Here is a 56,633-nt window from a genome sequence, read left to right on the forward strand (position 1 = left end):
TCGCGAGGCGCCAGCTGTGGGTCGCCGGAGAGTACAGCGCCGCCTGCCCCGAGCGGCCCAGCGCGAGGACTTCCCCGCCCGGCAGCAACGTGGCGCTGAAGGCATCCCCGAAGGGGAGAGATGGACCCTCGGACCACTGATGGGTGTCGGGCGTGTAGATGTCCACCGCCGCCGAATCGCCGCCCAGGACCAGCACCTCGCCCGACTCGAGCTGGACGGAGGTGTGTCCCGAGCGCGCGCGCGGCATGGTCCCTTCCCGCGTCCACGAGTTCGTGTCCGGGTCATACACGTGCACCAGATTGAGTGGAGCGTAGCGGGGGGCGTACCCACCCGTCACCAACACCTTGCCCGAGGAGAGCAGCGTCGCGGCATGATCGGTGGCTCCCGCCAGGCCGCCCGCGCCGCTCCAGGTGCCAGTGTCCGGATCGTACAGCTCCGCGCTGGACACTGACGCGATGGGCGTGTGCATGCCACCCAGCACCAACACCTTGCCCGAGGCGAGCGCGATCGCCGTGTGTCCGGCGCGCCCATCGCTCAACGACCCCGTGTCGCTCCAGGTGCCGGTGACGGGGTCATACAGCTCGGCTCTGTTCTGCCAGGGCCATTCGCCCTGGACCCCCGCCACACCACCCGTCAACAGCACCTTGCCCGAGGCGAGCGCCGTCAGGGTGAATTGAGACCGATGCGCGAGGCGTGGCAGCGCCACGGTCCTCCACTCATTCGCGTTCGGGTCGTAGACCTCCGCCGAGGAGTTCCCCAGCACCAGCACGCCACCCGTGCTCAGCAGCACCGCCCGCTGATCGCTGCGCGCCCCCAAAGTGGGGGCCTGGGCGCTCCAGGTGCCTTGCGCGTCCGGATCCTCGGGAACCTCGGACGAAGGAGCTTCTGGTTCCAGGTTCGGCTCGGGAACCTCGGACGGGGGAGTCTGTGGGCTCGGCGGCGACGGGTCGGCGGCGGAGGGGACCGAGGGGGTGGATGGCTCGCCAGGTTCGGTCTGACAACCGCCCGCCAGACACAAGGCCGCAGTCAGCACCAATGAGTTCCAAGGCTTCATCATGAGTCCTCCAAGCACACCGGGCGAACCGTGAGCGTTCACTCTACGTCAAACGGTCCGCTGACGCGGATGAATCACGGGGGCGCCATGACTCTCAAAACATGGAAAATCCGCTCCTCTCTCATCGGTTGAGGGGTGCTGATGACTCAACGGAAAATTCTCCTATCTTCGAACCATTTGACGCGCAGTGAAGTCAATGAATAATGTGATTGCTCGATTTACGGTCAATCACTGACTACGCTTGGCTGTTACCGCTGAGGTGCCGGAACCACCCCCAACCCCAGGCATGAGGACAAAGGATGAGCTCGATGAAGAAAAAGCCAGTTCTGGGAGTGCTTCAAATGCTCCTGGCGTCATTCTTGATTCCGCTGCTCTTTTCGCCGCATCCCGCACATTCTGAAAACATCCTGCTCCTCCAGACTGATTTCGAAGATGGAACGGTGCAGGGCTGGACTGGACGCGGTGGTGTGGAAACGTTGGAGGTGGTAGCGGAAGCGGCCCGCGGCGGCTCGTACGGCCTGAAGGTGGGTGGCCGCAAGCAGTCGTGGCACGGACCGACGCTGGACGTGACGGCGTACATGGAACCGGGCCAGACCTACGTGTTCACGGGGTGGATCAAGCTGCCGCAGGCAGCTCCGAGCACCAGCGTGCATATGACGCTCCAGCGCAAGACGCCGAGTACCACCTACTACGAGAGGATATACTTCGACACGGCTACATCCAATGACTGGGTGAGGTTCCAGGCCCAGTACAAGCTGCTCGAGGCGGCGGACAACCTGTCCGTATACTTCGAAGCGCCGAACGACTCCTCGCTGGTCTTCCATGTCGACGATTTCCGTCTGGAGAGGCTGCCTGATCTCGGGCCCATTGTCATCGAAGAAGGCATTCCTTCGCTCGAGGATGTGTTCGCCAATGACTTCCTGATCGGAACCTCCTTCTCCAACAGTGAGCTCCTGGCGGATGCGGACAGGAAGTTGCTCGCCAAGCACTTCAACAGCACGACACCGGGAAATGTCTTGAAGTGGGACAGCACGGAGCCACAGGAGGGAGTATTCGACTTCAGCGGTGCGGATGCCGCCGTTCAGTTCGCGGTTGGAAACGGGCAGCAGGTCCGGGGGCACACGCTGGTCTGGCATTCACAAACGCCGGACTGGGTCTTCCGTGATGCGAACGGGAATCTGGCGGGCAAGGAGCTCTTGTTCCAACGGATGAAGAAGCACATCAACGCGGTCATGGGCCGCTACAAAGGCCAGATATACGCCTGGGATGTGGTCAACGAGGTCCTCGATGCCTCGCAGCCTGACGGATTGCGCCGCAGCTTGTGGTACCAGATCGCCGGGGAGGAGTTCATCGAGAAGGCGTTCCTGTTCGCCCGCGAAGCGGACCCGGATGCTGTGTTGTTCATCAATGATTACAACACACACGAATCAGGCAAGAGCCAGGCCATGTATGACCTGGTCAAGCGCTTGAGGGCCAAGGGGATTCCGATTGATGGTGTCGGACACCAGACGCACGTCAGCCTCTACTATCCGACGATTCAGGAGATCGAGAGCTCCATCGTCAAATTCGCCGATCTGGGGGTCGAGACGCACATCACCGAGCTGGATGTGAGCGTGTACTACGACTCCTCGCAGCGATACGACACGTTCCCGGAGGAGTTGAAGCAGAAGCAGGCCTCTCTCTACAAACAGTTGTTCGAGGTCTTCAAGAGACACAAGAACCTGGTCACCAGCGTCACGTTGTGGGGCAAGGATGACGGAAACACCTGGCTGCGAACGTTCCCGGTGGCCCGCAACAATTGGCCCCTCTTGTTCGATGAGCGTCTGCAGTCCAAACAGGCCTACTGGGCCATCGTGAACGCGTCCGCTGTCCCCGCTCCCCCCACCGGGTTGACCGTGACGGCGGGCAATGGAAGAATCGATTTGAGTTGGAGCGCCTCGACCAATGCCAGCTCCTACAAAATCAAGCGCTCGACGACAAATGGCGGACCGTACACCCCCCTGGCAGCGGTCAACGGTACGAGTTATTCCGACACGTCGGTGACGAATGGAACGACGTATCATTACGTCATCAGTGCGGTAAACGCCGCGGGCGAGAGCGGGAACTCGGCGCAGCTGAGCGCAACCCCTCGGGAGACATCGACGCCTCCCCCGGGCAATCTCGAGCTGCAATACCGTGCGGCGGACACCCAGGTGGGTGATAACGGCTTGAGGCCGCATTTCAAGATCAAGAACAACGGCGGCGAGCCCGTGGGTCTGAGTGAGCTGACCATCCGCTACTGGTTCACGATTGATGGGGAAAAGCCGCTTGCCATCTACTGTGATTATGCCCGCGTCGGCAACTCGAACGTCACCAGCAAGCTGGTGAAGACGAGCACGGGGAAGACGGGGGCGGATCATTACCTGGAGATCGCCTTCGATTCCGCTGCGGGTAGCATTCCGGCTGTTGGCGATTCAGGGGAAATCCAAATCCGCGGCCACAAGGTGGATTGGTCGAACTTCGACGAATCCAATGACTACTCCTTCGACCCCTCCAAAACCTCTTTCACCCAGTGGGAGAGAGTGACGCTCTACCGGAACGGTCAGCTCATCTGGGGGAGCGAGCCGCAATGACCTAGCCGCCCTGGGTGAGGTACTTCAGCAGCTCGTCCTCGTCTTTCGAAATCATCCGTTCGACACCATCGCTCCGGGCATGGCGTTGGATCTGCATCACGCCCACGGTGCTGCGCACGAGCACGCCGACCCGCCGGAAGCCGCCGATCCAACGGGGGCGGTGGCGTTGCTCCATGATGGCTTCGAACTCGGGATCGTTCCGGCCGGGGCCGGCTCGGAGGTCGGCGAGCAGTCCATACCGCGAGCGCCCCAGTGCATCCAGGGATTCACCGAGCCGTGTGAAGATGCCTTCGAGCTCCTCGAGCGAGGTGAACGGTGCGCTGCTGCGAATGGTGCGGACGATGCCTCTCCGCTCGTCGACGAGGACGGTGAAGTACTCGTCCTGGAAGACCTGCTTGTCACTCATGGAGTGGGACCTTGCCCGCTCAACGTGACTGAATCAACCGTCGGAACCAGGCCTCGCCACTCACGAGAGTCATGTCAGTATCCATCATCTCCATCAGGAACCAACCCCGAGCCCATGGCCCTGCTCACGCCACCTGTGCCACGGTGGGCACGTGGCTTCCCGCTCGACCCGGAGTGCGACCCCTACTTCGCCATCACGTGTGCACCTGCTCGGACTGCTCGCCGGGCCGCTCGCCGCCGCGGCCCTCCTGCTCATCCCCTCGGGACTCCACGAAGTGCCCGGTATGGGACACCGCCCGGCCGCCGCCGCCGCCGTTGCCGCCTGGATGGCCCTCTGGTGGTTCACCGAGGCCGTCCCCATCGCCTGGACCGCCCTCCTCCCACTCGTCCTCTTCCCCGCGTTGGGCGTCTTCGGCGTGCACGGCCTGCCCGCTACCATGGGCCGCGCCACCCTCCCCTACGTGGACCCCTACATCTTCCTCTTCCTCGGAGGCATGGCCCTGGGCGCCGCCCTCGAGCAGTGGCACCTGCACCGGCGTATCGCCCTGCTCATCATGCATGCCATCGGCACCGAGCCCCAGCGGCTGCTGCTCGGCATGCTGGTGGCCACTGCCTCCGTCTCCCTGTGGATCTCCAACACCGCCACCGCCGTGATGATGGTGCCCATCGGCATGGCGCTCCTCGCCCAGCTCGAGTCCTCCGAGGGCCGCAAGCTCCAGCACTTCGGCGCCGCGCTGATGCTGGCAGTGGCCTACGGCTCCAACGTCGGCGGCATCGGAACGAAGATCGGCAGCCCCACCAACTCCGTCTTCGCGGGCGTGGCCTCGCGGCGGCTGGGCATGGAGGTGGGGTTCGTCGAGTACATGCTGGCCGCCCTGCCCTTCGTCGTCCTCTTCCTGCCGCTCGTGTGGTGGGTGCTGTGGCGCAAGGGCCGCCGGGACGCACTCGGCCCCGGGCAGGGGGTGGACATCATCCAACGGGAGCTGGCCGCGCTCGGGCCCCTCTCGGGCGGCGAGAAGGTGGTGGGCACCGTCTTCCTGGTAGCCGCGGTGCTGTGGATGGGCGGGGACTTCCTCCGGGGCGTGCTGGCGCCGTGGGTGGCCTCGGCCTTCGGGGGCTTCAAACTGCTGGGCAAGCACTACGAGGCGGCCGTGGCGCTGCTCGCCGCCGGGACGCTGGTGCTGCTGGGACGGCTGTCGCGCGGGGCCCTCGCCCGGGTGCCCTGGGACACGCTGCTGTTGCTGGGAGGAGGCTTCGCGCTCGCCGCCGGCATCGAGGGCAGCGGCCTGTCCACGTACATGGCCGCGCGCCTGGCGGGCCTGGAGGCCCTCGGCCCCATCGCGCAGTACGGCGCCGTGGCCCTGTCCACCGTGGCCCTGTCCGCCGTGGCCTCCAACACCGCCACGGTGAACGTGCTGCTCAACGTGCTGCCCGGCTCTCTGCCCCTGCTCGCGGTGAGCACCTTCGCCTCGTCCTGCGACTTCGCCCTGCCGGCGGGCACTCCACCCAACGCCATCGTCTTCGGCAGCGGCTACGTGCGCCTGCCCACGATGATGAAGATTGGCGTGGTGCTGGACCTGCTCGCCGCCGCCCTGCTCACCCTCTACGGGCTCCTCTGGGTTCGCTTCGTGCTCGGCTGAGCGGCGGAGCGCGGCGGGTTGGTGGGTGCTGGTGTGAGCCGTGCTGTGTAGCATGAGGGGGTGCGCATCGCTGGAGCACCTCACATCGCCCCTGGGGCGCCCCTGCCGATATGGCCTCCGCTGCTGGCCATGCGGGGACCTGGTGGAAGCAGCGCTGGCCATTCCCACCACGCGATGCACCTGGTGCTGGGCCTCGACGGGCCGTTGCGCGTGCGTGCCGGTCGTGAGCCCTGGAGGGAGATGCCCGGAGTGCTGACGGCGCCCGATGTGCCTCACGCCATCGATGCCGCGGGCCGCGAGGTGCTGCTCGTCTTCCTCGACCCCGAGAGTGAAGCCGGCGCGGCGCTCGGGGCCTCTGTCGAAGGCCCCTTCCGGGCCCTCTCCGCCGTCGAGCGCGACACCCTCGCCCGGGATGCGGACCCAATGCGCCTCATGCAAGCCGGAGGAGCCGAGTGGACCCACCTGGCCATCGAGGTTCTCGGCGCGGGTGAGGCCCCGGCCCGGCGTGCCGTGCATCCCCGGGTGCGCAAGCTGCTCCGGCTGCTCCGCCAACTGCCACCCGAGGGGGACACTTCGCTACCGGCTCTCGCGTCGCAGGTGGGGCTTTCACCGGGGCGCCTGATGCACGCCTTCACTGAATCCATCGGGCTGCCCCTGCGACCCTATCTCGCCTGGTTGAGGCTCCAGCGAGCCGCCGCGGCCATCGTGTCGGGCATGTCCCTGGGTGAGGCCGCTCATGCCGCGGGCTTCTCCGATGCCGCCCACATGACGCGCACCTTCCGGCGAATGCTGGGCCTGCCTCCGTCGATGTTGCGGCCCACGGCGTTGCGGCCCACGGCGCAGCCAACTCGTTCAAGACGCCCGGGGGGCGCGCCCCGTAGATCAGGGGCATGAACGACCGAACTGATGGACTCCTCTCCTGGCAATGGCGCCTCTACCCGGACAACCATTGCGATCGCCGCAACCTGCTCGTCCATGCGCTGACGGTGCCGTTGTTCCAATCCGGCACGGTGCTGCTCGCCACTTCACCCTTCACCTCGCCCTGGATGGTGCTTCCCGGGGCCTTGGCGGTCGTGAGCGCGTTGGCACTCCAGGGTCGTGGCCACCGCCTCGAATCGGAAGCGCCCGTCCCCTTCCGGGGTCCCTTCGACGTCGTCGCGCGGCTCTTCGTCGAGCAGTGGGTGACGTTTCCCCGTTTCGTGCTGTCGGGCGGCTTCGCTCGAGCCTGGCGTGCGACGCGTAACGCCGGTGCGTCCGTTGCTTGAATGATTGTTCGGGCTCGAACGAATCACGAGTGCTAGTTTGCGCGGCCATGCGAACCTCTCTCCGACTCTCTTCTCTCCTCCTCGCCTCCTCCATCGCCGCCGGCTGCTCCGGCGCCGAGATGGACACTGATACCCTCCAGTCCACCGAGCAACAGGCCACGGATCCCGCGTTCCGCGTCTACAACATCGTCGAGGCCGTTCTCCCGGCCGCCAACTACGACGGCGTCGCCGGCAACGAGTGCCTCGCCCTCCTGAACCCCGAGTACCGCCTCCGCAAAATCATCCTCGTCGAGACCGCCGGCGCCGACGGTTCCTGCGCGCTCAACGCCTACTCCGCCAGCACCGCCCTCAGCTTCACCTGGGGCGACAGCTCCGTCTACCAGGGCTCGTCCGGCATCACCGCCATCCGCGCCGCGCTCTCCGACAATGACGGCGCCGTTCACCGCCTCGTTGGCTCGATCACCTCCGAGGCCGCCACCCTCGCCAACCTGCGGTCCTTCCTCACGCTGAGCGACGCCCAGCAGGCCAGCCAGCTCGGCACCTTCACCGCCAACCGCGTCCACTCCCTCTACGACTTCGAGGGCCAGGAAGAAGTGCTCGCCGAGGCCGCCTACCAGGCCGTCCGCGTCAACCAGCCCTGCGAGAACCCCGGCTCGCCCCAGCTCGAGGCCCGCGTCCACAACGGCTTCGTCTACGGCTACACCGCCAGCAACAGCGGCAGCTGCCACAGCGGCTGGTTCTCCAAGCTCCACATCTACAATCGCAACTGGCGCCTCGTCGCCAGGCAGGAGTACTCGGAGTAGCTCGCCGCGCCACTCACGTCCTGCCCGAAGAGGACATCGCAGACGAGCGTCCTCTATCCCCCGAGTTGGAGGCGTTCCTCGAGACCGGCGAGCCGCCCATCTACTTCGGCTTCGGCAGCATGCGGGCGCCGCACGGCCTCGGCCAGGCGATGGTCCAGGCCGCCCGCGCGCTCGAGCGTACGCTCCAACCCGGCGTGACTGCCCGTGCTCTCTCCAGCGCAAGCTCGGTGCGCTCCGACGGCGCCCGGGTCGCCGCCCAGCACGTGATTTCCGCCAATCCGCGGAGCTGATCCTGAAACGGGTTCCAAGGCGCCTCGCCTTCAGCTCACCCCGCCCGACGTGGGAGAGTTGCTCATCCTCTGGCCTGGTCCCCACCGCGTCCCGCGCTCGCGCCTGAGGGGCTGGATGCAGGGACGGCTCTGCGCTCCCTAGTCCGCGATCAACCAGGCAATGGCCTCGCCCAGGTCGTTGTAGAACACCCGGTGGTCCCCCGCGCCAAAGGCAATCCGGGAGAGATAGGCCAGACGGCTGTTGGGGACAAGGAGCGCGACCCGTACCCCCATCTTGTGGATCTCCTCGCTGAGCTGTTGCTGCACCAGCGTCAGTTCCACCGTGGGCGGCTCCATCTCCAGCGCGTCATAGAGGACCTTCCGGCGCGTCGTGTCCCGAAGAAGGATGAGGACGCGCTCCTGGGTTTCCCTGAGCAAGGCCTCAGTAGGCTCGCCGCGAAAACGAGCAATGACGATGCCGCCGCTCACTTCCACCCATATGCTTCCTTGCACTCAGGACCCCTCTCCAATCGGCGGGCGCCTTGCTCCACTCGCAGCGAAGATAGCGCCAGGTCCGCGGCAGCGCACGGTCAAACAGGGCGGGCTTGGGAAGGCCTTCAGTCCAGCACCCCACCATCAACCGGGCTCCCATCCGTCCTATGCTCTATGCTCCACAGAAGGGACGTGGTCCGGGCTGCGGGAATCGAACCCAACGCCGGAAGCTTCTGACGAGAGCGCTCCAGAACGGAGCGCGGATGCGTACCGCGTTCTGAGAACACCACGGGGGCTCGAAGACCATGGCGACGAATCCGAGAGGGCTGCAGCCCATCGACGCATACCTGGCGGAACTGAAGGACCCGGCGGCGAAGAAGACGTTGGAGGCGCTGCGCATGCAACTCCGCAAGCTGCTTCCGGGGGCGGTCGAAACCATCAGCTACCGGATGCCCACCTTCAAGGTCGACGGGAAGGCCGTTGCCGGCTTCGCCTTCTTCAAGACCCACTGCGGCTACTACCCCTTCAGCGGCAGCGTGGTGCCGGCGCTGAAGGCGCAGCTGGACGGCTATGCCACGTCGAAGAGCGGCGTGACCTTCCCGCCCGACAAGCCGCTCCCGGCGAAGCTGGTGAAGACGCTGGTGCAGGCGCGGCTCGCGGAGATCGCCGCGGGCGGGAAGAAGCCCTCGGCCACGAAGAAGGTGGCCGCGAAGAAGGCGCTCATCACCGAACGCGTGACCGACAGCGCCGTGAAGGAGGCGACCGGGCGGGACTGGAAGGGGTGGATGCGTGCGCTGGACGCGGCGGGAGCAGGCGAGCTGAACCACAAGAAGCTCGTCGCGCACCTGGCCCGAGAGGTGGAGTCCACGTGGTGGCAGCAGTCCATTGCCGTGGCGTACGAGCAGGCCCGCGGCAAGCGGGTCGTGGGCGAGACGGCGGCGACGGGCTTCCAGGTGGGAGTGGTACGCACGCTGCCGGTGAGTGCCCAGGAAATGTGGGAGCGGGTTGCAACACAGGCGGAGCGATGGCTCGGTGCCGGCGCGACGCTGACGCTCGAGCCGGGGGCGGGCTACGAGGTTCCCAAGCGCCGGGGAGTACCCGGCGTACGCGGCGAGGTCCGGGTGGTGAAGCCCGGGCAGCGCATCCGCATGACCTGGCAGCCAGAAGGATGGAGGAAGCCCGCGACACTGCAGCTCACGCTGGTACCGAAGGCGCGAGGCGTCTCCTTCCACGTGCATATGGAGAAGCTGCCAGACGCGAAGGCCCGCGAGGCGATGCGCGAGCACTGGTCCAGGGTGCTCGAAGACCTCGCGTAGGTGCAGTGAGCGGCCCGGCGCCTACGGGAGGATGAAGTCCACGGGGCGCAGCGGCTCGGGCTGCGGCTCGCCCAGCGCCTCGCACAGGTTGATTTCCGCCGTCCGGGCCAGTGCGAGCAGCGGCAGGTCGTTGGGAGCCGTGCCGAAGGGCTCCTCCAACTCGTCGCCCAGCCAGTCCAGGCCGAAGAAGGTGTAGGCAATCATCGCCGCGAGCACCGGCGTGAACCAGCCCAGGGCCTCCGCGAGGCCGAAGGGCAGCAGCAGGCAGAAGAGGTACGCGGTGCGGTGGAGCAGCACCGTGTACGCGAAGGGCAGCGGCGTGAAGCGGATGCGCTCGCAGGCGCAGAGCACGCCCATCAACGCGTGGACCCGCGCGGCCAGCGAGCCCCACGCGATGTCGGAGAGCCGGCCCTCCCGCCGCAGCGCGGCCAGCTCGACCTCGTGCTCGCGCAGCAGCGCGCTGGGCCGATTTCCACTGGTCAGCACGCGCGAGCGCTCCGGCTCCGCGACGAAGCGGGAGATGTCCTCCCGGGCGTCATGCCCGCGCAGGTGCGCGGCGAGCGCATGCGCGAAGGCGATGTTCCGGTGAATCAGCCGCCGCGCCGCCTGCCGCCCCACGACGGGCACCTCGGCGTCCCCGTCGTCCAGCAGCGCGATGGCCTGGTGTGAGAACGCGCGCAGTTCGATGAGCAGCGCGCCCCACTGCTTCCTGGCCTCCCACCAGCGGTCGTAGCAGGCGTTGTTCCGGAACCCGAGGAAGATGGACAGCGCGATGCCGAGCAGCGACAGGGGCGCGGGCGAGGTCACCGAGAGCCGCAGGTGGCCCTCCTGGTGCGTCCAGACGACGAGGCAGGACAGCGCCGCGATACCCATCACGTGGGGCAGGACGCGCGGCAGGATGGTGCCGCGCACGACAAAGAGGAGCTTCAGGGCACTGGGGCGGGGACGGACAATCACGGCCGGTCCCTCCTGCTCCAATTCCCCGCCGCTCGCAAGCGCGCCGTGCGCCCCCGTATCGGAGACGCGCGGCCCGTCACTTTCTCTGCACGGTGAGCATCAGTGCGGGTGTCCCACCCGGACGTCGACATCAGGCCGGTCCACCACGGGCTGGCCGAGAAGAGCAGGGTTGTGCACCGACATCCCCAAAATGATTTTTCAGGCCATTTTTGGAGGGCCCGGAGGCCGTACCGGAAGTGCGGAGCCTGGCTGGCTCGAGCCTCGATGCGAGGCGCTCACCCGAACCAGGCATTGAGCTCGGCGTAGGTCGGTGTCGCTCCCTCGGGTGCAGGAGCCCACCGCCCCGCGAGCACCTGCTCCGCGTCCCGTCTGACGGCCGAGAGCGCCGTCAGCACGAGGCGGGGCCCCACGCTCACCCGGCGTACACCGATCGCCCGGAGCTGCTCGAGCGGGGGCAACGTCGGTGCGGCCCAGACATTGAGCGGGACTCGCACTTCCTCGACGACTCGAGCCAGCTCCTCGGCCGTCAAGGAGCCTGGCACGAAGACACCATCGCAGCCCGCGTCCACGTAGCGCCTCGCGCGCCGCACCACCTCGTCGAGTGCCTGGGGGCCTGACACCCTGCGACGCAAGATCACATCGGTGCGCGCATTCAGGAACACGTCTCGTCCCTCGCGCCGGAGCGCCTCCCGTGATGCCGACAGCTTCGCGGCCAGCAACTCGGGCGGCTCGGCGCCATCCTCGAGGTTCACGCCGACGACGCCCACCTCCGAGAGCCGGCAGATGGCGTCGGCCACTTCCACCGGGCTCGTGCTGTAGCCTCGCTCGAAGTCGACGCTGACCGGGACATGCACCGCGCGGACGATGTCGCGAGTCGCGGCGAGCAGCCGGTCGAACGGAAGGCGCTCGCCATCGGGAGCTCCATGCGCCCAGGCCATCGCGGCACTGCTGGTGGCGATGGCGGTACCACCAATGGATTCGATCAGCCGCGCGCTGACCGCGTCCCAAGCGTTGGCCAGGATGAGGAGCTGGCCTGGCGCATGGAGTGCTCGGAACCGCGCTGCGTCCGCGGAAGCCAGGGATTCAGTGGTCATGGCGCAACAGGATAGGCCCACGATGGAGTAGAGAAAGGGCCAAGAAAGATGAAAATGACCAGGCCATCATGAGCACTCGTGGAGCCATGCTTCATCCCTCGATCTCGCGGCGGCGGGGTGACCGACCCCTCCACGTGCAGCTCTACGATCGGCTCCGAGAGGCCATCCTCGCCGGGACACTGACCCCGGGCACCCGGCTCCCCTCGGCGCGAGCAATGGCCCTGGAACTCCGCGTCTCTCGAGGCACGGTGGATGTCGCGTACGCGCGCCTCATCGTCGAGGGGTTCCTCGTCACACGGGGAGCAGCCGGCACGTTCGTCACGAGCCCGCTCCCACTCACGCCTCGCGGAGCCTCAACGGCCCCGCCGAAGCCTCGACGTGCCGAGACTCGGGCCCGCGCGGTGCTTCACCCCTTCCAGATCGGCATCCCCGGAGTCGACGCATTCCCCATCGCGACCTGGTCGCGGCTGCTGGGTCGTCATGCTCGCGGCGCTCGGGCCATGGACCTCGCCCACTCCGACGCCAGTGGTGACAGTTCCCTGCGCGAGGCCATCGCTACCCACCTGGCGGTCGCACGTGGCGTCATCGCCCATCCGGACCAGGTCCTGATCACCGGCGGCTACCACGGTGCGCTCGGCCTGATTGCTCGCGCACTCTCCAGCCCGGCAGACCAGGCCTGGATTGAAGATCCGGGCTACCACCGGGCGCGCATGGCGCTCTCGCTCGCGGGGTTGCGGCTCGCCGCCGTGCCGGTCGATGACGAAGGGCTCGACGTCGCAAGGGGCGTAGCCCTCGCCCCGCGCGCCAGGTTCGCGTTCGTGACGCCAGGCCACCAGATGCCTCTGGGCATGACGCTCTCACTGCCTCGCAGGCTCGCCCTCCTGGCCTGGGCTCGGAGCGCGGACGGATGGATCGTCGAGGACGACTACGACGGGGAGTTCCAGTACGACTCGGCGCCGCTCCCCGCCCTCAAGAGCCTCGATGACCAGGGCCGGGTGCTCTACGCGGGGACCTTCAGCAAGTCGATGTTCCCCACGCTGCGCCTCGGTTTCCTCGTCGTGCCGGACAGGGCACGCGACGCGCTCGCCCGCGTCGCCAACCTGCTGCAGCCAGCCCCGCCCCTCGCGATACAGCGCGCGGCCGCCGACTTCCTGAGTGAAGGGCACTTCGCACGTCACCTGCGGCGCATGCGCAACCTCTATGCGGAGCGCCGGACCGCGCTGCTGCGTGCGCTCGACGAGCTCTCCTCTCCCTATCTCCAGCTCGAGCCCACGACGGGTGGGCTACATCTGCTGGCACGCCTGAGCAGTGTCCGTGACGATGCGGTGGTCACACACGCCGGTTCGCTAGGCCTCGCGCCAGGACCGCTGTCGAGCTACCAGCTCAGCCCCGAGAAGGGTCGGCTCGATGGATTGCTGCTCGGGTTCACCACCCTGCCCGCTCCTCGCGCGAGGGAGGCGGTGTCCCGGCTCTCTCGAGCCATCGAGCTGGCTCGCCGGGCTCCTTCAAAGTTACTTTGAGTGCGTTATTCAGGGAAAGGACAGTCGCGTGCGCAAGCTCGTCTACTACATCGCTCTCTCGATCGACGGATTCATCGCCGGCCCCAACGACGAAGTCGACTTCTATCCGGGCTCCGACGAGTACATGCGCTGGATGGCGACCGAGTATCCCGATGCGCTTCCGACCCACGTCCGTCGGCACCTCGGCATCGACGGCGCACCCAACCGGCACTTCGACACGATCGTCATGGGCAGGCGCACCTACGACCCCGCGCTCAAGCTCGGCATCACGAGTCCGTACGCGCACCTGCGCCAGTACGTGTTTTCCCGCACCCTCGAGCCACGTGACCCGAACGTCAGGATCGTGAACGGCGACGCGGTGGAGACGGTCCGGGCGCTCAAGCGCGAGGAATCGGCGCTCGACATCTACCTCGCGGGAGGTGGGGAGCTGGCCGGGCAGCTCCTCGACGAGATCGACCGCCTCGTCGTGAAGCTGTATCCCGTTGTCGCTGGCGCGGGCCGCACCGCCTTCGGCTCCCGGTTCTCACCGACGAACTTCAACCTCGACGACGTGAAGACCTTCCCCGGGGGCAACGCGGTCCTGTACTACTCACGCGTCCGCTGAGCCACATCCCGGAGCACGCGCCTGCTCAGCAGGCCGCGCTCCCCTCAGGGGCCAGGGGAAGAGCTGATACGGCCGCGGTTCATGCGCTCGGTGTGATATTCTTGACCTCTGCATGAGCACCTGGTCCCCCACTTCCTGGAAGACGAAGCCCATCACCCAAGACGTCCACTATGAGGAGCAGAAGGAGGTGGAGGAGGTCGTCGCGGAGCTCGGCCGGCTGCCTCCGCTGGTCACCTCCTGGGAGGTGGAGCGCCTGCGCGAGCTGCTGGCGGAGGCCCAGCAGGGCCGCCGCTTCCTGCTGCAGGGCGGGGACTGCGCCGAGTCGCTCTCCGACTGCCGTCCGGACATCATCACCAACCGGCAGAAGATCATCCTGCAGATGTCGCTGGTGCTCATCCACGGAGGGCACCGGCCCGTCATCCGGGTGGGGCGCATCGCCGGCCAGTACGCCAAGCCACGCTCCAAGCCCACCGAGACGCGCGGGGGCGTGGAGCTGCCCAGCTACTTCGGGGACCTCGTCAACCGGCCGGAGTTCACCCCCGAGGCGCGGCGGGCGGATCCCCGGCTGATGCTGGCCTGCTACCACCACGCGGCGATGACGCTCAACTTCGTGCGCTCGCTGAGCGACGGTGGTTTCGCGGACGTGCACCACCCCGAGTACTGGGACCTGAGCTTCTTCCGGCAGGCCGCCGTGCCGGGCGAGCTGCGCGAGGAGTACGAGCAGACCACCCGCAAGCTCAGCGAGGCCCTGCGTTTCATGGAGGCCCTGGGCGAGCGCACCGTGGCGGACCTCACCCGCGTGGACTTCTACACCAGCCATGAGGGCCTCAACCTCCATTACGAGTCGGCCCAGACGCGTCAGGTGCCGTGGCGCCAGGGCTGGTACGACCTGACGACGCACCTGCCGTGGATTGGCGAGCGCACCCGGGCCCTGGACGGCGCGCACGTGGAGTTCTTCCGCGGCATCCGCAACCCGGTGGGCGTGAAGCTGGGCCCCAGCGTGTCCCCCGCGGACGCCGTCCGGCTGGCCGAGCAGCTCAACCCCGACAACGAGCCGGGCAAGCTCGTGCTCATCACCCGCATGGGCGCCCAGAAGGTGGCGGACGCGCTGCCCCCGGTGGTGGAGGCCATGCGGCGGGCGGGCCGGCTCGTGCTCTGGGTGTGCGACCCGATGCACGGCAACACCGTGAGCACCTCCTCCGGCATCAAGACGCGCAACTTCGATGACGTCCTGCACGAGGTGGAGCGCAGCTTCGACGTGCACGAGCAGCTCGGCTCCTACCTGGGCGGGGTGCACTTCGAGCTCACCGGCGAGGACGTCACCGAGTGCATGGGCGGTGCCGTCGGCATTACCGAGAAGGATCTGGAGCGCAACTACGCCACGCTGTGCGATCCGCGGCTCAACTACCGCCAGGCCCTGGAGATGAGCTTCCGCCTCGCCCGGCGCATGAGCAGCCTGCCCCGCGCACCCCGGTCCTGAGCCACAACCGCTCACGCGCGTGTCACCGGTGGACAGGCCGTGCAGCTCCCTTCGGGCACACGCCTGGACGGTACGTTCTCATGCGTACTCGCGCTCGAGGAGACGGGCGGCCACCGCGGCGCCATCGCCTTTCACGTCGCCGGCCAGCGCCGCGGCACGGTCTGCGACTCGTGGCTCGAGGGCGACGCGCAGAGCGGAGGCCACTGAGTCGACGCTGAGTTCGGCGCGCGGGACGGATGCTCCCAGCCCCAGTGCACGAACCCGGGAACCCCAGTACGGCTGATCGGAGAACATCGGGACGAGCACCTGCGGTACGCCGGCCCGAGCGGCCGTCGTCGTGGTCCCCGCTCCCCCGTGGTGCACCACCGCCGCGAGGCGTGGGAACAACGTCTGTTGGTTCACATCGCCGATCGCGATCACATCGTCCGCGTCGTCGATCAGGCCCAGCCCGGCCCATCCTCGCGACAGCACCACACGGCGGCCGACCGACCGCACGGCCTCGACGACGGTGCGGCCCGCGGCCTGATCAGCGGGCATGCTGCCGAAGCCGACGTAGACCGGCGGCGCGCCGGCCGCGAGGAACTCCTCCAGCGCCGGCTCCAGCGGCGCCTCGTCCTCGAGGAGCCAGGCACCGGTCTGCACGACGCGCATCCCCGGTGTGCTGGGCAGCGGCCCCAACGTGGGGTCGGCCGCGAGCCACGGCTCATCGGAAAGGACGTGGTTGCGCAACTCGCTCAGCGGGGCGAGCCCCAGCCGGCGCCGGTTGTCGTTCACGAGCTCGAGAAATCGCTGATTCCACGCCCGCGACTCGTCCGCCCATCGCTGCATGTTCGCAACCGGGTCTCCCCCGGGCTCTCCATCCGGCGCGTGGTCCGGCGACGGAAGCACCACCGGGGCGTAAAGAGCAACAACGCAGGGGAGCCCTCGCGACTCGGCAATGGAACGGACAGCGTATTGGTGCGCCCCTCCGCCGACGAGCATCTCGCATCCCTCCACGGCCGACGCGATCACGTCGAACTGGTTGGTCACCAGGTGTCGGACCAGCTCGCGCATCTGCTCCGGGGTCGGCGCTGTTCCCGCCGACCCGCCTCGGGGCTCACGCATCGCGATGCCGATCGGCGTCGCGTCGAAGCCGAAGCCCCTGACCCAGTCGAGGAAGTTGGGCGGCACACAGAGCCGCACAGCGTGACCGCGTGCCCGCAGCTCCACCGCCAACGCCACGATGGGTTGCACGTCACCGCGCGTTCCGATTCCTGACAGAAGTACCCGCACCGTCGTTCTCCGTTCCGCGCCCACCTTGGACGCATCGAAAGACAGAGGACAAAGGTGGCAGGTGTGACGCGATTTTTCAGCAGAAGGAAGAGCCGCCGAAGGTTCGAGCGGAACCAGCAAGCACCGCGCTCAGAACTCCTGCGGGCAGGAGTTCAAGCTGCAATTCAACGTCAGGATGCAGCAGAAGACCGGTTCAGTCACCGGCAACTCCAGGCCTCCCACGGTTTCATGCAGCTCGCGCTCTCCGAGCTCTGTCAGGGGCCTGCCGGACGGCGACTCGGGGAGGGCTGCCCGTTGCCCGGCTGGCAGCGACGCTCGGTACCGCGGATCCTTCCATGCACGGATGACCATGTCCTTTTTCATGAAACGCCTCCGACTGGATAGAGTGCGTGGGCGCCCTTCGTGACATTGCCATTGGCAGGAGCGCAGCAGGATCCGCGTTTACGGAGGATGCGTTCGTTCACGAAGTCGGGGCGCGCCAGGGCGGCCAGAACCGGGGCCAGGTGTCTCGGGGGCGACATCCCCGGAGGCAAAGAAGAGAGCAACTCCCATCCAGAGGTGGTGAATGACACGCATCGCGGTGCTCGGAGCAGGTGGGGTGGGGAGCGCGGCGGCGCGGTTCCTCGCGCGCGAGGGACACGAGGTCACGGTGCTCGAACAATTCGAGACCGACCACGACCGGGGCAGTTCGTACGGGACCTCGCGCATCATCCGGAAGACGTACACCGATGGCTTCTACACGACGTTGATGGGCGAGGCGTACCCGCTCTGGGACGAGCTCGAACGCGAGGCGGGCGAATCCCTGTTCGCGCGCACCGGAGGGCTGTTCTTCGGCCCCGAGGACCACCCGGAGCTGGCCGCCGTCCGGCGCGCGTTGAAGGACAACGGAGTCCCCTTCGAGGAGCTGGAGCCCGGCACGTGCGCGCGGAGGTTCCCACGGCTCCAGCTCCTGCCCGGAGAGGCCGGCGTGTTCGAGCGGGAGGCTGGGTTTCTCCGAGCCTCGGCATGTGTGCGAGCCAACCTCCGACTGGCAACCGCGCACGGGGCCCGGGTCCGCTCCCGCACTCCCGTGGAAGGTCTCGAGCCCCGCCCGGGGGGCATCCGGCTCACATTGGCTGGCGGCGAAGCGCTCGACGTCGACCGGCTGGTGGTGACGGCGGGGCCGTGGACCGCTCGACTGCTCGCCCCCTTCGTCGCCCTGCCCTTCACCGTGACCCGGCAGGTGTATTGCCACTTCGAGCCGGAGGTTCCACTGGCGGACTTCGGCGCGGAGCGGTTCCCGGTGTGGATCGATCTCGCGACGAACTTCTATGGCTTCCCGCACGATGGGCAATCGCCCGGCGTGAAGGTCGCATGGCACATGCCGGGCACGCCCACGGACCCCGACCAGGTGGACCGGACGCTCCACGAGGAGGACCGGGAGCCCCTCCGACGCTATTGCGCCGGGCACCTGCCCGGGCTGTCGTCGCGCACTGCCCACGAGAAGGTCTGCCTCTACACGATGACGCCGGACAGCGACTTCGTGGTGGACCACCTGCCGGGCGAGCCCCGCGTCACCCTCGTGGGAGGACTGAGCGGGCACGGTTTCAAGTTCACCGTGTTGCTCGGACGCATCGCTGCCTGGATGGCCACGGACCGGAAGGTGCCGTGGGAGCTCTCGCGCTTCGCCCTGTAAGCGATTGGAGGCGGCCTCTCGCTCGGGCGCATCGCGTCGGGCGTCATCTGGGAAACGAGAGACTCCCACGGGATGTCGTGGGATTGACACGCTCCGAAAGCGCTCACCCGGAGCCCAGAAGCGCTGAAGCCGGCGCGCGTAGGGTCCGGTCCCTTTCCAAAGGGAAGAGAGCCCACGAATGCCTCGGACTTTTCGTCACACCGTCCTCGCCTCGGTCGCTGTCCTGCTGTCCTTGGGCTGTGCCTTCGCGCAGTCGGCCAAGGATCCCAAGCCGGGTGGTCTCAAGACGCCTACACCCAAGGACACAGGCGACCAGACGTACACGATTCCAGTAGTGGCCGAGGAGAGCTTCCAGGCCGTCATGGCCCGCGACATGAAGGAGAAGGCCGGGGTCATGCGCCGCCAGCAGGCGCTCCTCGAGGCCCGATACGACCTCTCCAACCGGCCCGCGAAATCCATGATGGCGGGCGGCCGCAAGGCCGTGCAGGAGGGGATCCGCGTCAAGCTCCCGAATGGAGTGACCTGGGAGCAGCTCGCAGCCATGCGCCCAGACGAGATCCGCGAGAAGGGCCTCTTCCCGCAGGGCTTCCTTCCACTGCCTCATGTCAAGCACGCCGTGGGGGGGCAGGTGTTTCCGAAGATGGAGATCGACGAGATCCGCAAGCAGGAAGGCCGCTCGCTCGAGCGCTTCGACGTCGATTTCGATCTCCCCGAGCACCTCCTGCCCGAGTTCCCGCCGCCCATCTTCCTCTCGCAGCGACCCGAGCTGGGTGACGTCTCCCAGGGCAAGGTCCTCACCATCCGCAACTTCTTCGAGATCATGAACGGCAAGCTCACCCCCGTTCAGATGGATGGCCTCCGGCAGCTCCTCACGCCGTTCCCGCAGGCGGAGTTCAACGCGACCGACGCCCGGAAGGTGGCCGAGGGAAGCCTGGGCGTCACCTGCCTGGACTGTCACGTGAATGGCCACACGAACGGAGCCTTCCACCTGAACCCGGACACCCGGCCTCAGGCCGCGCGCTTCCGGCTCGACACGGTCAGCCTCCGGGGGGTGTTCAACCAGCAGATCCACGGCTCGAAGCGCTCTCTGCGCTCCATCGAGGATTTCACCGAGTTCGAGCAACGCACCGCCTATTTCAACGGAGACATCGCGGATGCCGCCAAGAAGGGCGTGAACGAGCCCGACCGCCCCACCCAGGTGGCGATGATGGCCCAGATGCAGAACATGTTCGACTTCCCGCCAGCTCCCAAGCTCCTGCCCACGGGCCGCCTCGATCCGGCACTGGCCACGGACATGGAGAAGCTGGGCGAGAAGGTCTTCTTCGAGAAGGGGCAGTGCGCGACCTGCCACCCGCCGCCCTTCTTTCTCGACAACAACATGCACGACCTCAAGGTCGAGCGATTCTTCAAGCAGCAGACGATCAACGACCAGGCCATCCACGCCGATGGACCCATCAAGGCGTTCACGCTCCGGGGGATCAAGGATTCGCCTCCCTACCTGCACGACGGACGCCTGCTGACGCTCGAGGACTCGGTGGAGTTCTTCAACCTCGTCCTGGGCCTCAAGCTGGAGCCCCGCGAGAAGGAAGCGCTCGTCCACTACATGCGAGCGCTCTGAGGTGGAGCACCACGGCGGGCCCGACATCCTGAAGACGGGCTCGCGCCATCACGAGCCCGGGCCGGTAAGGCGGGCGAGGTCACTGACGGCCCGAGCCACGTTTCACCCGCAGCAGCCCGGCCGCCAGGGTCTTGGAGAGGAATCGCGTCACATCACGGGTTGCTGCCTGCCCGGGTGAGCTCCAGGCCCGGGAGCTCATCGGACTTGCGCCAGTTCTCCAGGATGTCGATGAACTCGAGCGTGCCGCCCCCGTAACCCGCGCTGCGAATCAAGCTCGGGGGAGGCGTGGCCCCCTCGTTGTTGATGTAGCCGGGCGTGCATTCGGCACCACCGAAGACGTGGCCCTTCTGGAGGCTGACGAGGATCCGCCCCCACCACTGCTCCTGCGCCTGCTCCGTCGGTTCGACCGTCTCGACGCCCCGCTTCAGGCTCTGATCGACGATGTAGGCGGCGTGCCGCGCCAACTCCTCGAGGATGTGGACGAAGTTGATCGCCCAGCTGCTCTGGATGAGACCGATCATCAGGAGGTTCGGATAGCCGCGGCTGGTCACGCCGTGGAGCGTCGACGGGCCGTCGGCCCAGGCGTCGCTCAAGGACCTGCCGCCGCGCCCGCGGATGTCGAAGCCCAACTTGCGGGTGTAGTCGCCCGTGACCTCGAAGCCCGAGGCGTAGACGAGGCAGTCGACCTCGTATTCCTTGCCCTTCACCACCACGCCGTTGGGGGTGATGCGCTCCACGCCCTTGCCGTCGGTATCCACGAGCTGGACGTTGGGGCGGTTGAACGTGTCCAGGTACTCATCATGGAAGCAGGGCCGCTTGCACAGCGGGTCGTAGTAGGGCTTGAGCGCCTCGGCCGTCACCGGATCCTTGACGATGGAGGCCACCCGCGCGCGGATCTCCTCCATCTTGCGCAAGTTGGACAGCTGGTGGATTTCGACCGCCTCCTCGGGGCTCCTGGCACGGCGGGTCTCGGAAGCATCGAAGAGAGAGGTCCACCCGTCCCGCACCAGGTCCACCTCCTGCTGGAGACCGGAGACGAGCGCGGTGAAGTTGCGGATGCGCTCCGCCTGCCAGCCGGGCTTGAGCGTCTTCACCCAGGCCTCGTCGGTGGGCTGGTTGGCCCGCACCCCGACGCCCGAGGGCGTGCGCTGGAAGACGTACAACTGTTTGGCCGAAGCACCGAGCTGGGGGACCACCTGGACCGCGGTCGCGCCCGTCCCGATGATGCCCACGCGCTTGTCGGCCAACCGGGTCATGCCGCCCGTGGGGCCGCCGCCGGTATAGGCATAGTCCCACCGGCTGGTGTGGAAGCTGTGGCCCTTGAAGGTCTCGATGCCCGGGATGCCGGGCAGCTTCGCCTTGTGCATGATGCCACCGGCGATGATCACGAACCGCGCCGCGAGCTTGTCGTCCCGGGTGGTCGTGACGTTCCAGCGCCGGGCGTTCTCGTCCCAATCCATCCGCTCGATCTGCGTCTGGAAGAGCGCCGCCTTGTAGAGGTCGAACTGCCGGCCGATCCGCTGGCAGTGGGCGAAGATCTCCGGCGCCTTGGCGTACTTCTCCTTGGGGATGTAGCCGGTCTCCTCCAGCAGCGGCAGGTAGATATAGGACTCCACGTCGCAGGCGGCGCCCGGATAGCGGTTCCAGTACCAGGTGCCGCCGAAGTCGCCGCCCTTCTCGACGATGCGGATGGAGTGGACGCCGGCCTGGCGCAGCCGCACCGCCGCCAGCATGCCGCCAAAGCCACCGCCAACGATGAGCACGTCGATCTTCTCCGTCAGCGCCGGACGCGTGAAGCCGGGCTCGACGTAGGGGTCCTTGTCAAAGTCCGCGTAGATGCCGCTGAGGTCGCGGTACTGGGCGTTGCCATCCGCACGCAGCCGCTTCTCACGCTCGAGCCGGTACTTCTCCTTCAACGCTTCCGGAGAAAAAGAGAGCTCATCCTTCTTCGACGCAATCATCCGCAATCCTTTCGACCCGACAGCCGCGGCGCATGTACACGGCCGTGTACATCCTGGACATAACCCATTTGCCGTCCTAAGTAAACGGCGGTGTACATGTCTGACCCTTCCGAACCCAAGAGGCCGGGGCGCCAGCGAGATGCCGAGCGCACTCGCGATGCGATCCTCACCGCCGCCCGAACCCTGTTCTCCACGCGGGGCTACGCCCAGACCGGCGTGCGTGAGGTGGCGGAGCTCGCCGGGGTGAACTCCGCGCTCGTCGGCCGCTACTTCGGCTCGAAGCTGGGGCTGTACCGGGCGACGCTGGAGGTGATCGACATCACCCCGGCACTCCAGGGAGACCGGAGCCGCTTCGGCAAGGACATGGTGGCGGCCTTCTTCGACTGGCCGGACGCACCGGGCCCACTGCTGATGATGCTCCTCTCGGCGGCCGACCCCGAGGCGCATGCGGCGAGCGTCGAGTTCCTCCAGACAAAGGTGATCACCCCGCTGGCCCGGTGGCTGGGACCCCCGGACGGCGAGGGCCGTGCGGCGCGGCTCAGCATCCTCTGGAACGGCTTCCTCACCGCTTGGAAGCTGCTGCCCATCCAGGCGCTCTCCGGGGCACGCCTCACCGCCACCCGCCGCTGGCTGGAGGCGGAGACCCAGGCCATTGTCGACGAAGGCACCGTCTGAGCGCTCGCCTGCCTGGACCTTCAGGACAGGCTGCGCGGCGGGAGCGCACGTCCGACGGCGATCATGTCGAGCCGTAGCGCCTCGGCCAGCGAGAGCTCCGCGGCATGATGACTGGCGAAAGTGGTTTTCAGCTCGGCTGCCACCCGCTCCCGCGGTTTCCGAGCCCATCGAGCCCGGGGGCGTCCCATGTCACCTCGAGGCGCTCGTGTCTCCGGACGGTGACGCTCTTCAGGAAACCCGGCTTCTGCCCTGGCACGAGCCGGAGACCTGGGAGACGCCGGAGCAGCGCCTCGAGCGCCAGACGCGCCTCGAGCCGTGCGAGCGGTGCGCCGATGCAGAAATGGAGGCCCTGGCCGAAGGCGAGGTGCTTCTTGACGTCAGACCTCCGGATATCGAAGCACTCCGGCGCGTGGAACCTGTGCTCGTCCCGGTTGGCCGAGGCGTAGACGAGCCGGATGTGGGCGCCCTTTGGAATCGGGATGCCCCCGATCTCCACGTCCTCCCGTGCGGTGCGGAACATGGCATGCACGGGGGAGACCATCCGCACCGCCTCCTCGACGGCGCCCGCGGTGAGGGCCGGATTGTCCCGGAGTGCATGCAACTGCTCCGGATTGTTGAGCAACAACTCCACCGCCCCCACGATGAGGCCCGCCGTCGTCTCGTGACCCGCGAAGTGTACCTGCATCAGCAGGCTCACGAGCTCCGCCATGCTCATCGGCGGCGTCATCCCCTGGCCCTCGGTGATGATGTCGCTCAGCAGGTCCTCCCGGGGAGAGGTCTTCCGCTCCTCGAGCGCCGCGGCCAGGTAGCGCTGGAAGTCGACCACTCCTCGAGCGCACGCGACCTGGTGATCGACGGGGCCATGCGCCGCCAGGACCGTGGACAGATCGTCGGACCAGCGCCGGAACCTGCTGATGTCCGCGCGGGGGATCCCGAGGATCTCCGCGATGATGCTGGACGACAGCGGATGGGCGAACCGGAGGAACAGGTCCGCTCGTCCCTCCTGGATGAACGCGCTGATGAGCTCGTCCACGAGGGCACGGATGAAGGGCTCCTTCTCCGCGAGGCGCCGCCCGGTGAAGGCCTTGCTGACGAGGCCCCGGAAGCGCGTATGCGCTGGCGGATCGTTGTCGACGAGGCTCGGCACCAGGGGGTAGCCGTCCACCAGCGTGGAGACAACCTCCCGCGGAATCGTCGCGGCCCCCACCGTGATGGACTCGGCGGACGAGAAGCGGTCGGTATCGGCGACCACGGCGCTGATGTCCGCATGGCGCGTCACCACCCACGACCCGAGCAAGGGGCTGAAGAACACCGGCTCCTCTCGCCGTGCGCGTGCAAGGAACGGGTGAGGATTCTCGAGCTGAGGAGAGTCGAGCGGGTTGTAATCGGACCCAAGTCCGGAGGAGGTGCTGGCTTTGGACATACGGGCAGTGAGCTTACTGTGAGAGAGGCGTCCTGATTGGCGCCCCCCGAAAGCAAAACGGCCGCAGAGGTCTCCCCCCGCGGCCGTCGTCTCAAACGCTGGTCCCGATCAGACCAGGGCGCGCTTGTAGAGCGCCAGCAGCTCGGCCCAGGCCTTCTCGGCCGCGGCCTCGTTGTAGATGCCGCCGGCCATGTCCTTCACGCACCAGCCGTGCCGGGCGCCGTTGTAGACCTCGATCTTGTTTTTCACCTTGGCGGCGTCGAATGCCTCCTTGAGCTTGACCTTGGCCTGCGGGTCGCGCTCGTCGTCGTTGGCGGCGACGGCGATCAGCATCTCGGCCTTGATCTTCGGGGCCAGCAGGTGGGGGCTATCAGGCGCCTGGGTGACCAGGCCGCCGCCGTGGAACGAGGCCCCCGCGCCCACCCGCTCCGACAGCGAGGCGGTGCGGACGGTCAGCGGCCCGCCCATGCAGTAGCCCTGCACCCCGATCTTGGCGCGCTTGTTCACCTGCGGCTGCTGGTCCAGCCAGGCCAGGAAGGCGCCGCCGTCGGTGAAGACGGTGTCCTGGTTCAGCGTGCCCACGAACTTCATGATCTCCTCGCGCTCGGCGGGGACGGCGAAGTCCATCGGCCGCGAGAACACCGGCGCCTTGCGAGTGCGGTAGAAGGGGTTGGGCACAAGAACGGCGTAGCCCTCGGCCGCCAGCCGCCGGCCCATGTCGCGCATGGCGGGGCGCAGGCCGAAGGCGTCCGGCCACAGCAACACGCCCGGCCACGGGCCGTTGCCCGACGGGTGGAAGAAGGCGGCGTCGGCCGTGCCGGCAGGGGTCTTGATCTCGACGTCGTGCTCCTCGTCGCCGGCCCGGTTGGAATGGTCGTCCATGGTTCTCCTCCCCAGGAGCTTCGTTGAGGCCACCACTATTCCCGAGGCCCGGCCGCCGGCCAAGCCTTCGAAGCGCTAGAGCGCGACGAGCGCTGCCACGGCCCGATGTCCCGCGTGCTCGGCCCACCCCTGGGGCGTGTCATTGAATGACGTGTCGCGCACCGCGCGGTCCGCGCCCCGGTCGAGGAGGAGCGACACGACCTCGACGTGCCCGCGCAGCGCGGCCCAATGGAGCGGTGTCGCGACGTGATCGAACGGCGGTCGCGCGTGCACGCTGGCTCCGTGGTCGAGGAGCCACGCCGCCGCGTCCCGGTTGCCACCCATGCTCGCGAAGACCAGCGCGAGACCCAGGATGTCGGCGTGTGAGGAGGGGCGGTCGCGCACCTGGCTGTAGTGAACCAGGGCATGCGCGTCCGGCGCGAGCGTCCCGTCATCGCGCACGAACCGCGCCATCAAGTCGATGCGGCCGAGCCCCGCCGCGGTCACGAAGTCGTACCGGGCGCCGCGCTCAGCGGCCCGCCGTTGCGGAAGTCGATGTCGGCGCCGCGCGCGAGCAGCAGCTCGAGCAACGGCCTCTGATGGCCGGCTCGTCGGGCGGCATCGCTGGTTGCCACGAGGCCGAGAGTGCTCCACCCGATGTCATCGGGCTGCGCGGGCCCAGGCCGCGTGGCGGCGTCGACCTCGGCGCCGAGCTCGAGGACGAGTCGGGCGAGCTCCGTCGTCGCCGCCGGCAGTGGCCGGATGAACGGATTGCCAGCGACATGGTGCAACAACGTCGCCTCATGGAAGTAGCCGCGGTAGTGGCCCTCGGCTGACGTCACGCGCGCATGCAGCAGCGATCGTTCGGCGCGCAGCAGCCGCTCGAGGGCCTCAGCATCGCCCGCGTAGAACACGTCCAGGACCGCTTCGAGATCCGCCATGCGGGCGAAACGCTAACATGGGTGGAGCGCCACGGCGGGCTCGATATCCTGATCAAGACGGGCTCGCGCCATCACGAGCCCGGGCCGGTATGGCGGGCGAGGTCACTGACGCGGGCCCCTTGGGAGACAGGAGTAGCAACAATCTCCCCAGGAGGGTCTGCGCGAATGGGTTGTAGCGCGTGTTCTGGAACGCGGTGAAGCGCCATCGACCCTCCTGCTTGACGGCGACGAGCGTCTGGACGGACAACCGTCTACGAGAGGGGCGCTTCTGGCGCGCCATGAGGATCGCCCCCTTGCCGTGGACGACAGCCACCCCTGGAGTCAGCAAACGCACCGAGGGGGGCTCACCCACCAGGCGAGAGCCCTTCATGAACCGCTCGAACAGAGGCCTGTGACTCTCCGCGATCTCCTCACGGCCCTTCAAGCGCGAGCCGTCGAACACCACGTAATCGGCATCTTCCGTGAACAGCGCCGCGAACCCATCGGCGTCTCCCCTCCCCCAGGCGTCATGAAGTTGCCGCAGGAGCGCCAGGACAGCGGCCTCGTCAGCGGAGATTTCGGACGTCACCACGGAATGCTCAGGACTCACGCTCATACCCCCTCAATTCGCTCACCGATTTAGCTAAGTTTTTTAGATACCAACCCTCTGAGCTAAGGTCAAGTCATGCCAGCCGATACATCCGGGACCTCCAGACGCGCCAGGTTGGAGCAGGAGCTTTGCGACAGACTCGCCAATACGTTCAGCAGCGCGGTGGTGCTGTTCCACTCAGCGCTGGCCGAGCGGCTCGGGATGAACGTCACCGACTTCAAGTGCGTGGCCATCTTGAACGAGTCCGGTCCGATGACCGCGGGCCGGCTCGCGGAGCTGACCGGGATGTCGACCGCGGCAACGACGCAGGTGCTGGACCGGCTCGAACGGGCGGGACTCGTCCGGCGGGAGCGGGACCCGAATGACCGCAGGAAGGTCATCCTCCAACCCATCTCCAGCCCGAAGATGGAACGTGACATCGGCCAGGCGATGGAGGATCTGGCCCGCTCGATGACCGAGGTCACGTCGAACTACAGTGCCCCCCAGTTGGAGACGATCCGTGACTTCATGGATCGCACCACGCAGGTGCTGCAGCATGTCGCCACCCGGCTGAAGACCGGAACGTGAACGCCGGTAGGGGGTGTTCCGGACGCCCACCGAGCGGCCCCGGCTGCAGCCGCTGCCAGAGAATGCCTTCCCCGTGTGCGCAAAGGACAGCGTCCACTGGGAGCACAATCCACGGTTTCGTGTTACCGGGGAGCCGTGGAGACGTGGATCACCCCCTTCGAGCCGCAGCCAGCCCCCCGCGACGTCGCCGGAGCCTTCCCGAGCCCCTTCGATGAGCTCGGCCCCCATGTCCTGGCGCGCCGGGCCGCGGAGGCGATGCAGGCGGAGCTCCGGACGGGCTTCGTCGCGCCAGGGATCCCTGCCTCGACGCTCGAAGGCCCGGAGGGCGGCAAGATGCTCGGCGTGCTGGTCGTCCAGCAGCCCGACGGGCGCATCGGGTATCTCCGATCCTTCTCCGGCATGCTCGCCGGGCGATGGGAGGTCCCGGGCTTCGTCCCACCGCTCTTCGATCGCGAGGCACGCGCACAGGTGGAGCCCTCGGGTGAAGCCGTGGTGAAGGCACTGCTCGCCCGCGCCGAGGCGTTCCAGAGCTCGCCGGAGCTCGTCGAGGTCCGGGCCGCCCATGAAGCACAGCAGGTGCGCCACACCGGAGAACGGACGGCGCTGCGCGCCCGGCACGAAGAAAGAAAGAAGCGGCGTCACGCGCGGCGGGCCGAGATCTCGGCGTCGGACACGCTCACGGAGGCGGAGAAGCGCGCGGCCCTCCACTCACTCGACCAGGAGAGCCGGGGCGACAAGGCGGAGCTGCGCCGGTTGGAGGCGGCTCAGGACGCGGAGCGCCTGGCCATCGAGCCGAAGCGAGCACGGCTCGAGCGGCGTCTCCGGGCCCTCGATCGCTTGCGATGGATCGTCTGTCGCGCGCTCATGAAGCGCATCCACGACACCTACCGGGTCCCCAATGCGCTCGGTGAGCGCCGACCCCTGCGCGCCCTGTTCGCCCCCGGAGAGCCCCCCTCGGGCGCCGCCGACTGTGCGGCCCCGAAGCTCCTCGCCCATGCCCTCACGCATGGCCTGCGTCCGCTGGCGCTCGCCGAGTTCTGGTGGGGCGCTCCGCCACCCGCGGGGGGACGCGTGACCGGCGAGTTCTATCCCGCCTGCCGCGACAAGTGCGCTCCCCTCCTCCCGTTCATGCTGGACGGCCTGCAGGTCTCGCCCCCACGGGCCTTCTCCCCGCCAGCCGTCGCGACCGAGGGACTGTCCGTCGTCTTCGAGGACGCGTGGATCGTCGTCGTCGACAAGCCCCACGGTCTGCTCTCCGTGCCCGCGAGGGACACCTCCGTGACGGACTCGGTGCTCGCCCGGCTGCGCGCCCGGTATCCGCACGCGACGGGCCCGCTCCTCGTGCACCGGCTCGACCTGGACACCTCGGGACTGCTCGTCGCGGCGCTCGACCCGAGGACTCACGCGGACCTGCAACGGCAATTCCTCCACCGCGAGGTCCGCAAGCGCTACGTGGCCTGGGTCGAGGGGCATGTCCAGGGTGAGCGGGGCACCATCGACTTCCCCATGCGCGTCGACCTCGACGATCGGCCCCGGCAGATTCACGATCCCGTGCACGGAAAGTCCGCCGTGACGGAGTGGCAGGTGCTCGAGCGCAGCGGGACACGCACCCGCGTGGTCTTCTTTCCCCTCACCGGGAGGACACACCAGCTGCGTGTCCACGCGGCACATCCCCTCGGGCTCGGCGCGCCCATCGTCGGAGACCGGCTCTACGGGCGCCAGGACGGCCGCCTGTTCCTGCACGCGGAGTCCCTCTCCTTCCGCCATCCCGAGACGGGACAGCGCGTCTCCTTCGAGCGGCCGGCGCCATTCTGAATCCAGCGCTTAAGGCTCTCTTAAGGTCTCCACGCGAAGACAGTGTCGGGCCCGACGACATGGGCAAGACAGGAGCGGCATCCCGCCGCTCCCGGAGGCATCGGGATGAGCAGCGACGCCAAGAACGACACTTCACCCACGATCGTGACGCGCCGGAAGGTCCTCGGCGGGCTCGGCCTCGCCCTGATGGCCGCGCCGCTCGGCCATCTCATCGCCGCCTGCGGTGAGGGCAACGACGGAGGCACCCCAGGGGGCGGAAACGACGCGGGGACCATCACCGACCCCGGCTTCTGGGCGACCGGAGGCACGGCCGCGATGACGGCGGTCAGCAGCTATCCCGACCCGTTCGCCTCGGGCATCGGCTCGACGTGCAAGCTGACGTGCGAGGCCACCCTGGGGCCCTGCTACGCCAATACGCTGGTCCGCAAGGACATCAGCGAGGGCCACGATGGACTGCCCGTGCGCATCGTGCTGCTCGTGGTGGACGAGTCCTGCAAGCCCGTCCCGGGCGCCAGCGTCGACATCTGGCATGCCGCGCCGGAGGGTCTCTACTCGGGTGAGGACGCCAGCACCTTCTGCACCGGGGACGACCCGACCGCGACCTCGGCGAGGTGGTTCCGCGGCGTGCAGACGACGGACGCCAACGGCCGCGTGGAGTTCGATACCTGCTTCCCCGGTTGGTACAGCAGCCGGACGATCCACATCCACTTCACCGTCCGGCTCAACGACGCCGAGTATGTGACCTCCCAGCTCGTCTTCGACGACGCGCTGAACGACGACGTCATCAACAACCAGCCGCTCTACAACACGCGGGGTCCGCGCGACACGACGAACGCGAACGACAACGTCGTCTCCGCGGAGAGTGCCCCCGATTACATGTTCCAGACCCAGCGCATGCCGGACGGCGCGATGCTGGCCTGGAAGACCCTCGTCATCCGTTCCTCGCTCTCCAACGCCTCGTGCCAGATGCCGGGTGGTGGCGGTGGGCCTCCCCCGGGCGGTGGAGATGGCGGCATTCGTCCCCCGCCGGGAGACGGTGGCATCCGTCCCCCCCGTGACGGCGGGATGGGCCCGCCTCCGGGCACGGATGGCGGCACGGGCGTCCCGTAGACACAGGGAGCCGGTTCGTCCGGAGCTCGTCCGCTCGAGCTCCGGCCAGCCGCGGTCGTCTCGACGGTTCGAGCCAGGGGGGGTGCACAGCGTTGAATCCAGGACGCTGACAAGGAGCACCCACCGTGGCCACGGAGACGACTGTCCAACCGCCCCGCGAGGACGACACCCATGCGCTCATACCCCCTTCCGTACAGCACGCGATCCATCGGGCCTTCCATCGGGGTGCGGATGCCGGTTTCCCCAGCGAGGCCCTATTCGGGGTGCTGCCGCTCAAGCGGCTCATCCCGCAGGACATCCACAGCGTGGGCGACTACCTCGGCGCGCTGGGTGTCGGCACTCTGGCGGCTTGCAGCGGCACGTCGCGCGGGCGCGTCGCGGGATTGATGCTCGCGCTGTCCGGCGCGGGCGTGTCACTCGTCACCGACTACCGGCTGAGCCTCAGGAAGTGGCTGCCCATCGAGGTGCACGAGGCCATCGACTACGTGTGGAGCGTCGCGACCATCGCCACCCCGTGGCTGTTCGGCTACGCGAAGAAGGCGCCCGCGGTGGCACTCGGCCAGGTGCTGGCGGGCGTGGGCTACATCGTCTTCTCCGCCCTGACGGACTACCGGGGCCAGGTCGGAGCACGCTGGGGCAAGCACACCTATCTGACGACCGGGCCGGTCAACGGCTGAGCGGCCCGGTCGCGCGGCTCACGGCTGGCAGGTGACGCGGGCGCTGTCCATGGTGCACGTGCTGCACGCCTTGACCTGCACCAGCTTGCCCATGCGGCACTCGAGCACGGCCTTGCCGTCGGCCGTGCACAGCCCGCGGCCCTCGGCGGACGCCGCGCACGCGTCACCCTCGACGTTCCCCCTCAGGTCGCAGCTCACCGTCTGGTCATCCTCGGTGCATCCGGTGGGGCCCTTGCAGGGCAGCGCGCGCCATTCCCTGTCGCGGCACTCGAGAGCCTCTGTCTCGGAGGAGCAGGTGTAACCACCACCCTCGCACTTGTCGCCCGCCTTGACGCCACAGGCGGAGAGCACGAGGGAACCGAGCAACGGGAGCAGGAACAGGGAGCGGTTCATCACGGCGCCGGACGATTCCAGGCGCGGCGAGCCCGGTCAACCCAAGTCACTCCCCGAGCGTCTCGCGGAAGTACCTGCGGAAGTTGCCGCCGAGGATGCGCTCCACGAGCGCCTCCGGGTGGCGGCGCAGCAGGGCCTCGGTGAGCTTGGGCAGATCCGTCACGTCCCGGATGCCCTTGGGCAGGGCCACCATGCCGTCGTAGTCCGAGCCGATCCCCACCCCCTCCTCCCCCATCACCCCCAGGGCATGCTCGATGTGCCGCACGACGTCATCGATGGCGTCCCCACCCAGGTACACGGGCGCGAGGATGATGCCCACCACGCCGCCGCGCTCGGCGATGCGGCGCAGCACCTCATCGGAGAGGTTGCGCCAGCCACCGCCCGCTCCACGCACCCCCGTGTGCGAGGAGAAGAAGCGCGCCGTGGGGTGGGCCAGGATGTCCTCCAGGGTCCGCTCGGAGGCGTGGGCCACGTCCACGCCCATGCCCACGCGGGCCATCTCCTCCAGCACCGAGTGCCCCAGGGGCGACAGCGGCCGGTTGCCCATCAATGGGAAGGAGGAGCCACCCGCCTCGTTGTTGGACAGGTGGGTGAGGCCCATGAAGCGCACGCCCCGGCGGTGCAGCTCGGCCACGCGCTCCACCTGCCCCTCGATGGCGTGGGCCCCCTCGATGCCGAGCACGGCCGACAACCGCCCCTGGGCGAGGTTCTCCTCCAGCGCCCGTCCCGAGGTGGTGATGCGCACCTGCCCCTCGGAGCGGCGGCAGAAGTCGGCCAGCCGGTCGATCTGCCAGAGGGCGCGTGTCCACTCGCTCTCGCGGGCCTCGCGAGGCCAGCCCCGCCACATGGCGAAGGCCTCGAAGCCGCCGATGAAGGGGAAGCCGCGGGTGACGATGGTGAAGCACTGCAGCTTCATCCCCACCTCGCGCAGGCGGGGGAAGTCCACGTGCCCCTCGGAAGAGCGCTCGCAGAGGTCGCGGTTCCACATCAACGAGTCCGCGTGCCCGTCCGCGATGCACCAGCGTTGGTGGAGCTCCAGCACCTTGCTCGTGTCCATGGTGGCAGTCTCGGATCTCCGGCATCCCACCACAAGCGTTCCGGAACGACGGCGGCCCCCGCCCGGAGGCGGAGGCCGCGTCTCCCTCCGTCAAGAGGAGGTTACTTCTTCTGCTGACCCGGGTGCTGGGCGCTCAGCTTCTCCACCTCGATGCTCTGGAGGAGCATCTTGCCGTTCGCATCCAGCTGGTAGGAGGCGCGGACCTCGTCACCCGCCTTCAGGTCCGTGAGGGCCACCGGCTTGTCGTCCTTCATCACCCGGACCTGCGAGTTCGCCTGGAACTGCATGACCTGGTTGTTCTTGTCCGGGACGATCAGCTTGAGGGTGTTGCCGGAGGTGGACTGGATGGTGCCCTCCACCTCCTCGGTCTTGGCGTTGGCCACGCCGCTGCCACCCGTGGCGCTCGTCTGGTCATCGTTGTTCAGCTGCTCGTGCTGGGCCGCGGCCAGCTCGCGCTGCTCGTCGGTCAGGTCCTTCTGGGCCTCGGCCACGTCCTGCTGCGCGTCCTGGCGCGCCTCGGCGACCTCCTGCTGCGCGCTCTGCTGCTCCTGCGCCACGTCCTGGCGCGCCTCGGCCACGTCCTGGCGCTTCTCCTCGACGTTGTTGCTCTTGCAGCCCGCCATCAGCCCCAGCCCCGCCACCGCCACCACCGCCGTCATGAGCTTCCGCATGTGCTGCTCCTTTCGTCGCTCACCGAGGAGGGAGCCTCCCCGGCGTGTGGCAGGAAACTGGTGGCCCCTCCCGCGGGTGCACAGCGCTTGTCGGAATGAAAAACCGGCACAGGGGGAGCCGGCCGAACGGGGAGCGCCCGGCGGCCCGCCTGCTCAAGATGGCTGGATTCCTGGAATATCCCGCCAATCCATGCGACTGGAGGTCAGGCTCCCTCGTACACGTCCGGTCAGCGTCTTCACCCCACCCCATCCATGACGCCAGTATGCTGCGGCCCGTGAGCCACCCTCTCTCGGATCTACGCCCCCTGGCGCTCGGTGAGATCATCGATCGCTCGGCCACGTTCTGGCGCAAGCACCTCAAGACCCTGTTCCTGCTGAGCCTCGGCTTCAACCTGGCCACCTACATCGTCACCAAGGCCATGCAGCTGGCGATGCAGCGCAACCTCAAGGTCATCCAGGAAGCGGCCGCGGGCCGGGGAGATCCCTCCACGGTGCTGGTGGAGTACGCCCGGTTCCTCGCGGTGCTGACCGGAGCCATGATCGTGACCTTCTGGCTGTACTGGATGTCCACCCTGGTGGTGTCCCGGTACGTGGTGCCCACCCTGCTCGGCGAGACGGTGAGCCCGGTGGAGGGCCTGCGGCGCGGGCTGAAGCGGCTCGGGACGCTCACCGGTGCCTTCATGCTGTCGCTGCTGTGGGCGGTGGGCGCCAACCTGCTGATGGCGATCCCCGGAGGGCTGGTGACCGGGGCGGGCGCGGGTCTGGTGGCGCTGTCGAGCGGCACGGGCGCCCGGCTGGCCGGCGGTGTCCTGTTGGGGGTGGGCGTGCTGCTGCTCCTGCTCGGCCTGGCGGGCGGCATCCTCTGGTACCTGCTGCGCTTCTCGCTGCTGGCCCCGGTGGTGGCCATGGAGGACCTGTCGGCGGCGAGCGCCTTCCGGCGCTCGGGCCAGCTGCTGTCGGGGCGGGTGGAGCCGGGCTTCCTCGGGCGCGTGACGGTGCGGGCGATGATCCTCGTCACCGTGGTGTCGGTCATCCTGCTGGCGGTGAGCCTGCTGTCCGGTCTGCCCGCGCTGCTCGTCCAGCTCGCCTACCGCAATCCGCTCGATCCGGCGTCCGTGGCGGCCAACCCGGTGCCCCAGCTCATCCTCGTTCCCACCGAGCTGCTCCAGGTGGCGGGACAGGCCGTGTTCAGCCCGCTGGCGCTCGTCTTCTACGCCTTGTTCTATCTGGACATGCGCGTGCGCCGGGAGGGGTTGGATCTCGAGCGGCGCCTGGAGGCGCGTTGATGCCTGGGTGGGTGCTGCTGTGGCTCGCGGCCGTGCCCTGCGACGGACATGCACGGGAAGCCCAGCAGCTCGTGGAGCTGGCCACGCGAGCGCCGGAGTCGCTGGACGCACGGCTCGACGCCCTGGAGCACCGCTGGGGAGGCCTGCCGCTGCGCTCGCCGGACGACGACACACCCGAGGAGCGCGCCCGGACGGCGGCCCGCCGCCTCCAGGGCGTCTGCGCGCAGCTCTCGGCCCCCGCGAGCGCGGAGAACCCCGCGCCCCGCTCCGAGCCAGCCCGGCTGCAAGAGATCCTCTCGCGGCCCGAGTTCGCCCTGGCACGGGATCGCCAGGGAGATCTCCTCCAACGGCTGGTGCGCACGGTGAAGGAGTGGCTGGAGGACCTGCTACAGACGAGCGAGGCGCAGAGCTTCGCGACGGGCACGCGGACGGCGGTGCTGGTGCTGGGGTTCGCGGTGGTGCTCTTCGCGGCGCTGCGCCTGCGCCACTGGAGGCGGGGCTCCGCGCGGCGGAGGGAGGAAGCCGGTACGGGCCCGGCGGCGGCGCTGGTACTGGACTCGCCCGGTGAGCACCTGACGCGGGCCCGGAAGGCGCTGGCGGGCCAGCCACGCGAGGCCATCCGGGAGGGACTGCTGGCGCTGCTGTCCTCGCTGGAGGCGAAGCGGCTGGCCCGGCCGGATCGCGTGAAGACGAACCGCGAGCTGGTGGGCGAGATGCCCGGGCGGGGGGCCTCCACGCAGCTCACGCGCGAGGTGGAGCGGCTGGTGCGCTGGTACGACCGGGCCTTCTATTCGCTGGAGCCGGTGCCAGCGGAGGACGCCGCGCGCTTCGTGGACCAGGTGGAGCAGCTCCACCGCGAGCTGGCGGGAGCCGCGGCATGAAGGGTTTGAGGACGGCGGCCATCTACGGCGTGCTGGTGGCGCTCGCACTGGCGCTGGGGCTCGCGGTGAACCAGACGCCCCCCCAGTCGACGGTGCCCTCGGTGGACAACCCGGGGCCCCAGGGCCTGCGAGCGCTGTATCTGTATCTCCAGGAGTCGGGCGCGCCGGTCTCGGCGCCCCGGGAGGCGTTTGGAGAAGCGGGACCTCCCTCGAGCGTGCGCACGCTGGTGGTGGCGGCGCCAGCGGGGCGGTCCGTCTCCGAGGAGGAGGCCGATGCCCTCCGCCAGTGGGTCTCCAGGGGAGGAACGCTCGTCTACCTCGTGTCGAGGGAGCCGAAGGGCAAGCAGCCGCACCTGGACGACTGGCTCCAGGTCTCCTCGGGCCCGCTGTCGTCACCGGGCTCCGAGGGCCTCCCCGAGGGGGAGAAGGATCTCACGGGGACGACGGCGCGCGTCTGGGTGCCGGTGGGCGCGGCGCGAGGGCTGGAGCGCTTCCGGGTGTCACTGGATCGTGGCCTCGTGGTGGAGCATCCGGAGGCGGTGCCCCTGGCGGGAACGAAGGGCGCGGCGGTGATGTGGCGGGTGCCGGTGGGCCAGGGCGAGGTGTACGTGCTGGCGGGGGTGGACCTGGCGGAGAACCGGCGGCTGGAGCTGCTGGACAACCTGCGCTTCTGGGACGCGCTGGCGGCGCGAGGGCCGATCGCGTTCGACGAGTACCACCACGGCGTGGAGCCCAGGCCGGAGCCGCCGTCGGCCCGTGCCCTGTGGGTGTTCGTGGCCCAGGGCCTGGTGGTGGGGCTGCTCTACGCCGTGTCGCGCGGAACCCGCTTCGGTCCCCCCCGTCCGCTCGTGGTGGAGAAGCACCGCTCGGCAGTGGAGTACGTGCGCTCCCTGGGCTGGCTCGCCCGGCGCTCGAAGGTGGAGCGCGAGCTGGTGCCGGAGCTGGCCCGGCAGCTCCGGCGGCGGATGCACGAGCGGTTGGGCATCCCCCTCACGCTGCCGGAGGACGAGGCGGCACGTGCCCTGGAGCACACCTGCGGGCTTCCCGCCGCGGACTACCTGGCCGTCCGGGAGGACCTGAGCCGCACCCTGGACCAACGCGACATCCGCCCCGGTGATTACGCTCGCCTGGCGCGCCAATACGCGAGGATCGAGGAAATCATCACAGGCCGTGCGGCCGCGGATCCACGCGCGGAGTGAAGCGCCCTACACAACGTCCGGGCACACGAGCGGAAGTGCCTGCGAGAAGACGTCTCCACGCCCCTCCCCTCGCCCCCTCTTACCGTCACACGGTCCGACGGGTTAGGCTGATGAGGGGGGAGTGGTCTCTCACTCTCGGGCCCTCGGGCCCCTCTGGAGGCCTGCCCAGCCAGGCCCTTCAGGCGGAACGGTGACGCGCATGGAAAGCCGGAGTCTCATCAGCCCCACCATGTCCCCCGGCTCGCGGGAAGAGCTGGAGTGGCGCCTGTCTCTCGTCGACCCCGCGGAGAGCATCCGGGGCGTCGTTTTCAACAGCGTGTTGGAGGTGGTGCGGCAGCTGGGAGACGAGCACGCCGTCAAGCGCTGCCTCGCGGTGGCACACGAGGGGCGCTTCATGGACTACTTCAACTACCCCTACCGCTCGCTCATCGAAATGACCTACACGGCGGCGGAGCTCCTCGCGGAGAAGTACGGGGGCGTCGAGAAGGCGCTGTGGCAGATGGGCTACCAGTCCGCCATGAGCTTCTACTCGTCCACGGCGGGACGGGCCGTGTTGCTGCTGTCGCGGGGAGGGCCCTCCCGGTTGCTCGACACCATGCCCTCCGCGTTCCACACCACGTGGAAGAGCGCCGAGGTCTCCACGCACCTGACGGGACCCCGGAGCGCCGTCCTCACCTACAAGCGCGACTTCATGCCCCGCGCCTATACGGAAGGCGGAATGCAGGGGACGTTCGAGGCCGCCAAGGTGAAGGGCTTCAAGCTCACCGCCCACCCCATCGGTCCGCTCGACACCGAGTACCAGATGACGTGGGACTGAGGACTCCGCCCGTCAGGAGCGGAGCCCCGTCCGAGGGCCTCGGGGGCCCTACTCCTTCATGAAGAGCCCGGCGGCCCGGAGCAGGCGCAGGGCCGCGAGCGACGTCTGCAGGCGCTCGGAGATGGCACCCACCTCGGCGTTCGTCAGCGCCGAGTTGGCGTCCGCGACCTCCAGGTAGGTGGCCACACCGGCCTTGAAGCTGATCTCCGTGAGGCGCTGCGTCTCACGCGCCAGCGACAGGGCCTCCTCGGCCTTGGCCAGGTTCGCCTTGGCGTTCTCGTAGTCCAGCCGGGAGCGGGACACCTCTTCCACGGTGCGCGCCTCCGCCTGCTTCTGCTGCGCCGAGGCCTCGGCCACGCGGGCGGACTCCTCGCGCAGGTTGATCTCCCGGATGCCGCCGTCCCACAGCGTCCACTGCGCGCTGAGCGTCAACGCCCACGAGTCGTTCTGCCCCGTGAAGCCCGCCGCGTTGCTGACGCGGTAGACGCCCGAGAAGCCCACCGAGGGAGCGTAGGAGAACCACACGCCCGTGCGGCGGCCCACCGCCAGATCCAGGTTGCGCCGCGCGGCGGCCACGTCCGGCCGCTGCTCCAGGCCCTGCTTGATGAGCTCCTCGTCGCTGTTGGCTGGCACCTGCGGCACCGGCGGCAGCTCCAGCGCGAAGTCCGCTTTGCGCTGGATGAGCGTGGCGAGCGCCAGCCTCGCGGAGGCGAAGGCGTTGCGGGAGCGCACCAGGTCCTGCTCGGCGCGCGCCCGGTCGAGCTGCGCCCGGAGGAGCGCCACCCGCGTCACCGTGCCCGCGTCGAAGCGCTTCTGCGTGTCCTGCTCGCGCGCCTGGTTGACCTGCAGCAGGAACTCCGCGGCGCGGATGGCCTCCTGGTAGCTCGCGGCCCCGAAGTAGGCCTGGGCCACGGCGAAGAGGATCTCCCGCCGAGCGTTCTCCGTGTTCAGCTCCGCCACGTCCGCGGCGATGCCCGCGTTGCGGATGGCGGGCCACAGCGACGGGGCGAGAATGGCCTGCCGGACTTCCGCCTGGGCGGCGAGCTGGTCGTACGGCTGGATGACGATCTCGGGCCCGCCACCGGGAAACGCCACCACGGCTTCGTTGGAGTTACGGGTGTAGCTGCCGCCCACGGAGACCGTGGGCAGGTAGGCCGCCCACGCCCTGTTGGACGCAAGCCGTGCCTGCTCCAGCCGGGCGCGAGCCACCTGGAGGTCCAGGCTGTTCTCGCGCGCGGCCTGAAGCGCCTCGTCGAGGGTGAGCACCGGCGTCGCGGTGCTCACGGTCAGTGTCAGTGCTAGCAGGGCAATCATGCCGCCTCCTGATCATTCGAGGGCCGCAGCTCGGTCAGGTGACCGCCGCCGTAGGCCCGGGCCACCTCGGCCTCGCCCGTCTCCTCGGGCGAGCGCTTGGAGCCGAACTTCCGGCTGAACCACGCCGAGGCATCATCGAAGAGTGAATACACCACCGGCGTCATCAACAGTGTGAGAACCAGCGACAGCGTCTGGCCACCCACCACCACGCCCGCGGTGGCCTGGTTGAAGCTCGCACCCACGCCCTTGGACAGCAACAAGGGAATCATGCCCGCCACGAAGGACAGGGTGGTCATGAGGATGGGGCGCAACCGGTCCTTGCTTCCGTGGACGATGGCCTCCAGCCGGGGCAGACCCTCGCGCCGCAGCTGGTTGGTGTGGTCGATCTGCAGAATGGAGTTCTTCTTCACCACGCCGAAGAGCACCAGCAGGCCGAGCATCGAGTACAGGTCGAGCGACTGCTTGAAGATGAGCAGCGACACCAGCGCGAAGGGCACGGTGAGCGGCAGGGAGACGAGGATGGTGATGGGGTGGATCCACGACTCGAACTGCGCGGCGAGGATCAGGTACATGAAGACGAAGGCCAGCGCGAAGGCCATGAGGAAGTTGATGGCCGTGCGGGCGATCTCGCGGGACTGACCCGCGGGCTTGGCCACGTAGCCGGCCGGCAGCTTCGTCTCCTCGATGACCTTGTTGAACTGCTCCACGACCGTACCCGTGCTCACGCCCGGAGCGGTGTTGGCCGAGAGCATGATCTGCCGCTGGCGGTTCATGCGGTTGATCTGCGAGGGACCCTCCTCCTCGCGCAGCTTCACCACGTCCGTCAGGGGCACCGAGCCCAGCCGCATGGAGGGCACGGTCACCTGCCCCAGCGCCTCCACGCTGTCGCGAGAGCCCGGCTCGGCGCGCAGCCGCACGTCGTACAGGTTGCCGTTCTCCACGTAGGTGGACACGTCGAAGCCACCCACCAGCATCTGCAGGGTGCTGGCCACGTCGGGCACCTGCACGCCCAGGTCGGCGGCGCGCGAGCGATCGATGTACGCGCTCACCTCGGGCTTGCCGATGATGAGGTTGCTGTCCGCGTCCACCACACCGGGGATCTGCTTCAGCTTCCCGAGCAGCACGCTGGCCTGCTTGCCCAGCTCGTCGAAGTCGGGGCCCGTCACCACGTACTGGACCGCGGCCTGGGTGCCGGCGCCACTGAAGAGGGGCGCGTTGGACACGCTCACCCGGTACTCCTTGGGCAGCTTGGAGGTGATCTCCTGGCGCACCCGGTTCATGATGTCGTCCTGGGTCTCCCGGCGCTGATCCGGGTCGACGATCCTCACGAAGATGCCGGCCACGTTGGGGGTCTTGTCCGCGCTGTCGCCGATGGTGACGAGCGTGGAGAGCGTCACCTCCGGCAGCTTCTCGCGGATCTCACGCGCCACGCGCTCGGACACCAGGAGGGTGGAGTCCAGGCTGGTGCCCTCCGGCATGCGGATGGTCACCTGGTACTGGGCCTCGTCGCTCTTGGGGAGGAAGCCCGTGGGCACCGCCTTCATGAGCGGCACGCAGGAGCCCAGCGTGAGCACCGACGCCACCACCATCAGGCCGCGGTGCGCCATCACCCAGCGCAGGGCGCGCTCGTAGGCGCGCTCGAGGGGCATGTAGACCACGTCGGTGACGCGCTCGAGCAGGGGCTTGCGGTGGTGGCCATGATCCGGAGCCGCCGAGCCGCCCACCAGCCAGCGCGCGCACAGCATGGGCGTGAGCGTGAAGGACACCAGCAGCGACACTGCGATGGAGAAGGCCATCGTCCAGCCGAAGCTGCTCAGGAAGCGACCGGGGATGCCTCCCATGAAGGCCACCGGGAGGAACACCGCGATGAGCGACAGCGTGGTCGCGAGCACCGCGAGGCCGATCTCCTTCGTGGCCAGGATGGCCGCCGGGAAGGGCTTGAGCTTCTTCTCGTGGATGAAGCGGTGGATGTTCTCCAGCACCACGATGGCGTCGTCGATGACGATGCCCACCGCCAGCGCGAGCGCCAGCAGGCTGATGGTGTTGAGGTTGAGCCCCGCCGCGTTCATCAGCGCGAAGGTGCCGATGATGGAGGTGGGGATGGCGAGCGCGGCGATCAGGGTGCTGCGCCAGCTACCGAGGAACAGGAGCACCACCAGCGCGGCGAAGACGCCGCCCAGCAGCAGGTGCTCCTTCACCGCGTTCACGCTGGTGATGGTGGTCTCCGAGTTGTCGCGCACCACTTCCAGCGAGTAGCCCGCCGGCAGCGTCTGGCTGAGCTCACCCACCCGGCGGCGCACCTCCTGCACCAGGGCCACGGTGTTCTCACCGGACTGCTTGCGGATGGACAGGAGCACCGCCGGCTTGCCATCACGCACGGCCGCCGTGTCCGCCTCCACCTGGCCGTCCTCCACCCGGGCCACGTCCTGCACGCGCAGGATGTGACCGTTGCTCTCGCGCAGCACGAGCTGGCCCAGCTCCTCCACGCTGGAGACGCGCCCGCGCAGACGCAGGGTGAGGCGCTCCGGACCCGTCTCGATGCTTCCGCCCGGCATCGACATGTTCTGCCCGGACAGCGCCCGCTGCACGTCCGCCGAGCTCACGCCCGCCGCGCGCATCTTCACCGGGTCCATCCACACGTTCACCTGGCGCTTGCGGCCACCGATGAGCGACACCTGGCCCACGCCCGGCACCGTCTCCAGCCGGCGGCGCAGCACGCGGTCCGCGTACTCGGTGAGCTCGCGCACGGGCCGCTCACCCTGGACCGCCAGGATGATGACCGGCACGGCGTCCGGATCGAACTTCTGCACCAGCGGCGTCTCCACGTCGCGTGGCAGCTCGTAGGTGATCTGGTTGATGCGGTCGCGCACCTCCTGCACGGCCACGTCCACGTCCTTCTCCAGGACGAACGTGACGATGACCTGGCTGACGCCCTCCGCGGTGATGGAGGACATCTCGTCGATGCCGGAGATGGTGTTGACCGCCTCCTCGACCTTCTCGGTGACGTCCGTCTCCATCTCCTCGGGAGAGGAGCCGGGCAGGCGCGTGATCACCACCACGGTGGGGAAGTCGAGCTTGGGGAAGCGGTCGACGGTGAGCTTCGAGTACCCGGCGATGCCGAGCACGCAGATCAGCAGGATGAGCACCGACGCGAAGACGGGCTTACGGACACAGATACTGGCTAGCCATTGCATGTGTGGTGTCCTCGCCTACTGCAGCTTCTGGCCGTCGCGCAGGTCTTCCCGCGCCACCGCCACCACGCGCTCGCCCACGCGAACGCCCGCCATCACACCCAGCGAATCCGACGAGGACTCGCTCACCTGGACGAAGCGCTCCTCCAGCCGCCCGTCGCTCACCACGAAGAGCTTGCGGCGCGCGCCGTCCTCCAGCACCGCCGAGCGCGGCACCACTGGCAGCTGCTGCTCGCCGAGCTGCACCTTCGCGGTGGCGAACTGGCCCGGCAGCAGCGCGCGGTCCTTGTTCGGAACGAGCGCCTCCACCACCAGGTCCCGGGTGCCATTGCGCAGGCCCGCGCCCACGAAGGACACCTTCGTCTTGTGCACCACGTTCGGCGCCGCCGTCAGCGTGAACTCCACCGACTGATCCTTCTGGATGAAGGCCGCCGAGGACTCCGGCACGGTGAGCGACAGCCGCAGCGGATCCAACGCCACCAGCGTCACCACCTTCGAGTCCTGCCGGACGTACTCACCCACCGACACCACGCGCTCGGACACCACCCCATCGAAGGGGGCGCGGATGGTGGTGTCCGTCATGCTGATCTCCAGCATGGACAGGCGGGCGGTGGCGGAAGCGACCTGGGCCGCCGCGTTGCGGCACTGGGCCTGGGAGCGGTCGAAGTCGGCGGAGGAGATGCTGCCCTCCTTGGAGAGCTTCTCGCTGCGCGCGCAGTCGGCGTCGGCCAGCTGCTGCTGGGACTTCGCCAGGGACAGCTGGGCCCGGGCCTCCTCGAGACTCGCCGTGGCCGAGCGCCCATCCAGCTTCACCAGCACGTCTCCCTTCTTCACCACCGAGCCGCGCTCGACGTGCACGGACACCACCTTGCCCATGGCACCGGCCGCCACGTCCGAGTCCTCGAAGGCCGACAGCGAGCCGGTGAGCGTGAGGTAGCGCGGCACCTTCGCCTCGCCCACCTGCACCGTGTCCGCCTTCACCGCGGCCTCCTGGGCCGAGGCCTGCTGCTGCCCCTTCTTGCTCTGCGCGGCGTCCACGCGCCCTCCGCAGCCCGCGCCCAGCGTCAGCACCAGCCCACCCGCCACCAGCACCTTGTACACCGGCGCCTTGCCCGTCCTGCCCTGTCGATGAAGTTTCCGCATACCCGTGCTCCCGTCGCCGCCCCCCTCCGCGAGAGGGGTGATTGCTCGGCCCGAGATAAGTTAGTGAACGCAAACTAACTAACCCCGGGGGGGTGGGTAATGTCAAGCAAACGATGGGGCAGGCAAACGGACGTCACCGGGGGGTTGCAGGTGGGCCCGTTTTGGTGTCGGGGCGCGCCAGGAGAGCGAGAATTCCCAGGTAGTACCAATTGCCTTGCATGCCCGGCACTTCGTCTTAGTCTGTCCGGGCGCGAGCCCGAACCGTGTGGGCCGCGGCCTACTCCAGGGAGTGATGTCCATGCAGAAGCTTCGGTTGTCATTGCTGATGGCAGGTGTCGTCTCGCTCGTCACGGGTTGCCAACCCGAGGCGCCCGCCTCCGGCGCCGCGCTGAGGACACACGAGTCGGCCCTCTCCGTGCAGGGAACTTGGAGCAGCAACAGGTCCATGTTCACCGAGGAGCAGGCCCACACCGCGACGCTGCTCAGCTCGGGCGAGGTGCTGGTGGCGGGCGGCTACGACAGCGCGGGCTCCGTGGTGCGCGGGCAGATCTACAACCCGTACACCGACAGCTGGCGCCCCGCGGGGTTCATGAAGAAGTCGCGCTACGACCACACCGCCACGCTGCTCCCGTCGGGCAAGGTGCTGGTCGTCGGTGGCCGCCACATCTCGTCGGCGGGCCCGGCCCTGCCCGACTTCGCGGAGGTGTATGACCCGGCCACGGATACGTGGAACAACACGGCCAACGCCTCGGGGGGCCGGCTCGGCCACTCCACGGTGCTGCTGGACTCGGGCAAGGTGCTGATGACGGGCGGCAACTACGGCTCCATCCACGTCACGCGCGACGCGAAGCTGTACGACCCGGCCACCGACAGCTGGAGCATCGCCAGCTACATGAACGAGAAGCGCGAGGGCCACACCTCCACGGTCCTCTACTCGGGCAAGGTGCTGGTGACGGGCGGCTCGTGGTCCGGTCCGGGCAACTCGACGGAGCTGTACGATCCGGCCACCGACACCTGGACGCCGGGACCCTCCATGCAGCAGTCCCGCGCCTTCCACGTCGCGGTCGAGCTGTACTCGGGCTACGTCCTGGTGGTCGGTGGCGACAGCGCCGGCTCGGCGGAGCTGTTCGACCCGTACAGCGAGACGTGGCTCCCGGCTCCGCCCTGCCCGGTGTCGGGGGGCAAGCTCAGCGCGACCCTGCTCTTCTCGGGCGAGGTGCTGGTGACGGGCAACGGCACGGCGAACGCGGCCCTGTACGACCCGGCCACGAACACGTGGCTGCCGACGGCCCCCATGCAGCAGTCGCGCTGGGACCACGCCGCGACGCTGCTCCATACCGGTGAGGTGCTGGTGACGGGCGGCGGCTCCAACGGGGACTTCACCGAGACCTCCACCGTGGAGCGCTTCAAGCGCTGAAGGGGATTCACCCGTGCGCGGGATGTGACAGACTCTCGTGTGCCTGTGGGCCGGCAGGTCGTGAATGCACGAGGTGTCCATGTCCCGCAGGATGCTCCGCCGTACCCTGGCCCGGTTGCTGCTCGCGGCCCCCACCCTCCCACTGCTCGGTTGCAACCTGTACGAGAGCTCGTGCGGCCCCGCTGGCGAGGGCAGCGGCCAGCCCTCCAAGGGCAACCAGACGTTCCGCATCGCGGAGATCCAACTGGCCGATGGCGGCACGCCCGCTCCGGGCGCGTCCTGCGAGGAGCTGTGCGTGGCCGTGGCCCCCCAGGACAACCCCCCAGGACCCTGCAGCCTCCAGAACGGTGATGGCGGCACGCCCGAGATGGTGACGTGCACCGTCACCTTCCTGTGCGAGGGCCGCCGTCCCGAGGGCCTGCTCAGTGACGGTTCCGTGGACGGTCGTGTGTCCGCGCTCGGGGCGCTGTTCGCGAGCATGGCCCACCTGGAGGCCGCCTCCGTCCCCGCCTTCGAGCGGCTCGCGCGGGAGCTGGAGGCACAGGGGGCCCCCGCCCGCCTGGTACGCGCGGCCCGGCGCGCCGCCGCGGACGAGGTGCGGCATGCACGCGCCATGGGCACGCTGGCCGAGCGGCACGGCGCGCCCGTGCCCGCCGTGGAGGTGGAGCCCTTCCAGCCTCGCTCCCTGGAGCGGCTGGCCCTGGAGAACGCCGTGGAGGGCTGCGTGCGCGAGACGTTCGGCGCGCTGCTCGCCGGGTGGCAGGCCCGGTGTGCCGGAGACGCGCGGGTGCGCCAGTCCCTGGCCCACATCGCTCCGGACGAGCTGCGGCACGCCGAGCTGTCCTGGGAGATCGACGCGTGGGTCCTGAGCCGGCTGGACGAGGCGGCGCGGCGACGCATCCACGAGGCGCGCCGCGAGGCCCTGCGCACCCTCCAGCGAGAGGTGGAGGAGAGCGTCGAGCAGGAGGAGCTCGTGCGGCTCGCCGGACTGCCTTCGCGCGAGGATGCCCGGAAGCTGGTGCAGGGGCTCTCCGAGTGGGTGATCTCGGCCGAGGCCTGAGCGCCCCCGTGGTAGCGTGACGGGCCGATGAGCGTGAACCTGATCCGCGAGCTCGCGTCCGTCCTGCCCCCCGAGGCACTCGTCACCGATCCCGACGTGCTCGAAGCGCACCGCCGCGACCAGGCGGGCTGGGCCGAGGCCGGTGTCCCAGGGGTCCTCGTCCGTCCGGCCTCGACGGCCGAGGTCCAGGCCGTGCTCCGCGTCGCGGCGGCACTGCGCGTGCCGGTGGTCGCCCGCGGAGCGGGCTCGGGGCTGTCGGGCGGCGCGAACGCCACGGACGGCTGCGTCGTGCTCTCGCTCACGCGGATGAACCGCATCCTGGAGATCGACCGGCGCGGCATGCTCGCCGTCGTCCAGCCGGGCGTGCTCAACGGCGCGCTCAAGGCGGCCGCGGCGGAGCAGGGGCTCTGGTACGCGCCGGATCCCGCGAGCTGGGAGTTCTCGACCATCGGCGGCAACGTCGCCACCAACGCCGGCGGCCTGTGCTGCGTGAAGTACGGCGTGACCGGGGATGCCGTGCTCGGGCTGGAGGCCGTGCTCGCGGATGGCTCCGTCGTCCGCACCGGCGGCCGCACGGTCAAGAACGTCGCCGGATACGATCTCACCCGGCTCTTCGTCGGCTCCGAGGGCACGCTCGGTGTCGTCACCGAGGCCACGCTGCGGCTGCGCCCGCGCCCTCCCCCGGCCACGACGCTCGTCGCCTCGTTTCCAACGCTCGTCGGCGCTGGCGCGGCCGTCACGGAGATCATGGCGAGCACCCGCCCCTCCGTCCTCGAGCTGATGGACCGGACCACGGTGCGCGCCGTCGAGTCCTTCAAGCCCCTGGGTCTGGACGTCGAGTCCGCGGCGCTCCTGCTGGCGCGCTCGGATGCCGGGGGTGAGCAGGGCGTGGCGGAGTGCACGCGGATGGTGGCCGCCTGCGAGGCCGCCGGGGCGACCTTCGTCGCGCACTCCGCCGACGAGGCCGAGGGCGAGCTGCTGCTCGTCGCGCGCCGGCTCGCCTTTCCCGCGCTCGAGCGCCAGGGGGCGACGCTGCTCGACGACGTGGGCGTGCCGCTCTCTCGCATCGCGGAGCTGCTCGCGGCCGTCGAGCTCATCGCCGAGCGGCGCGGCGTGCTCATCGGCACGTTCGGCCACGCGGGCGATGGGAACATGCACCCCACCCTCGTCTTCGACCGGAACGATCCGGACGCGGTGGCGCGGGCCAAGGCGGCCTTCGACGACATCCTCCGCGTGGTGCTCGACATGGGCGGCACCATCACCGGCGAGCACGGGGTCGGCGCGCTCAAGCGCCCCTTCCTCGCCGCTCAGCTCGGCCCCGAGTCCCTGCGGCTCCACCACGCCATCAAGACCGCGCTCGATCCGCTCGGCCTCCTCAACCCCGGCAAGCTGCTCTGACTCGGGAGCGGCCTGTTTTTCTCATCCGCTGAGACGACTCTGGATGTCGTGCGATGGCCCGGTTTCCCCCGCACCGGGGATCTCGCGGAAGTGTCAGCTACAAGTAAAATCGCCCTACGGGCTTGGTCACCCATTCGGTTCTTGACATACTGGAAACGGACGGGATGATCGAATATCCCGTTTTATTCCTGTTTGGAGAGAGCCCGGATGAATCAGGTTCGCCTACACCGTCGACATCCGCGTGGCATGACGTTGCTGGTGGCTCTTGGGACACTGGCGGTGGTGACCGCGGCCACGCTGGTGAGCCTGCGCATCGTCAGCCAGGAGAGCGAGCTGCAGGGAGGTGAGCGGCGTACGCGCGAGGCCTTCTTCGCCGCCGAGGCGGGCCTGGCCGAAGGGCGGGAGGTGCTCACCACCTTGTTGGGCAATGGCGCCAACAACAACAACTTCAACGCGGTGATGGCCCAGCTCGGCGATCTCTACTCGGCCGGGCAGGGCCTGGATGGGGTGGTGAACGAGCCCGACTTCCCGGGCAACGGCTGGTACGAGGTGATCCCCCAGAGCCGCTACAGCCTGTTGGCGGGCGCGGGCCAGGCGGTGGATCCCAATGTCGCGACGCCCATGCGGGAGATGCGCGACCCGAACGGCCGCACCTACATCTCGTTCCCCGAGCAGTCCACGGTCTTCTATCGCGTCTTCATGCACGACGACGACGACGACAAGGACGAGCCAGGCAACCCGAACGATGGTCGCCGCGATGATACCAACAGCTCCGTCTGGCTGGTGTCCATGGGCGAGGTGCAGGGGAAGGGCGGCGTCGTGCTCGCGCGGTCCGTGGTGCGTGTCCTCGTGTCCGCGGGGTTGTCGTCGCAAGTCGCCAGCGGCTACGGCGGACAGAAGCTCGGCGGCTCGGACAAGACGTCGGGCACGTCGCTGGACACGTCGCCCCCCAATATCGCCCAAGGCACCACCTTCTGAAGTTCCCCCCCTCGCCCCACCCCCCCACCGGTATTCGAGGCTCGTAATGAACCGACCCTTCCTGCTCCTCCCGCTGCTGCTGGCGCTCCCAGCGAGCGCGGGCGACGCCGATTTCGGCAAGAAGGCCTTCGAGGCGGCCTGCGCGCAGTGCCACGTGGCGGAGCCCGCCCGTCCGGACGGAAAGAACGCCGCCCCGGCCAACCTCTCCCTCTGGCTGAGCACCCACTCGGGCACCGAGCTGCGCAAGTGGGTGAAGGACCCCTGGAAGGTGCGGGCGGACACGCAGTGCGATCCGCGCCAGTTGCAGCCCCAGTACGTCAGCGACCTCATCTCCTACCTGCGCAGCGCCCAGACGCCGGCCACCCCGGCCACCCCGGCCCCCAGCTCGCGGACGCCCGCCAAGAGGAACTGAAATGCACGCGCCTCGTAAGACCCTGATGGTGGCGCTGCTCTGCGCCTCGGCCGCCACGGCCCAGACAGGTGGACCCAGTGGGAACGGTGGTCTGGTGGCGCTCTGCCACGACACCACCGGACAGGACCGTCAGCCGGACTTCAGCCCCTCGGCGGGCTTCGACTGGACGTCCGTCTCCCTCACCAACGACAACCCGCCCGCGATCCGGTTGAACACCAACCTCGAGGTGCTCAACACCGAGCACATCTACTTCCCCTTCACCCAGCAGGTGAGCGTCAGCTACCTGTACGAGTCCGCCGGCAACTCCGCCGCGCTCGGCTACTTCTATTACAAAGACCTCATCACCCGCGGGTACATCAACACCAACGGCACCCCGAAGGACAGCAGCGACGACAAGCTCGCGGACAGCGACAACAACGGCATCGCGGACTTCCACGAGGACCTCTACTCGTTGTCCATGACCCGCGATTACATCGGTGGCACCAACCGCCGCTGCCCATCGCGCACCTTCACCTTCAACGGCAAGACCTTCTACGAGCCGGAGCTGGCCCTCCGGGAGTGCAACACCGGGACCTTCATCACCCAGACGCTGAAGGACGCCCGCCCTGGCCAGACCAGCCGCAACATCTCGGTCCACCTCGTGGGCCAGGCGCCCTCGGCCAACCGTTCCGGCTCGCAGTTCAGCGATCAGGGGCTCTACCCCACCATCCCCAACCTCCTGGAGCCGATCGACGACAAGAACAAGAGGGTGAGCGCTGACAGCACCGAGAAGGGCCGGGGCATCGGTCACCTCATCTTCCTGCACTCCGACGACGACACCGACACCAGCACCTACAACAACATGACGCCGGTGGGGGACTCCTCGGGCCAGTTCAACGGCATCCCCGACTACAACGCCTCCGCGTACGACCAGGATGGCCGGCCGTTGGTCACGCCTCCGGACAATCAGCTCAACGAGGAGCGCGACCGCACGGTCAACCTGGGAGAGATCAAGGGCGACGAGGAGATCGTCTTCTACATGGTGTCCTGGGGCAATCCCAACCACGCTCCGGGCGGCGGGTCCCCGCAGGTGTATCCCTGCCTGAGCTTCGACCCCGCGCCAGGTGGCGCCTGCAAGCTCCACCTCGTCAGCCCCACGGTGGTCTTCTTCTCCAAGACGTTGCTGAACATGGATCAGAACGCCCTGGCCCCCACCACCGCCAGGGACGCGGCGGGCAACAACATCTCCGTGGTAGCCAAACGCGACATCGGCTGCGCGTATGGCGCGGGCACCTGCAACCAGACCGGTGAGGCGCTCGAGGGCTGGCTGGACCAGGCCACGCTCAACCGCCTGCAGACGGAGCCGGCCTACCGCAACCTGAACATGCCGCACGAGAAGGCCTACGTGAAGGCCGACACGAGCGGCCGCAACGTGCTGCCCCACGTCCTGGTGGGCGCGCCCTCCACCGACAAGTTCCGGTGGGTCCTCGGCTTCGAGGACCTCTCCGGCGGCGGTGACCGCGACTTCAACGACGTGAGCTTCATGATCCACAAGTCCAACGGCGGCGTGGTGCGCTCGGCCGTGGTCTCGGGGGACCTGTCCCCGAGCATCTCCCAGGACTACACCATCACCGAGGTGACGTTCCGGGCGGTGGACGAGCCCTATTACAGCTCCACCAATCCGGCCCTGTGCCGGACCCGTCCGGCCGAGGATCGGCCGCGCATCACCTACCAGGTGGCGCTCGACTGCAAGGTGTGCACGGCCAACTGCAGCACGACCAACCCCACCCTGTCGGTCAACGACAACCCCACCTGGACGGACGTGCCGCTGGACGAGCCGCCGGCCAACGGCGCGCAGCGCGACTCGACGGCGACCATCCGGGACTTCCTGCAGCGCAGCCTCACCGGCTCCCAGCTGTGCTGGCGCTCCATCATGCGGAGCAAGGACGACACGTGCCAGCCCACCATCCGCAACATCAACGTCTCCTACAAGGCGATGAAGGCCGGTGACTACGGGCGCGCGGCCGTCTCCACCGTGGCCAACACCGTCCTGTACGGGGCGTACGAGACGCCCGGCCGCACCTGGTTCGAGAACGGCGTGACCCAGCCCTCCACCCGCGTGGTGGATGGCCGGTTGGATCTGGCCGAGCGCGGCCACCTCTACCTCAAGGAGCTCTACAAGCCGGAGATCCCCACCGCCACCACCGGCCGGCTGCTGTGGGACGGCGGCCGCAAGCTCGGCGAGGTCGTGAGCAGTGAGGAGCCCACCGGCTGGCGCAAGCTCATCACCATGCGGCCGAACAACACCCGGGCCGAGCTGAAGGACGTGCTGCTCGACAACAACGGGGGCGAGGCCTTCTCGTCGACCAACTGCGGCGCGGCCAACGGCGGCCGGTGGGTGTGCGACCTGGATGGCAGCGGAGGCACTCCCGGAGCGGAGGATCGCGCGCTGCTGCGCAACTGGCTGTATGGCTGGGAGCGCCGCAACGGCACGGCGTCCACGAACCAGAAGCGCACCTGGCCCATGGGCGGCATCCAGCTGTCCACGCCGGCCATCATTGGCGGTGGCTCCACGCCGCCCTGGTGGACGCGCGTCACGGGCACCGAGCAGGCCAAGTTCACCTCCAACTTCATGGCGGACGCGCGGGTGAGCCAGCGCTCCACGGTGGCCTACGTGGGCACCACCCAGGGCTACCTGCACGGCGTGCAGGCCGGTGCCCTGCGCATGAAGGACGACCCGTGCACGCCGGAGCGCGATGCGCGCGGCCACTTCGAGGGCTGCAACGACAGCCGCAACTACGGCACCGCGCGCGAGCTGTTCGCCTACCTGCCGCGCAAGCTGCTGCCCAACTACGTGGAGTCCTACCTGCGCCAGGGCAATGGCAAGCGCGCCCTGGTGGACGCCTCGCCCTCCGTGGCGGACGTGGACCTCGGCTTCGGCTCGTACAACCCCACGGGTGGCAACACCTCCACCCAGCCGGCCTGGACCATCGGCACCAACCCCGGCCCCACCGAGGGCGCCAAGACGGTGCTCGTGACGCCCACCGGCCCCAGCCTCGGCGTCGTGTTCGCGCTGGACATCACCGATCCGTCCCATCCGTCCTACCCGCAGCCCATGTGGGAGTTCGACATGGCCAACGACGCCGTGTCGATGAGCGGTGTGAGCGATGCCCCCACCTCCGTCACGTCGATGACCGTGGAGGACGCCTTCGCCGACATGAACGCCGACCTGGTGCCGGATACGCGCGGCTCGCGTCACTCCACGCCCATCGTGCGCATGGACTTCGGGGCGCAGGGCGGCCGCAAGTGGGTGGCCGTGGTGGGCACCGACTACGTGCCCAACGCCGGCACCGCTGGCGCCCTGTACCTGCTGGACATGAAGACGGGCCTGCCGGTCCAGGTCACGGGCTCCAAGGCCGCCTCCCGGCTGGCCGGCGTGGTTCCCCTGGCGGACGGCGAGGGCGTGGGCGGTGAGCCCGCGGCGGTGGATGCCAACGAGGACGGCTCGTATGACCTCATCTACGCCGCCACGACGGGCGGCAAGCTCTTCCGCATCAGCACCACCCAGGTGGACCCCGAGCGCGGTCTGGGCAAGACGTTCAGGGTGTGCGAGCTGGCGGACGTGAAGCAGCGGCTGAGCACGGAAGGCCGCTCGGACGCGCAACACCAGGGCGTCTACTCGAGCATCTCGGTGCGCCTGCAGGCCGGCGCCACCGGCAAGGTGGTGCGCGTGTACCTGGGCACCGCCAACAACCCGGACATCTCCGACGAGCCGGCCGACCTGGCGAACCCCCGGCCGCACGGCTACGTGCTCGCCTACGAGGACGCCAACCCCACGGCCAACAACTGCGCCAACGCCACCCACCTGTGGACCCAGCAGCTGGGCGAGGGCCAGCTCGTCTGGGGTGGTGTGGCCATCGCCGGTGACAGCGTGTACACCACCACCGCGGTGGGCAAGGCGGCCAACGCCTGCGAGCTCAGCCCGACGGACAGCGGCAGCTTCTACGCCTTCGCCAGCAACACCGGCGTGGCGATGCCCAACTCCGGGACGCCGCTGGGGGGCCATGGCCTGTCCACCCCGGTGGTACACGACGAGCACCTGATCATGCTCACCGCGGATGGAAAAGTGATGGTCAAGGGCGACCCCGCCAGGTGGAACAACCAGACCGCGACGACCAACTCCGGGCCGGTGCGCATCCGCGTCTGGGACGCGAGCGCGAGCGGGCGCCTGCAGCCGTGAGGACTCGAGCCATGAAGCACCACCACTGGAAACCCCGTGGGGTCTCCCTCCTGGAGTCCATGGTGACAGCGGTGGTGCTCATCCTGGGCATCGGCATGGTGGCTGGGACGGTGATCGCCGTCACCAAGCTCAACCGCCGCAACCTCGCCCAGGCGCAGGCGTACACCATCGCCGAGTGGTGGTTGGAGCGCGTCACACGCATCGGGTGTGACGCGGTGGCCAACCCGAACCAGCCTTGTGGGGCCATCGCGGCGTTGGATCACAAGGAAGAGACCGTCTACTGGAGCGCCAGCGGCGCGCCCACCTTGCAGGCCCCGGCGGCGGGAGACCCTGAAGTGCGCCGGCCGTACCGGGTGAGCATCGATGTGGATCCGCCGCTGGAGGGCAATGAGCAGGGCGACCCGGTCCTCAACCGCCAGGTGGCGGGAGTGACCCTGACGCGCACGGTCAACGTGCGCGTGACGGTCGGCTGGCAGGACGAGGGCAGCGGGGAGTCCTTCCAGGCGGTGGCCCTGCAGACGCGGGTGGGACCATGAAGCAACGGGTGGTTGGAAACGGAGGCTTCTCCCTCCTCGAGGTGATGGTGGCCAGCACCATCTCGCTGATCGTGCTCGCGGCGGCCCTGTGGAGCGCCGCGGAGCTGCAGCGGCGCGGCACGCTGGAGGAGTCGCTGATGAGCGCGCAGAACGCCATGCGCGCGGTGCGGGATCTGGTCGTGGTCGACCTGCAGCGGGCGGGCACCGGGGCGGGAAGCGCGCGCATGGTCTTCGGCAGCCGGCCAACGGGAAACGCCGACGTACGCTATGCCATCACCGTCAGCGCACGGGAGCCCTTCGACGGCAGCGGCCTGTTTCCCGAGGACACGTTGTTCGCGCTGCCCTCGGGCCCCTATGCCACGCGGGCCTCGGACGCCTTGCAGGTGTGGAGCTGGGACACCGAGGCGCAAGACGCGGCGGGCCAACCCATCCCCATGTTCCCGCTGGACACGTGCCCGACGCCGCCCCCCTCCCCTGCCCTGTACCGCAGTGGCGACACCCTGTGCATGCTCACCAACCCCACCGTGCTGGTGAACCGGCTGGTGATGGTGGTCAAGCCCGCCACGCGGACCTCCTGCATCATGCAGGTGCGGGCGGTCAATGAGGTGGCCAGCGCGCCCATCCCCTATTGGCAGGTGACGGTGACGCCGGGCCTGCCGGGCAATCCACCCCCCGCGGGAGATCTGTGCGCGACCCCCGCGGCGGCCCCGACGGTCGAGTACACCAACTTCTGGCAGCACGACACCGCGGGCGCCTTCGTCATGCCCGTGCGTGGAGTGTCGTTCCGCATCAACTGGAAGAGCGGCGGCCCGGTGCTCGAGCGCCACGAGCAGACCTCCGACATCACTCCTGGCCTGCCCGCCGCCCCCTGGGTGGCCCTGTCCCGGGATGTCGAGCAGCTCCGGGCCCGGCTGGGGGTGAAGGACAACCTCGCCGAGCTGGACGCGGATGTCGTCTGGTTCCCCGATGCGTCCGCCGCGCCCTCACGTCCGGCGATCGATTCCTGTGACGCGACCTGCAACGCGCTGGTGCCCATGCCCAACGGCGCGCTCTGGGTGCCCAGCACGGACGAGCCCACCGCGAGGGATGCGCTGATGCGCAGGTTGCGCATGGTGGAGCTCTCGGTGACCACTCGCACCTCGCGGGCGGATCCCGCGCTGGCCAGGAAGAGCGGCACCGACTTCGTCCTGGACGCGGACGGCAACCCCCAGGACGGCTACAAGCGGCGCACCGCCACGGTCGAGGTCATGCCGCGCAACTACTCCTACGCGGGGGTGATTCCATGAAGCGGACCCAGAGGGGAACGACCCTGATGGAGATCGCCGTGACGCTCGCGGTGATTGGAGTGATCACCTCGGTCGCCCTGGTGAACATGGACGACGTGCGGCTCAAGCAGAGCGAGCGCGATGGGCTCCGGGAGATCTCCATCCTGGCGATCCAGGCCCGCACCTCCGCCCGCAAGGGCCAGTACCCCGTGCGGCTGGCCGTGCACCCGCGCACGGACCGCCCGGGGCACATCATCCGCTGGGAGCAGCTGGGGTGCACGAACCCGACCGACAAGTGGGGCGTCGACTGCCCCTCCGCGGCCTGCCAGTCGAATGCCTGTGGTCAGGGGGGCTGCACCTGTGTCGCGGTGGGCGAGCCGATTCCCGTCCCCGACACGTTGGACATCTCCGCCCTGGACGGGCTGTGCTGGCTGGCCCGGAGCGCCCAGCCGCGCCAGCGCGGCACGGCGGGTCCACACCCCACGGACTGCGACAAGAACGCGGCACCGCCCCAGGGGCCCCTCCGCATCAAGGAGCGCGGTGGTGTGGTCCACCACCTGCTCCAGGTCGACGGGCTCACCGGGGCCATGCGGATGATCGACTGCACCGGGAGCACTCCGGACCCCGCGTGCACGGGGCCCTGAGCGCTACAGCCCGCGCCCGGCCTTGAGCATGGCCTCGCCCACGAAGGTGCGGATCTCCTCCACCTTCGCCTCCCAGCTCTCGTGGCGGATGCGCTCGGCCCGCTCACGGGTGGGGCCGGCGCCCTCCGCGAGGCACTCGTCGATCTTCCGCACGAAGTCCTGGGTGTCCTTGGCCAGCTTGCACAGGCCCACCTTGCGCACCTCGGGGATGTCCGAGGACACCACGGGCAGGCCCGCCGCCAGGTACTCGCGCACCTTGAGCGGGTTGGCGTTGAGCGTGAGCTCGTTCACCTTGAAGGGCATGAGCGCCACGTCGAAGGCGCGGCAGTAGCCGGGCAGCTCCGCGTACTGCTTGCGCCCGAGCAGGTGGATGTTGGGCTCGGACTTGAGCACCGACGGATCCACGTCCGGCGCCACCTTGCCGATGACCACCACCGAGCCCTCGGGGTGCGCCTTCGCCGCCGCGGCGATGGCCTCCAGATCCACCCAGTCCGCCACCAGCCCGAAGAAGCCGAGGATGGGGCGAGGCAGCTTCGCGATGTCCTCCGGAATCGGCGTGGAGGCATCACACGCCTTCACGAAGTGGTTGAAGTCCACGCCGTGGCGCACCAGCACCGTGTTCGGGTTGACGCGCGCCTTGTTCTCCCGCAGCCGCTCGGCCGAGGTGATGACCAGGTCCGCCCGGCGCATCAGCTTGTCCTCCAGCTCGGCGATGTGCCGGCCGTTGGTGTCGCTGAAGGCGGAGAACTCGTCCACGCAGTGGTAGACGACGAACTCCTCGCCCAGCCGCCCGGACACCGGCGCCGAGGCCGGCAGGAACGACCAGGAGATGGGCCGCTTGAAGTGCAGCGACCGCATGGCGCGCAGCACCTGCGCGCGCAGCAGCTCGCGGTTCGCGGTGCGCACCGCCTCCGAGCCGTAGAAGGGAATGGCCAGCGGGGCGAGCACGAAGAGGTTCGGCTCCACCTCGCGGATGCCCTCGGTGAACGAGGCCAGCTTCTTCCAGATGCGCTGCAGGTCGTGCGCGTTGGCCTTCGGCGCCCGGTTGCCGATGCTGTTCACCCAGAGGACACGGTTGTCCCGGGAGAGGATCCGCATGATGTGGACCTTGGACAGCGGGTCCCCATCCCAGTCGTTGGAGAACACCACCAGATCCCTGCCACGAAGGGCCCGGCGGGCCACCTCCAGTTCCTCACTGCGCCGCATGAGTCTCGCCTCCTCCCAGCATCGTGGGTTGCGCCAGAGCGCCGTACAGTTCGAACAGCACCGGACCCGCGTCCGGTGACACCACCTGCGCGGGCCCGTTCGCGAGCGCGCGATGCACCTGGTTCGCCAGGTCCACCGAGTTGTCCGCGCGGAAGGTGTAGGTCCCGTGTGGCCGCGCGCACACGTCGCTGGCCACGCATGGCACGCCGAGCGCGAGCGCCTCTCGCACGGAGATGGCGTCACCGTCGTGCGTGGTGGGACGGATGAAGGCATCGCAGCGGGAGATCAGCGCCAGCGCCCGCGAGTGCTCCAGCTCGCCCATGTCCTCGAGGTGCCGCTCGACTCGGCACTCGCGGGCGTCGCGGAGGAACTCCTCCGAGCGGGTGCCGGGCCCGAAGACGGCGAGCCCCACGCCGGGCAGCTCGTCCGCGAGCACCCTCAACGCGCGGAACATCAGCTGGCGGCCGTAGACGGGAGAGGGGTGGTGCGCCATGGCCAGCAGGGGCCGGCGGCGGCGCCGTGCCTCCCGGACCTCCAGGGGCTCCACCCCCGGCCGCACCTGCGAGCCGCAGAAGGCCGGGTACACCACGAGCTTCTCCTCGGGGATGCCGCAGCGCAGGAGCGCCTCGCGCACGGCCTCGGACACGGCCACCACGCGCGAGTAGCCGGCCAGGGCCACCCGCGCGAAGGCACGGCGCGAGACGGAGGCGGCCAGGTAGTCCGGCAGCAGCCCCGAGTGCAGCGTGATGACCCGCGGCGAGCGCGGCGCCCTCACGCCCGCGGTGGCCGCGAGCATCCAGGACTTCGGGTTGTTGCCGCTGGTGTGGACGTGCACCGTCCACCCGTCCCGG

Annotated in this window: 51 protein-coding genes (2 of these 51 only partly in view); 30 read left to right on the plus strand and 21 right to left on the minus strand. The window is 68.7% G+C overall.

Going from position 1 to position 56,633, the window contains the following annotated elements; all coding sequences use genetic code 11:
* Window positions 1-1,057, minus strand: partial view of a Kelch repeat-containing protein gene (locus NR810_RS27600; RefSeq protein WP_257456917.1) — the 5' portion only. Its footprint begins 149 nt before the window's first position; 1,057 of the gene's 1,206 nt are visible here — the first part of the coding sequence; its start codon is at window positions 1,055-1,057; the stop codon falls past the left edge of the window.
* 296 nt (window positions 1,058-1,353) lie between these two features.
* On the opposite strand from NR810_RS27600, the gene NR810_RS27605 reads away from it, so the two are divergent.
* On the plus strand, window positions 1,354-3,666 hold the full coding sequence (locus NR810_RS27605) for an endo-1,4-beta-xylanase (protein ID WP_257456918.1): 2,313 nt from the start codon (window positions 1,354-1,356) through the stop codon (window positions 3,664-3,666).
* A gap of 1 nt (window position 3,667) precedes the next feature.
* Here the strand turns inward: NR810_RS27605 and NR810_RS27610 are convergent, their stop codons facing one another.
* Window positions 3,668-4,072 (minus strand): hypothetical protein, encoded by a 405-nt coding sequence (locus NR810_RS27610; RefSeq protein ID WP_257456919.1) that lies wholly within the window; start codon window positions 4,070-4,072, stop codon window positions 3,668-3,670.
* 199 nt (window positions 4,073-4,271) lie between these two features.
* Between NR810_RS27610 and NR810_RS27615 the strand changes: the two genes are divergently transcribed.
* The 5 genes from NR810_RS27615 (at window position 4,272) to NR810_RS27635 (ending at window position 8,069) form a co-directional block, all read left to right on the plus strand.
* On the plus strand, window positions 4,272-5,711 hold the full coding sequence (locus NR810_RS27615; RefSeq protein ID WP_257456926.1) for an SLC13 family permease: 1,440 nt from the start codon (window positions 4,272-4,274) through the stop codon (window positions 5,709-5,711).
* Window positions 5,712-5,951: 240 nt separating this feature from the next.
* Window positions 5,952-6,605, plus strand: a complete 654-nt coding sequence (locus NR810_RS27620; RefSeq protein ID WP_306818562.1) for an AraC family transcriptional regulator — start codon at window positions 5,952-5,954, stop codon at window positions 6,603-6,605.
* A complete protein-coding gene (locus tag NR810_RS27625) occupies window positions 6,602-6,976 on the plus strand; it encodes a terminase (RefSeq protein ID WP_257456928.1) in 375 nt (124 codons plus the stop codon). Before NR810_RS27620 ends, NR810_RS27625 begins: the two co-directional genes overlap by 4 nt.
* 47 nt (window positions 6,977-7,023) lie before the next feature.
* Entirely contained in the window at window positions 7,024-7,779 is a 756-nt protein-coding gene (locus NR810_RS27630) for a hypothetical protein (protein ID WP_257456931.1), read from the plus strand.
* Window positions 7,780-7,844: 65 nt separating this feature from the next.
* Window positions 7,845-8,069: a hypothetical protein gene (locus tag NR810_RS27635; RefSeq protein ID WP_257456933.1), complete on the plus strand. Its 225-nt coding sequence runs from the start codon at window positions 7,845-7,847 to the stop codon at window positions 8,067-8,069.
* Window positions 8,070-8,207: 138 nt separating this feature from the next.
* On the opposite strand, the gene NR810_RS27640 is transcribed toward NR810_RS27635, so the two are convergent.
* Window positions 8,208-8,486, minus strand: a complete 279-nt coding sequence (locus NR810_RS27640; protein WP_257456935.1) for a hypothetical protein — start codon at window positions 8,484-8,486, stop codon at window positions 8,208-8,210.
* 359 nt (window positions 8,487-8,845) lie between these two features.
* Here NR810_RS27640 and NR810_RS27645 point away from each other — a divergent pair, with 359 nt between their 5' ends.
* Entirely contained in the window at window positions 8,846-9,856 is a 1,011-nt protein-coding gene (locus NR810_RS27645; protein ID WP_257456942.1) for an SRPBCC domain-containing protein, read from the plus strand.
* 21 nt (window positions 9,857-9,877) lie between these two features.
* Here the strand turns inward: NR810_RS27645 and NR810_RS27650 are convergent, their stop codons facing one another.
* Together NR810_RS27650 and NR810_RS27655 are read right to left on the minus strand one after the other, a co-directional pair.
* Entirely contained in the window at window positions 9,878-10,813 is a 936-nt protein-coding gene (locus tag NR810_RS27650; protein WP_257456943.1) for a bestrophin family protein, read from the minus strand.
* A gap of 275 nt (window positions 10,814-11,088) precedes the next feature.
* Window positions 11,089-11,907, minus strand: a complete 819-nt coding sequence (locus tag NR810_RS27655) for an isocitrate lyase/PEP mutase family protein (RefSeq protein WP_257456944.1) — start codon at window positions 11,905-11,907, stop codon at window positions 11,089-11,091.
* 68 nt (window positions 11,908-11,975) lie between these two features.
* Here NR810_RS27655 and pdxR point away from each other — a divergent pair, with 68 nt between their 5' ends.
* The 3 genes from pdxR (at window position 11,976) to NR810_RS27670 (ending at window position 15,511) form a co-directional block, all read left to right on the plus strand.
* Window positions 11,976-13,427, plus strand: a complete 1,452-nt coding sequence (pdxR, locus tag NR810_RS27660; protein WP_257456946.1) for a MocR-like pyridoxine biosynthesis transcription factor PdxR — start codon at window positions 11,976-11,978, stop codon at window positions 13,425-13,427.
* A 28-nt stretch (window positions 13,428-13,455) separates the two neighbouring features.
* Window positions 13,456-14,031 (plus strand): dihydrofolate reductase family protein, encoded by a 576-nt coding sequence (locus NR810_RS27665; protein WP_257456947.1) that lies wholly within the window; start codon window positions 13,456-13,458, stop codon window positions 14,029-14,031.
* 112 nt (window positions 14,032-14,143) lie between these two features.
* A complete protein-coding gene (locus NR810_RS27670; RefSeq protein WP_257456950.1) occupies window positions 14,144-15,511 on the plus strand; it encodes a class II 3-deoxy-7-phosphoheptulonate synthase in 1,368 nt (455 codons plus the stop codon).
* A 78-nt stretch (window positions 15,512-15,589) separates the two neighbouring features.
* Here the strand turns inward: NR810_RS27670 and NR810_RS27675 are convergent, their stop codons facing one another.
* Together NR810_RS27675 and NR810_RS27680 are read right to left on the minus strand one after the other, a co-directional pair.
* A complete protein-coding gene (locus NR810_RS27675) occupies window positions 15,590-16,903 on the minus strand; it encodes a glycosyltransferase (protein ID WP_257456952.1) in 1,314 nt (437 codons plus the stop codon).
* Window positions 16,904-16,912: 9 nt separating this feature from the next.
* On the minus strand, window positions 16,913-17,146 hold the full coding sequence (locus NR810_RS27680) for a mersacidin/lichenicidin family type 2 lantibiotic (protein WP_306818564.1): 234 nt from the start codon (window positions 17,144-17,146) through the stop codon (window positions 16,913-16,915).
* A 202-nt stretch (window positions 17,147-17,348) separates the two neighbouring features.
* Between NR810_RS27680 and solA the strand changes: the two genes are divergently transcribed.
* Together solA and NR810_RS27690 are read left to right on the plus strand one after the other, a co-directional pair.
* Window positions 17,349-18,458, plus strand: a complete 1,110-nt coding sequence (solA, locus tag NR810_RS27685; protein WP_257456955.1) for an N-methyl-L-tryptophan oxidase — start codon at window positions 17,349-17,351, stop codon at window positions 18,456-18,458.
* 178 nt (window positions 18,459-18,636) lie between these two features.
* A complete protein-coding gene (locus tag NR810_RS27690; RefSeq protein WP_257456957.1) occupies window positions 18,637-20,076 on the plus strand; it encodes a cytochrome B6 in 1,440 nt (479 codons plus the stop codon).
* A gap of 152 nt (window positions 20,077-20,228) precedes the next feature.
* On the opposite strand, the gene NR810_RS27695 is transcribed toward NR810_RS27690, so the two are convergent.
* Window positions 20,229-22,037, minus strand: a complete 1,809-nt coding sequence (locus NR810_RS27695) for a flavin-containing monooxygenase (protein WP_257456959.1) — start codon at window positions 22,035-22,037, stop codon at window positions 20,229-20,231.
* 96 nt (window positions 22,038-22,133) lie between these two features.
* On the opposite strand from NR810_RS27695, the gene NR810_RS27700 reads away from it, so the two are divergent.
* On the plus strand, window positions 22,134-22,712 hold the full coding sequence (locus tag NR810_RS27700) for a TetR/AcrR family transcriptional regulator (protein ID WP_257456962.1): 579 nt from the start codon (window positions 22,134-22,136) through the stop codon (window positions 22,710-22,712).
* 127 nt (window positions 22,713-22,839) lie between these two features.
* Here the strand turns inward: NR810_RS27700 and NR810_RS27705 are convergent, their stop codons facing one another.
* From NR810_RS27705 to NR810_RS27725, 5 genes are all read right to left on the minus strand, one after another.
* A complete protein-coding gene (locus NR810_RS27705; RefSeq protein ID WP_257456964.1) occupies window positions 22,840-24,024 on the minus strand; it encodes a cytochrome P450 in 1,185 nt (394 codons plus the stop codon).
* Window positions 24,025-24,243: 219 nt separating this feature from the next.
* Complete coding sequence (locus NR810_RS27710) at window positions 24,244-25,017, minus strand: dienelactone hydrolase family protein (protein ID WP_257456965.1); 774 nt, start codon at window positions 25,015-25,017, stop codon at window positions 24,244-24,246.
* A 75-nt stretch (window positions 25,018-25,092) separates the two neighbouring features.
* Window positions 25,093-25,503, minus strand: coding sequence for an ankyrin repeat domain-containing protein (locus NR810_RS27715; RefSeq protein ID WP_257456967.1), 411 nt, complete (start codon window positions 25,501-25,503; stop codon window positions 25,093-25,095).
* The gene (locus tag NR810_RS27720; RefSeq protein ID WP_257456969.1) at window positions 25,500-25,937 is read right to left on the minus strand and encodes a hypothetical protein; all 438 of its coding nucleotides are present in this window, start codon (window positions 25,935-25,937) and stop codon (window positions 25,500-25,502) included. The genes NR810_RS27715 and NR810_RS27720 overlap by 4 nt, the downstream gene beginning before the upstream one ends.
* A 52-nt stretch (window positions 25,938-25,989) precedes the next feature.
* The gene (locus tag NR810_RS27725) at window positions 25,990-26,526 is read right to left on the minus strand and encodes an SgcJ/EcaC family oxidoreductase (protein ID WP_257456979.1); all 537 of its coding nucleotides are present in this window, start codon (window positions 26,524-26,526) and stop codon (window positions 25,990-25,992) included.
* 75 nt (window positions 26,527-26,601) lie between these two features.
* Between NR810_RS27725 and NR810_RS27730 the strand changes: the two genes are divergently transcribed.
* From NR810_RS27730 to NR810_RS27745, 4 genes are all read left to right on the plus strand, one after another.
* Window positions 26,602-27,093 (plus strand): MarR family winged helix-turn-helix transcriptional regulator, encoded by a 492-nt coding sequence (locus tag NR810_RS27730; protein WP_257456982.1) that lies wholly within the window; start codon window positions 26,602-26,604, stop codon window positions 27,091-27,093.
* A 135-nt stretch (window positions 27,094-27,228) separates the two neighbouring features.
* Window positions 27,229-28,908: an RluA family pseudouridine synthase gene (locus tag NR810_RS27735; protein WP_257456984.1), complete on the plus strand. Its 1,680-nt coding sequence runs from the start codon at window positions 27,229-27,231 to the stop codon at window positions 28,906-28,908.
* Window positions 28,909-29,013: 105 nt separating this feature from the next.
* Window positions 29,014-30,018: a dioxygenase family protein gene (locus tag NR810_RS27740; RefSeq protein WP_257456985.1), complete on the plus strand. Its 1,005-nt coding sequence runs from the start codon at window positions 29,014-29,016 to the stop codon at window positions 30,016-30,018.
* Window positions 30,019-30,143: 125 nt separating this feature from the next.
* Window positions 30,144-30,695 (plus strand): hypothetical protein, encoded by a 552-nt coding sequence (locus NR810_RS27745; RefSeq protein ID WP_257456987.1) that lies wholly within the window; start codon window positions 30,144-30,146, stop codon window positions 30,693-30,695.
* Between the two features lie 18 nt (window positions 30,696-30,713).
* Here the strand turns inward: NR810_RS27745 and NR810_RS27750 are convergent, their stop codons facing one another.
* The 3 genes from NR810_RS27750 to NR810_RS27760 all read right to left on the minus strand — a co-directional run bounded on the left by NR810_RS27750 (window position 30,714) and on the right by NR810_RS27760 (window position 32,816).
* Window positions 30,714-31,088: a hypothetical protein gene (locus NR810_RS27750; protein ID WP_257456989.1), complete on the minus strand. Its 375-nt coding sequence runs from the start codon at window positions 31,086-31,088 to the stop codon at window positions 30,714-30,716.
* Window positions 31,089-31,134: 46 nt separating this feature from the next.
* Complete coding sequence (locus tag NR810_RS27755; RefSeq protein ID WP_257456990.1) at window positions 31,135-32,145, minus strand: dipeptidase; 1,011 nt, start codon at window positions 32,143-32,145, stop codon at window positions 31,135-31,137.
* 101 nt (window positions 32,146-32,246) lie between these two features.
* Entirely contained in the window at window positions 32,247-32,816 is a 570-nt protein-coding gene (locus NR810_RS27760) for a hypothetical protein (RefSeq protein WP_257456992.1), read from the minus strand.
* A gap of 275 nt (window positions 32,817-33,091) precedes the next feature.
* Here NR810_RS27760 and NR810_RS27765 point away from each other — a divergent pair, with 275 nt between their 5' ends.
* The 4 genes from NR810_RS27765 to NR810_RS27780 all read left to right on the plus strand — a co-directional run bounded on the left by NR810_RS27765 (window position 33,092) and on the right by NR810_RS27780 (window position 36,999).
* Window positions 33,092-34,102 (plus strand): hypothetical protein, encoded by a 1,011-nt coding sequence (locus tag NR810_RS27765; RefSeq protein WP_257456994.1) that lies wholly within the window; start codon window positions 33,092-33,094, stop codon window positions 34,100-34,102.
* Window positions 34,102-34,983, plus strand: a complete 882-nt coding sequence (locus tag NR810_RS27770; RefSeq protein ID WP_257456996.1) for a DUF4129 domain-containing protein — start codon at window positions 34,102-34,104, stop codon at window positions 34,981-34,983. The genes NR810_RS27765 and NR810_RS27770 overlap by 1 nt, the downstream gene beginning before the upstream one ends.
* Window positions 34,980-36,182 (plus strand): DUF4350 domain-containing protein, encoded by a 1,203-nt coding sequence (locus NR810_RS27775; protein ID WP_257456997.1) that lies wholly within the window; start codon window positions 34,980-34,982, stop codon window positions 36,180-36,182. Before NR810_RS27770 ends, NR810_RS27775 begins: the two co-directional genes overlap by 4 nt.
* A 199-nt stretch (window positions 36,183-36,381) precedes the next feature.
* Complete coding sequence (locus NR810_RS27780; RefSeq protein ID WP_257456999.1) at window positions 36,382-36,999, plus strand: DUF2378 family protein; 618 nt, start codon at window positions 36,382-36,384, stop codon at window positions 36,997-36,999.
* 48 nt (window positions 37,000-37,047) lie between these two features.
* On the opposite strand, the gene NR810_RS27785 is transcribed toward NR810_RS27780, so the two are convergent.
* From NR810_RS27785 to NR810_RS27795, 3 genes are read right to left on the minus strand one after another with little or no spacing between them, the layout of a single operon-like run.
* Window positions 37,048-38,313 carry a TolC family protein gene (locus NR810_RS27785; RefSeq protein WP_257457001.1) on the minus strand — a complete coding sequence of 422 codons (1,266 nt, stop codon included), beginning with the start codon at window positions 38,311-38,313 and terminating at the stop codon, window positions 37,048-37,050.
* Complete coding sequence (locus NR810_RS27790; protein WP_257457003.1) at window positions 38,310-41,507, minus strand: efflux RND transporter permease subunit; 3,198 nt, start codon at window positions 41,505-41,507, stop codon at window positions 38,310-38,312. Before NR810_RS27790 ends, NR810_RS27785 begins: the two co-directional genes overlap by 4 nt.
* A 15-nt stretch (window positions 41,508-41,522) precedes the next feature.
* Window positions 41,523-42,647, minus strand: a complete 1,125-nt coding sequence (locus NR810_RS27795; RefSeq protein WP_257457005.1) for an efflux RND transporter periplasmic adaptor subunit — start codon at window positions 42,645-42,647, stop codon at window positions 41,523-41,525.
* 298 nt (window positions 42,648-42,945) lie between these two features.
* Here NR810_RS27795 and NR810_RS27800 point away from each other — a divergent pair, with 298 nt between their 5' ends.
* The 9 genes from NR810_RS27800 to NR810_RS27840 all read left to right on the plus strand — a co-directional run bounded on the left by NR810_RS27800 (window position 42,946) and on the right by NR810_RS27840 (window position 54,576).
* Window positions 42,946-44,064, plus strand: coding sequence for a Kelch repeat-containing protein (locus tag NR810_RS27800; RefSeq protein WP_257457007.1), 1,119 nt, complete (start codon window positions 42,946-42,948; stop codon window positions 44,062-44,064).
* Window positions 44,065-44,143: 79 nt separating this feature from the next.
* On the plus strand, window positions 44,144-45,124 hold the full coding sequence (locus NR810_RS27805; protein ID WP_257457009.1) for a hypothetical protein: 981 nt from the start codon (window positions 44,144-44,146) through the stop codon (window positions 45,122-45,124).
* 27 nt (window positions 45,125-45,151) lie between these two features.
* Window positions 45,152-46,522, plus strand: coding sequence for an FAD-binding oxidoreductase (locus NR810_RS27810; RefSeq protein WP_257457011.1), 1,371 nt, complete (start codon window positions 45,152-45,154; stop codon window positions 46,520-46,522).
* Window positions 46,523-46,729: 207 nt separating this feature from the next.
* The gene (locus tag NR810_RS27815; protein WP_257457013.1) at window positions 46,730-47,500 is read left to right on the plus strand and encodes a hypothetical protein; all 771 of its coding nucleotides are present in this window, start codon (window positions 46,730-46,732) and stop codon (window positions 47,498-47,500) included.
* A gap of 46 nt (window positions 47,501-47,546) precedes the next feature.
* Entirely contained in the window at window positions 47,547-47,912 is a 366-nt protein-coding gene (locus NR810_RS27820) for a cytochrome c (RefSeq protein WP_257457014.1), read from the plus strand.
* A gap of 1 nt (window position 47,913) precedes the next feature.
* Window positions 47,914-52,131: a DUF4114 domain-containing protein gene (locus NR810_RS27825; RefSeq protein ID WP_257457016.1), complete on the plus strand. Its 4,218-nt coding sequence runs from the start codon at window positions 47,914-47,916 to the stop codon at window positions 52,129-52,131.
* Between the two features lie 11 nt (window positions 52,132-52,142).
* Complete coding sequence (locus NR810_RS27830) at window positions 52,143-52,667, plus strand: type IV pilus modification PilV family protein (RefSeq protein ID WP_257457018.1); 525 nt, start codon at window positions 52,143-52,145, stop codon at window positions 52,665-52,667.
* Window positions 52,664-53,953 carry a PilW family protein gene (locus tag NR810_RS27835; RefSeq protein ID WP_257457019.1) on the plus strand — a complete coding sequence of 430 codons (1,290 nt, stop codon included), beginning with the start codon at window positions 52,664-52,666 and terminating at the stop codon, window positions 53,951-53,953. Before NR810_RS27830 ends, NR810_RS27835 begins: the two co-directional genes overlap by 4 nt.
* Window positions 53,950-54,576, plus strand: a complete 627-nt coding sequence (locus NR810_RS27840; protein WP_257457022.1) for a pilus assembly FimT family protein — start codon at window positions 53,950-53,952, stop codon at window positions 54,574-54,576. Before NR810_RS27835 ends, NR810_RS27840 begins: the two co-directional genes overlap by 4 nt.
* A gap of 3 nt (window positions 54,577-54,579) precedes the next feature.
* On the opposite strand, the gene NR810_RS27845 is transcribed toward NR810_RS27840, so the two are convergent.
* Window positions 54,580-55,782: a glycosyltransferase gene (locus NR810_RS27845; protein WP_257457024.1), complete on the minus strand. Its 1,203-nt coding sequence runs from the start codon at window positions 55,780-55,782 to the stop codon at window positions 54,580-54,582.
* Window positions 55,769-56,633 carry the 3' portion of a glycosyltransferase family 4 protein gene (locus NR810_RS27850; RefSeq protein WP_257457026.1) on the minus strand. The gene runs 197 nt beyond the window's last position, so only the last 865 of its 1,062 coding nucleotides appear in the window; its start codon lies off the right edge, out of view; the stop codon is at window positions 55,769-55,771. The genes NR810_RS27845 and NR810_RS27850 overlap by 14 nt, the downstream gene beginning before the upstream one ends.

Source organism: Archangium lipolyticum, from assembly GCF_024623785.1.
Lineage (GTDB): Bacteria > Myxococcota > Myxococcia > Myxococcales > Myxococcaceae > Archangium > Archangium lipolyticum.

Bases quoted from the DNA above. Each gene is read 5' to 3' on its own strand.
- NR810_RS27605 (WP_257456918.1), top strand. From the start codon at position 1,354: ATGAGCTCGATGAAGAAAAAGCCAGTTCTGGGAGTGCTTCAAATGCTC.
- NR810_RS27610 (WP_257456919.1), bottom strand. From the start codon at position 4,072: ATGAGTGACAAGCAGGTCTTCCAGGACGAGTACTTCACCGTCCTCGTC.
- NR810_RS27620 (WP_306818562.1), top strand. From the start codon at position 5,952: ATGCCCGGAGTGCTGACGGCGCCCGATGTGCCTCACGCCATCGATGCC.
- NR810_RS27625 (WP_257456928.1), top strand. From the start codon at position 6,602: ATGAACGACCGAACTGATGGACTCCTCTCCTGGCAATGGCGCCTCTAC.
- NR810_RS27630 (WP_257456931.1), top strand. From the start codon at position 7,024: ATGCGAACCTCTCTCCGACTCTCTTCTCTCCTCCTCGCCTCCTCCATC.
- NR810_RS27645 (WP_257456942.1), top strand. From the start codon at position 8,846: ATGGCGACGAATCCGAGAGGGCTGCAGCCCATCGACGCATACCTGGCG.
- NR810_RS27655 (WP_257456944.1), bottom strand. From the start codon at position 11,907: ATGACCACTGAATCCCTGGCTTCCGCGGACGCAGCGCGGTTCCGAGCA.
- pdxR (WP_257456946.1), top strand. From the start codon at position 11,976: ATGAGCACTCGTGGAGCCATGCTTCATCCCTCGATCTCGCGGCGGCGG.
- NR810_RS27670 (WP_257456950.1), top strand. From the start codon at position 14,144: ATGAGCACCTGGTCCCCCACTTCCTGGAAGACGAAGCCCATCACCCAA.
- NR810_RS27680 (WP_306818564.1), bottom strand. From the start codon at position 17,146: ATGAAAAAGGACATGGTCATCCGTGCATGGAAGGATCCGCGGTACCGA.
- solA (WP_257456955.1), top strand. From the start codon at position 17,349: ATGACACGCATCGCGGTGCTCGGAGCAGGTGGGGTGGGGAGCGCGGCG.
- NR810_RS27690 (WP_257456957.1), top strand. From the start codon at position 18,637: ATGCCTCGGACTTTTCGTCACACCGTCCTCGCCTCGGTCGCTGTCCTG.
- NR810_RS27695 (WP_257456959.1), bottom strand. From the start codon at position 22,037: ATGATTGCGTCGAAGAAGGATGAGCTCTCTTTTTCTCCGGAAGCGTTG.
- NR810_RS27700 (WP_257456962.1), top strand. From the start codon at position 22,134: ATGTCTGACCCTTCCGAACCCAAGAGGCCGGGGCGCCAGCGAGATGCC.
- NR810_RS27710 (WP_257456965.1), bottom strand. From the start codon at position 25,017: ATGGACGACCATTCCAACCGGGCCGGCGACGAGGAGCACGACGTCGAG.
- NR810_RS27720 (WP_257456969.1), bottom strand. From the start codon at position 25,937: ATGGCGGATCTCGAAGCGGTCCTGGACGTGTTCTACGCGGGCGATGCT.
- NR810_RS27730 (WP_257456982.1), top strand. From the start codon at position 26,602: ATGCCAGCCGATACATCCGGGACCTCCAGACGCGCCAGGTTGGAGCAG.
- NR810_RS27740 (WP_257456985.1), top strand. From the start codon at position 29,014: ATGAGCAGCGACGCCAAGAACGACACTTCACCCACGATCGTGACGCGC.
- NR810_RS27750 (WP_257456989.1), bottom strand. From the start codon at position 31,088: ATGAACCGCTCCCTGTTCCTGCTCCCGTTGCTCGGTTCCCTCGTGCTC.
- NR810_RS27755 (WP_257456990.1), bottom strand. From the start codon at position 32,145: ATGGACACGAGCAAGGTGCTGGAGCTCCACCAACGCTGGTGCATCGCG.
- NR810_RS27760 (WP_257456992.1), bottom strand. From the start codon at position 32,816: ATGCGGAAGCTCATGACGGCGGTGGTGGCGGTGGCGGGGCTGGGGCTG.
- NR810_RS27770 (WP_257456996.1), top strand. From the start codon at position 34,102: ATGCCTGGGTGGGTGCTGCTGTGGCTCGCGGCCGTGCCCTGCGACGGA.
- NR810_RS27775 (WP_257456997.1), top strand. From the start codon at position 34,980: ATGAAGGGTTTGAGGACGGCGGCCATCTACGGCGTGCTGGTGGCGCTC.
- NR810_RS27780 (WP_257456999.1), top strand. From the start codon at position 36,382: ATGGAAAGCCGGAGTCTCATCAGCCCCACCATGTCCCCCGGCTCGCGG.
- NR810_RS27785 (WP_257457001.1), bottom strand. From the start codon at position 38,313: ATGATTGCCCTGCTAGCACTGACACTGACCGTGAGCACCGCGACGCCG.
- NR810_RS27790 (WP_257457003.1), bottom strand. From the start codon at position 41,507: ATGCAATGGCTAGCCAGTATCTGTGTCCGTAAGCCCGTCTTCGCGTCG.
- NR810_RS27795 (WP_257457005.1), bottom strand. From the start codon at position 42,647: ATGCGGAAACTTCATCGACAGGGCAGGACGGGCAAGGCGCCGGTGTAC.
- NR810_RS27800 (WP_257457007.1), top strand. From the start codon at position 42,946: ATGCAGAAGCTTCGGTTGTCATTGCTGATGGCAGGTGTCGTCTCGCTC.
- NR810_RS27805 (WP_257457009.1), top strand. From the start codon at position 44,144: ATGTCCCGCAGGATGCTCCGCCGTACCCTGGCCCGGTTGCTGCTCGCG.
- NR810_RS27810 (WP_257457011.1), top strand. From the start codon at position 45,152: ATGAGCGTGAACCTGATCCGCGAGCTCGCGTCCGTCCTGCCCCCCGAG.
- NR810_RS27815 (WP_257457013.1), top strand. From the start codon at position 46,730: ATGAATCAGGTTCGCCTACACCGTCGACATCCGCGTGGCATGACGTTG.
- NR810_RS27820 (WP_257457014.1), top strand. From the start codon at position 47,547: ATGAACCGACCCTTCCTGCTCCTCCCGCTGCTGCTGGCGCTCCCAGCG.
- NR810_RS27825 (WP_257457016.1), top strand. From the start codon at position 47,914: ATGCACGCGCCTCGTAAGACCCTGATGGTGGCGCTGCTCTGCGCCTCG.
- NR810_RS27830 (WP_257457018.1), top strand. From the start codon at position 52,143: ATGAAGCACCACCACTGGAAACCCCGTGGGGTCTCCCTCCTGGAGTCC.
- NR810_RS27835 (WP_257457019.1), top strand. From the start codon at position 52,664: ATGAAGCAACGGGTGGTTGGAAACGGAGGCTTCTCCCTCCTCGAGGTG.
- NR810_RS27840 (WP_257457022.1), top strand. From the start codon at position 53,950: ATGAAGCGGACCCAGAGGGGAACGACCCTGATGGAGATCGCCGTGACG.
- NR810_RS27845 (WP_257457024.1), bottom strand. From the start codon at position 55,782: ATGCGGCGCAGTGAGGAACTGGAGGTGGCCCGCCGGGCCCTTCGTGGC.